The sequence below is a fragment of the Candidatus Binataceae bacterium genome (genome assembly GCA_035308025.1).
In the GTDB taxonomy this organism is placed as follows: Bacteria; Desulfobacterota; Binatia; order Binatales; family Binataceae; genus JAJPHI01.
Map to the genome: position 1 here is coordinate 114,381 of DATGHL010000008.1, position 43,707 is coordinate 158,087.

The following is a 43,707-nucleotide window of genomic DNA, read 5'->3' on the forward strand; positions in this document are numbered from 1 at the left end:
GGGCTGTTGAAAACCCCCTCGGGGTTTTCAACAGCCCGCCTTCCCCCCTCCCACCGCAACCGCGCCGCGCGACCAGCGCGCGGCGCACCACCCCACCGCCTCCAGTGTTGCGGGCCGTTCCGCCCCGCAACACTGGAGGCGATCGTGTCAATCGCGCACAATCTCCTGATGACGAAGGCTCCGCGCGAAGAATTCCCGGCGCTCGCGACGCTCGAGGACGGCCCCTTCTCGATCCTGCTCGGACTCAAGGTCGAGCAGGCCGCGGCGGGCCGCGTGACCGTGCGGATGCCGTTTAATCTCCAGCTGCTCAACTTCGGGCCGCCCGATGTCCCGATTCATGGCGGCGCAATCGCGACGCTGGCTGATTTCGCCGCCTGCGCCGCGGTCTGGACCTTGCCCCAGACCCGCAGCAGCGCGACCATTTCGATGACCGTGAACTACACCGCGCCGGGGGTCCGGAGCGATCTCCTCGCCTGCGCGACGGTGCGACGCGCGGGGCGTCGGGTCGCGAGCCTCAATGTCGAGATTCGCGACGACGCTCAAAGCCTCGTCGCCGACGCCCTCATCACCTACAAGATTGCCTGATCGCTAACTCCGCGTTTGGTTTTTCAAGGCAAAAGTTCGAGAATGTTTCTCACGACTGCCCATCCGGAGAGAGACCAATGAGCGGAGCGATGCTGATTCCAACGACTGTTGTCGGAAGCTATCCGCAACCCGATTGGCTGGTCGATCGCGAAAATCTGAAAAAGCGCGTGCCCGCACGAGTGCGCGCCACCGAGCTCTGGCGCGTGCCCGAGCCTTGGCTCGAGCAGGCGCAGGACGATGCGACTCTGCTCGCGATCCGCGAGATGGAGCGGGCAGGCGTCGACATTATTTCCGACGGCGAGATGCGCCGCGAAAGCTATTCCAACCGCTTCGCCAACGCGCTCGGCGGCATCGACCGCGAGCGCCTGGGTCAAGGCGTAAATCGCCGCGGTGGGCCCGACGTCGTGCCGCTGGTCTCCGGACCGATCCGCCGCGAAGCGCCGGTCGAAGTGCGCGACTTATCGTTCCTCCGCGCCAATACGGATCGCCAGGTCAAAATCACCCTGCCGGGTCCCTTCACGATGGCGCGCCAGGCCGAAAACGGCTTCTATCCTACTGAGGAAGCGCTTGCGATGGCCTATGCCGACGCCGTCAATCGCGAGGTCAAGGATCTCTTTGCCGCCGGCGCCGACGTCGTTCAGCTCGACGAACCCTATATGGATTCTTTTCCCGATCAGGCGCGCAGCTACGCCGTCAAGGCGATCAACCGTGCGCTCGAGGGCGTTGCGGGCGCGACCGTCGTGCATATCTGCTTCGGCTACGGCCACTATGTCAGAAAGAAGAATTCGCCTTATGCTTTTCTGCGCGAGCTCGACGGCTGCGTCGCCGATCAGATTTCGATCGAGGCGGCGCAACCCCAGCTTGACCTCGCGATCCTCAAGGAGCTGCCGTCGAAGGTGATTATCCTCGGCGTATTGGATCTCGCCGACCGTACCGTCGAATCCGCCGAGACCGTGGCGCAGCGGCTCCGCACGGCACTCGCGATTTTGCCGCCGGAACGGCTGATCGCGGCGCCGGACTGCGGCATGAAGTATCTGCCGCGCGAGGTCGCCTTCGGCAAGTTGCAGGCGATGGTCGCCGGCGCACGAATCGTTCGGGAGGAGCTGCAGGGGCGCCACTAACACTAGCGGAGCGCGGCTGCCGCGTGGTGCGAGCAGACGAGTCTCTACCTACGCCGCGCGAGCAGACTCCGCCACCCCTCGGAATTGCGTTAAAGTTCGTCGTCCGCGGAGCGCCGGCAATCAGATATATACTTCAGTGTCCGCGCCATCGTTCCACGACACTAAATGAATCTCATCGGTATCTCAGCCTATTACCATGACAGCGCCGCCGCCCTCATCCGCGACGGCGAAATCATCGCCGCCGCGCAGGAAGAACGCTTCTCGCGCAAAAAGCACGACCCCGGCTTTCCGGCCGGCGCTCTGGCCTATTGCCTGCGCGCGGGCGGAATTACTTTGCGCGAGGTTGACGAAGTCGTCTTTTACGACAAGCCGTTGCTCAAGTTCGGACGCCTGCTCGAGACTTACCTCGCCAGCGCACCGCGCGGGCGCGCCTCGTTCGTGGCTGCGATGCCAGTGTGGCTCAAGGAGAAGCTCTACTTAAAATCGCTGCTGCGCCGCCATCTTTCGGAGATCGCCGGCTTGACCGCCCGCGCGGTTCCGCCGCTGCGCTTCACCCAGCATCATCAGGCCCACGCCGCCTCGGCTTTTTTTCCGAGTCCGTTCGCGCGCGCAGGCGTGCTTTGCCTCGACGGCGTCGGCGAATGGGCCACCACCTCGATCTGGCTCGGCGAGGGCAACCGCCTCGAGCCCCAATGGGAAATCGAGTTTCCCCATTCGCTCGGCCTGCTCTACTCGGCCTTCACTTACTACACCGGCTTCAAAGTCAATTCGGGCGAGTACAAAGTGATGGGGTTGGCGCCGTATGGCGAGCCGAAATATGTGCAACTCATCCTCGACAATCTGATCGACCTCAAGCTCGACGGCAGCTTTCGCCTCAATCCTGATTACTTCAATTATGCGACCGGCCTCACGATGACCAACGATGCCTTCGCCCGCCTCTTCGGCGGACCGCCGCGCCAGCCCGAGGCCCGGCTCACCCAGCATGAGATGGATTTGGCGCGCTCAATCCAGGAGGTCACCGAGGAAGTCGTCCTGCGCCTCGCCCGCACCGTGCGCGATGAGCTCGCGGTTGACTATCTCTGTATGGCCGGCGGCGTCGCGCTCAACTGTGTGGCGAATGGGCGGGTGCTACGTGAGAGCGGGCTGCGCGATCTCTGGGTTCAGCCCGCGGCGGGCGATGCCGGCGGCGCGATCGGCGCAGCCCTCTCCGCCTGGCACGAATACCATGGCCGGCCGCGCCTCGCCGCGGGCGATTGCATGAGCGGCAGCTACCTCGGTCCGACCTTTAACTCTCACGAGATTCGCAGCCTCCTCGATTTCGTCGGCGCGCGCTACGAATGCACCACCGAAGACGACTTGCTCGCCCGCGTCGCGGCGCTTCTCGCAGACGAAAAGGTCATCGGCTGGTTTCAGGGCCGCATGGAATTCGGCCCGCGCGCGCTCGGCAATCGCTCGATTATCGGTGATGCCCGCAGTCCGCGGATGCAATCCGTCATGAATCTCAAAATCAAGTACCGTGAATCCTTTCGCCCCTTTGCCCCCGCGGTCCTCGCCGAGCGCGTCGGCGACTACTTCGAGCTCGATCGTCCCAGCCCCTATATGATGATTGTCGCGCCGCTACGCCGCGAGCTGCGGATTAAGGAAAGCCGCGGCGCCACCGAACTCTTCGGGATCAACAAGCTCAACCTGCCACGCTCAACGCTCCCTGCGATAACTCACGTAGATTATTCCGCGCGCGTCCAGACCGTTCATCGCGAGACCAATCCGCGCTTTCACCAACTGCTCGAAAAATTCGCCGCACTTACCGGCGCCGCGGTCCTCGTCAATACTTCCTTCAACGTCCGCGGCGAGCCGATAGTCTGCACCCCCGCCGACGCCTACCGCTGTTTTATGCGCACCGAAATGGACTACCTCGCGATCGGGAATTTCATTTTGGATAAAGCCGCGCAGCCCCGGTTATCCCCAAGCGCTGATCACGAAGCCTGGAAGAAGGAGTTCGCGCTCGATTGAAGCCGCAGCCGCGCGCCGCCGAATTGCGCAACTTCGGCCTTATCGTCGGCGCGATCTTCGCCGCGCTCTTCGGGCTTTTGCGCCCTTGGCTCCATCACACCCGAACGCCCCTCTGGCCGTGGCTTCTGGCCGCCCTCCTGATCGGCTGTGCTCTCATAGCGCCCCGGCTCCTCTATTACCCCCACCTGGTTTGGGATCGCCTGGGCAAGGCCTTGGGTTGGGTCAACTCGCGGATCGTGCTGAATCTGATCTTTTTCCTGGTCTTTGTGCCCGCCGGGCTGATCGCCCGCGCCCTGAAATGGGATCGCCTAAATAAAACCTTTGAACCCGCGCGGCAAAGCTATAGAATTCCCAGCAAACGCCGACCGGCAAGTTCGATGGAGAAGCCCTACTGATATGTTCGAGGCGCTAGGCGATCTGTGGGGCTTTATGCGCGAACACAAGAAGCTATGGCTGGCCCCATTCGTCGGCGTATTGCTTATTGTCGGTGTGCTGGTGATTCTGTCGGAATACTCGGCGGTGGCGCCATTCATCTATACGCTCTTTTAGGTTGCAGTAGCGCGACGGACCAGTCGCATTGGCTTAACGAAAAGGTCTCGCTATTCCTCGCGCGCTCATGCCAAATAGAAGGGAGGCTTAATTAACGACATGGCAGAAGTAGATTTCGATGTTGCGATCCTCGGCGGCGGACCCGGCGGCGGCGCTGCCGGATCATACCTCGCGCGGGCCGGTCTGAAGTGCGTCATCTTCGAACGCGAGCTCTTTCCGCGCCAGCATGTCGGCGAATCTCTGGTGCCGGCCTCGAATCGCGTGCTCGCCGACCTCGGCTTGATTGAGCAGATGGACGAGAACCGCTTCCCGCGCAAGTTCGGCGCGGTCTGGACCTCGGCGGCCTTTGCGCCGGTTTACAACGTCGATTGGGAAGGTCTCGGCGATTCTTCGCAGAGCGTCGGCACCGAAGAAGCGGCGGCCGATATTCGCTTTGAGGAGCGCGCGCAGCCCGGCGTCAATCTGAACTATACCTGGCACGTCGATCGCGGCAAGTTTGACAACATGATCCTCAACCGCGCCAGCCAGCTCGGCGCGACCGTTTATGAAGGGATGCGCGTGCAGGGGGTCGATTTCGCCGACCCCACGATGCCCAAAGTACGCGTCATGATGGGTCGTCAGGAGCTCAATCTGCGCACCCGCATGGTGATCGATGCCTCGGGCCGCCATACCCTGCTCGGCAATCAGCTCCGGCTCAAGGTCACCGACCCCATTTTCGATCAGTACGCGATCCACGCCTGGTTCGAGAATCTCGACCGGCTCGCGATGGCGAAAAAAGAGATGTTCGGGGATTACATCTTCGTGCACTTTCTGCCGGTGAATAACACCTGGATATGGCAGATTCCTATTACGGAGACGATCACCAGCGTCGGCGTCGTCACGCAGAAGCGCAATTTTCAGAAGACCCGGCAATCGCGCGAGCAGTTTTTCTGGGAATGCGTCGATTCGCGCAAGGAATTCGGGGAGGCGCTGCGCGCCGCCAAGCAGCTACGCCCGCTCAAGGACGAGGGCGACTACAGTTATAGCATGAAACAGATCTGTGGCGACGGCTTCGTCCTCGTCGGCGACGCCGCGCGCTTCGTCGATCCGATCTTTTCGAGCGGCGTCAGTATCGCGCTCAACAGCGCCAAACTCGCGAGCCAGGATATCGTCGCGGCCGCCAACAATGGTGGTTTCCACAAGATGGCCTTCAACAATTTCGAGGCCATGATGCGCCGCGGCACGCGCAACTGGCACGAGTTTATCGCGCTCTATTACCGGCTCAATGTGCTCTTTACCTTCTTCATTCAGGACCGCCGCTACCGGCTCGACGTCTTGAAGCTTCTGCAGGGCGACATGTACGACGAAGAGCGGCCGAAGGTGCTGCAGGAGATGGCGCGCGTGGTGGGCGACGTCGAGAAACGCCCCAACCATCCGTGGCACAAGCTCCTCAATGACCTCACTTGCGACGCCTTCCGCCCGGAACAGTAGGCGGAGCGCCAGGGGGCGGCGGAGTCTGCGAGCTGCGTTCAGAATTTAGAAGACGCCCAAGCCTGACGTAAAGAGGTAATTAAGCCATATGGCAGAAGTAGATTTTGATGTTGCGATACTCGGCGGCGGACCCGGTGGTTCAGCCGCAGGCGCCTACTTGGCCCGGGCCGGTCTGAAATGCGTCATCTTCGAGCGCGAGCTCTTTCCGCGCCAGCACGTCGGCGAATCGCTGGTGCCGGCGTCGAATCGCGTGCTCGCCGACCTCGGCCTGATCGACCAGATGGATGAGCAGGGCTTCCCGCGCAAGTTTGGCGCGGTTTGGACCTCCGCGACCTCAGTTTACAAGCACGACCTCGCGGGTCTTCAAGAGGCTGGCAAAGCCGCCGAAGAAGTCGACGCCGAGGCCGACATCCGCTTCGAAGAGCGCGCCATGTCGGGTGTGCCGCTGACCTACACGTGGCACGTCGATCGCGGCAAGTTCGACAATATGCTCCTGAATCACGCCAACAAGCTCGGCGCCACGGTTTATGAAGGGTTGCGCGTGCAGGGGGTCGATTTCGCCGATCCGGCGATGCCCAAAGTTCGCATCACGATGGGCCGCCAAGAGCTCAATCTGCGCACTCGGATGGTCGTCGACGCCTCGGGCCGCCACACCCTGCTCGGTAATCAGCTACGGCTCAAGGTCACCGATCCGGTCTTCGATCAGTTCGCGGTGCACGCCTGGTTCGAGAACCTCGATCGCCTGGCGTTGGCGAAAAAACCGATCCTCGGGGACTACATCTTCGTACACTTTCTGCCGGTCAATAACACCTGGATCTGGCAGATTCCAATCACCGAGACGATCACCAGCGTCGGCGTCGTCACGCAGAAGCGCAACTTCCAGAAAACCCGTCAATCGCGCGAGCAGTTCTTCTGGGATTGTGTCGATTCGCGCAAAGACTTCGGCGAGGCCTTGCGCGCCGCCAAGCAGCTCCGCCCGCTTAAGGATGAGGGCGACTACAGCTACAGCATGAAGCAGATCTGCGGCGACGGCTACGTCCTCGTCGGCGACGCCGCCCGCTTCGTCGACCCGATCTTCTCGAGCGGCGTCAGTATCGCGCTCAACAGCGCCAAGCTCGCCACCCAGGACATCGTCGCCGCCGCGAACAACGGCGGCTTCCACAAAGTCGCCTTTAACAACTTCGAGTCGCTGATGCGCCGCGGCACCCGCAACTGGCACGAGTTTATCGCGCTCTACTACCGTCTCAACGTGCTCTTCACTTTCTTCGTGCAGGACAAGCGCTATCGCCTCGACGTCTTGAAGCTCCTGCAGGGCGACATGTACGACGAGGAGCGGCCTAAGGTGTTGGCGGAGATGGCGCGCGTGGTGAACGACGTTGAGAAGCGCCCGAACCATCCGTGGCACAAGCTGCTCAATGATCTAACCTGCGACGCTTTCCGCCCAGCGGAACACTAGGCGGAGCACAGCGTAGCCGAGCAAGCGAGTTTTGATCTTCGCCGCGCGTCCGGTGGGTGGCCGAGTCCGCGAGGCTCAGCAACGGGCAGACTCCGCCGCCCCCTGCGCCCGGCATCCGCTCAGCGATACAAAAGTGGCTTGCTGTTCAGCGGGGGCCGTGATGCAGGGCGCCGTTGGCTTCGAGTTGCTGCACGCGCTCGGGCGAGTAGCCGAGAAAGTCACACAGAATCTCGGCGTTGTGCTCGCCCAAGGTCGGCGCAACCATCTCGCGCGGGACGGGAAATTCGGAAAAGCGCAGGGGAAAGCCCGGAACGTCGTAGTCGCCGATGAAGCGATCATTAATCCGGCGGACGGTGCCGCGCTCGCGCAGGTGCGGGTGGTTGATCGCCTCCTCAACCGTTAGGACGGGCGCGTAGGGGACGCGATGCTCGGTGAGGAGGCGGAACAGCTCCTCGTCGTTCGGCAAGGAATCGATCCAGTCCTGGACGAAGCGATTCAGTTCCGCGGAGTTGGCGCCGCGCGCGGGCAGGTCCTTGAAGCGCGGATCGGTGGCGAGCTCCGGGCGGCCCATCGCGCGACACAGGCAGGGCCACTGATGGTCGATGCCGGCGATAATCAGGACGGCGCGGCTTTTGCCATTGAAGACGCCGACCGGACTTACTAGGTAGTGATGAGCGCCGGAGCGCTGCGGCCGAAACGCGCCGTGGCTCGCGCTGAGCATCTCGACGTTAGCCTCGTGGTAGCTGAAATAACAATCGAGGAGGGAGGCCTCGACGTGCTGGCCGCGGCCAGTGCGCTCGCGATGGAGCAAAGCGGCGAGCACCGCGCCCATCGCGTGTACGCCGGTGCTGACGTCGCCGATGGCGGCTTGCGGAAAGACCGGCGGGCGGTCAGGGTAGCCGGTCATGTCGAGGATGCCGGAGTAAGCGGCGCCGATAAAATCGTAGCCCGGCTGCTGGGCGAGCGGTCCGCTCTGGCCGAGCGATGAAATCGAGCACATGACGATTTTCGGATTGAGCGCGCTGACGATCTGATAGTCGAGGCCGAGGCGGCCAATCACGCCCGGGGAGAAGTTCTCGACGAGCACGTCAACTTTCGCGACCAATTCCTTGAGCAGCGCGAGCGCGGCGGGCTTGCGCGGATCGAGGCACAGGCTTTTCTTGCCGCGATTCTGTTGCACAAAGTAGGCGCTGCGGCCATCGCGCAGGACCGGGATGCCGCGCGCAATATCGCCGGCGGGCGCGATCTCCACTTTGATCACCTCGGCGCCCATCTCAGCCAGATAACGCGTGGTGGTGGGTCCGGCGATGACCTGGGTGAAATCGAGCACCTTGTAACCGTCGAGCATGCGTGAAGTCTCAGCCATGACGATTAGCTCCTCGCGGGCCAGCGCCAGCAATCGCATCGTTCGCGGCAAAAGACAAGAAAGCCGGGGTTGCGCTATAATTGCGGACGCGGTGGAGGAGGCATGGGCAAGCCGGTCAAAGGGCGCGGCAAGGCGTCAGACGGAGGGCGCGCGAATCGCATAGGCGCGCTGATCCGGCGAATCGGCTGGCGGCGCGGCGTGCTCGGCCTCTTCCTGATCTGCGCGTTTGGCTTTGGTTTTTACCTCGCCAACGTCTACGCCGACATCTCAAATCTGATCGAGCAACGGCGCGCGGCGCTGACCTCGGCGATCTTCTCGGCCCCGCTGCGGGTGCATCGCGGCGACGCCATCGCGCAAATTCATCTGCTCGATCGGCTCAACACGCTGAGTTACTCGCCGACTACAAGCCCGGCGCATCCGGGGGAATACTCGATGACGCCCGGCGCGATGGCGATCGACTTGCGGGAATTTTCGATTGGCACGCGCGCCTATCCGGCCGGGCTCGTGCGGCTGACGTTCGATCACGATCGCGTCGCGGGTATCGCAGACGCCTTCGGGGTCGCGATGGCGGAGGCGGTAATCGAGCCGGAGGTGATCGGGCATCTGTTGCCCGATGCACCCGCCGAACGGGTCGAGGTCGCGCTGACGGAACTGCCGCCCTATTTGACGCAAGGACTGATCGCGACTGAAGATCGCTTTTTTTATTACCACTTCGGCTTTGATCCGATCCGCATAATCGAAGCGGCGGTGGTGGATTTGCGCTCGCATCGGATGCGGCAAGGCGCCAGCACGCTGACGCAGCAGCTCGCGCGAACTTTTCTGGACAGCCGGACACGGAGCTTGCACCGCAAGGTCCGCGAACTGGCCGTCGCGCTGGTGCTCGAGATGCGGCTGTCGAAGAACGAAATTCTCGAACGCTACATAAACGATGTCGCGATGGGCGAGTACGACGGCACGCCGGTATACGGGATGCCGCTGGCGGCGCGCTATTACTTCAACAAGGACCTCGCGCGGGTGAGCCCGGCCGAGGCCGCGACCTTGATCGGCATGATCCAGGCGCCGACGCTCGACGACCCGCGGCGTCATCCGGAGGCAAGCCGGGCGCGGCGCGATACGGTGCTGGCGCTGATGCATCGCGCCCACCTGATCGATGATGCGCAATATGCTGGGGCGCTGGCGGAAGCGGTCGTGACGACGAAGCCGGCGGGTTTGCGACGCGCGCCCTATTTTGCCGATTACGTGATCGAGCAGGTCACGAAACTCCCGGGCGTCAGCGGGCATCTGAGCGGGCTGCGGGTCTACACCACGCTCCAGCCCGAGTTACAGGCGTCGGCGCAGGAGGCGGTGACGAGCAATCTGGCGCGGCTCGAGCGCGCGCATCCGCGGCTGCGGCGGCGCGATCGCGCACAACGCCTCGAGAGTTCACTGGTCACACTCGATCCGCACAACGGCGCGATTGTCGCGATGGTCGGCGGCCGCGACTATGCGGCGAGCCAGTTCAATCGGGTGGTGAGCGCCGAGCGTCAGCCGGGCTCGGCGTTCAAGCCGATCGTCTATCTGGCGGCGCTGGATCCGGCTCTGTCGCCGCTAACCGAGCCGGTGACGCTCGCCTCGATTCTACCCGATCGCCCGATGTCGTTCGGCGGCTGGACCCCGGTGAATTATGAGCGCACCTACCAGGGTGAGGTGACGGTCACCTCCGCGCTGGCCGAGTCGCTGAACGTGCCGACCGCATACCTGGGGAGTTTGCTCGGACCGCCCGCCATCGTTCGCACGGCGCATCTGCTGGGGATTCGGAGCAAACTGCCCAACTATCTGCCGGTGGCGATCGGCGCCGGTGAAGTCACGCTGCTCGACCTGGCCGCGGTCTACCAGGTCTTTGCCAGCGGCGGGATCGCGCGGCCGCCGTATGCGGTCGAGGCGGTGACTGATGCGCAGGGCCATCTGATCTACCAGCATCAGGACGAGCAGACGCGGCTGATGAGCTCGGCGATTGCCTATCTGATGACGGGCGCGCTGCAGGCGGTCTTCCAATATGGCACCGCGGCGGGCGCGGCAAACCTGGGACTCGATTTCGCCGCCGCGGGCAAGACCGGCACGACCGACGATTATCGCGATGCCTACTTCATGGGCTACACGCGCCAGCTCGTCACCGGCGTCTGGGTGGGCTTCGATGAGCCGCAAACCATCGGATTGAGCGGGGCGCAGGCGGCCTTGCCGGCCTGGGTCACGTTTATGATCGATGCGGTTCGCCAACCCGAGCTGGGCTTCGGCGAGCCGCCGGCGGGAATCACGATGCTCACTGTCGACCCGTCGAGCGGCGGGATCGCGACGCCCGCCTGTCCGCGTCAGGTTAGCCTGCCGTTCCTGAGCGGAACCGAACCGACCCATATCTGCCCGTTGCACGGCGGCCTACTCGCGGCGGCCGGCGCTGCTCCCGCGACCGCGCCCGGCGACACCGAGAGCGCGACGACCACGCCGCCGAGTGGGGCGCCGGCGTCACCCGCCACTCCAGCGACCAACAGTGCTTTTGGCGCGATCGGAAATTTCTTCGGCTCGCTTTTCGGCAAACATTGAGGATCGCGCGGCGCTGCCCGCGCGAAAGGCTGCCACTTGCCCTCGCGACTGGCTTCGGCGAGATGCGACCAGCAGTTGCTCAAACCTCGCCAATGGTTAGTTTTGGTGCGAGGGCATAAGCATTAATTATGAACGCAAACCGTTTCACTGAAAAACTTCAGGAAGCGTTGGGACGAGCGCAAAGCCTCGCCGTCAGTGCGCATCATCAGGCGGTCGATGTGGAGCATCTGGCCTCCGCAATGCTAGAAGACGAGCAGGGGCTGGCGGCTTCGATTCTGAAGCTGGCGGGCGCGAACCTCGCAGCGGTGCGGCAGAAGCTCGGCGACGAGCTGCGCAAGATTCCGAGTGTCAGCGGCAGCGGCGCGGACAGCGGTCAGACCTACCTGACGCAGCGGCTCAACCGTGTGCTGACGCGTGCGGAGCAGGAAGCCGGCAAGCTCACGGACGAATACGTCTCGATCGAGCACGTACTGATCGCGATGCTCGACGAAGCAGGCTCGACCGCCAAAATTCTTCGCGAAGCCGGACTGACTCACGACAAGCTGATGGGTGTGCTGAAGAAGGTGCGCGGAAATCAGCGCGTGACCTCGTCGAACCCCGAGGCGACTTATCAGGCGCTCGAGCGCTACGGCCGCGACCTCACTCAGCTCGCGGCGGCCGGCAAGGTCGATCCGGTGATCGGGCGCGACGAGGAAATCCGGCGGGTCATGCAGGTACTGTCGCGGCGTACCAAGAATAATCCAGTGCTGATCGGCGAACCTGGCGTGGGCAAGACCGCGATCGCGGAAGGGCTGGCGCAGCGCATCGTCGCCGGTGACGTTCCCGACGGCTTGAAGAATCGCCGTCTGATCTCGCTCGATATGGGCGCACTGGTGGCGGGCGCCAAGTATCGCGGCGAGTTCGAGGAGCGGCTGAAGGCCGTGCTCAAGGAGGTGCAGGAGAGCGACGGCGAGATCATCCTGTTTATCGACGAGCTGCACACCGTTGTCGGCGCCGGCGCGGCGGAAGGCGCGATGGACGCCTCGAATCTGCTCAAGCCGATGCTCGCGCGGGGCGAGCTGCACTGTATCGGCGCGACCACGCTCGACGAATATCGCAAGCATATCGAGAAGGACGCGGCGCTCGAGCGGCGTTTTCAACCAGTGATGGTTGAAGAGCCGAGCGTCGAAGACACCATCTCGATTCTGCGCGGCCTCAAAGAGCGCTACGAGGTCCATCACGGCATCCGCATCAAGGACGCCGCGCTGGTCACGGCCGCGATGCTCGCGAAGCGCTATATCACCGACCGTTTCCTGCCCGACAAGGCGATCGATCTGGTAGATGAAGCGGCGGCCAAGCTGCGCACCGAAAAAGAATCAATGCCGGTAGAGCTCGACGAAGCCAACCGGCGCGTGATGCAACTCGAGATCGAACGCGAGGCGCTCAAGCGCGAAACCGACGCGGGCTCGCGTGATCGGCTGGGAAAGCTCGAGAAGGAGCTAGCCGAGGCGAGCGAGCGGAAGTCTGCGCTGCAGGCGCAGTGGCAGAGCGAAAAGGACGGCATCGAGGGGCTCGCGAAAATCAAGAGCGCGATCGAGCATACGCGCCGCGAGATCGAGAAGGCCACGCGCGAGTACGACCTCAACAAAGTCGCAGAGCTCCAGTACGGCAAGCTCGCGGGCCTCGAAAAGGATCTCGCCGCAGCCGAAAAAGCTATGGCCTCCGCCGCTGGCGCGCGCATGATCAAGGAGGAGGTGGACGAAGAGGATATCGCTGAAGTCGTGGCGCGCTGGACCGGCGTGCCGGTCTCGCGCCTGATGGAAGGCGAGGTCCAGAAGCTCGCTCACCTCGAAGAGCATCTGCACAAGCGCGTCATCGGGCAGGACGAGGCGGTGTCAGCAGTGGCCGACGCGGTGATTCGCGCGCGCGCCGGACTGAAGGATCCGAATCGGCCGATCGGTTCGTTCATTTTTCTGGGACCGACTGGCGTCGGCAAGACCGAACTCGCGCGCGCGCTCGCAGAATTTCTGTTCGACGACGAAGGCGCGATGATCCGCATCGACATGTCCGAGTATATGGAGAAGCATACCGTCTCGCGTCTGGTCGGCGCGCCGCCCGGCTACGTCGGCTACGACGAGGGCGGCCAGCTCACCGAAGCGGTGCGGCGGCGGCCCTACTCGGTGATTTTGTTCGATGAAATTGAAAAGGCGCACGCCGACGTTTTCAACGTTCTGCTGCAACTGCTCGATGACGGGCGACTTACGGACGGGCACGGCCGCACGGTGGATTTCAAGAACACCGTGGTGATCATGACCTCGAATATCGCGAGCCAGCAAATTCTGTCGTTCAAGGGCAAGGATTACGAGCGGATGAAGACGCAGGCGCTCGAGGTTTTGCGCAGTAGTTTCCGCCCCGAATTTCTCAACCGCGTCGACGACATCGTGGTGTTCCATCCGCTGACCAAAGAGCAGCTCCGCCCGATCGTCGAGATCCAGCTAACCCGTCTGCGGGCGCGGCTGGCGGAGCGCAAGATCGAGCTCGAACTCACCGACAAGGCGCGCGACCACCTGGCCGAGCAGGGCTACGATCCGGTCTACGGCGCGCGGCCGTTGCGGCGGATGATTCAGCGCGAGCTTGAAACCACGCTCGGACGCAAGCTGCTGCTCGGCGAGATTCGCGACGGCGCACACGTCGTCGTTGACGCCGGACCGCGCGGGCTCGAATTCACCAGCCGCGGCGCAGAGAACGCTGCGGCGTGACGCGCAACCTTCCGAAAAGAGCTCCCGATCTGAGCTGAACCGCCGTCGCCGTGCCTTGCGGAGCGGCGGCGGCTTGTGGTGCAATCGCGCTTCGCAATTGACCTTTTGCGGCGCATCCCATCCGCCGCACGGGAGATTACTAATGACCGAAAACTTGAGGAGCCGAGTCGTTACGCAAGGCGTGCAACGTTCGCCGAATCGCGCGATGTTGCGTGCGGTCGGCTTCGGCGACCGCGATTTCGACAAGCCGATCGTGGGGATCGCCAACGCTTACAGCACGATTACGCCGTGCAACCTGGGCCTCGATATTCTGGCCAGGCGCGCCGAAGCCGCGGTCAAGGCGGCCGGCGCGATGCCGCAGCTCTTCGGCACCATCACCGTGAGCGACGGCATCTCGATGGGCACCGAAGGCATGAAATACTCGCTGGTCTCGCGCGAGGTGATCGCGGACTCGATCGAGACCGCGTGCAACGCCGAGGCGATGGACGGCGCGATCGTGATCGGCGGCTGCGACAAGAACATGCCTGGCGCGATGATAGCGATCGCGCGCATGAATATTCCCGCCATGTTCGTGTACGGCGGCACGATCAAACCCGGTCATTACAATGGCCGCGACCTGACTATCGTCAGCGCGTTCGAGGCCGTCGGCCAGTTCAGCGCCAACAAGATCGATGAAAAGGAGTTGCTCGAGGTGGAGCGGCGCGCCTGCCCCGGCGCCGGTTCCTGCGGCGGCATGTACACCGCCAACACGATGTCCTCGGCGATCGAGGCGATGGGCATGAGCCTGTCTTACTCCTCGACCATGGCGGCCGAAGATGACGAGAAGAGCGACAGCGCGGCGCAAAGCGCCGAGGTCGTGGTCAATGCGATCCGCCGCCAGCTCCTGCCGCGCCAAATAATGACGCGCAAAGCGCTGGAAAACGCGATCGCGGTCGTGATGGCGGTTGGCGGCTCGACCAATGCGGTGCTGCACCTGCTGGCGATCGCGCATGCCGCCGAGGTGCCGCTCACGATCGACGACTTCGAGGTCATCCGCCAGCGCGTGCCGGTGCTGTGTGATCTGAAGCCGTCGGGACGCTTTGTCGCGACTGATCTGCATCGCGCCGGCGGCATCCCGCAAGTGATGAAGATGCTGCTGAAGCATGGCCTGTTGCATGGCGGCGAGTTGACGATCAACGGCAAGACTGTCGCCGAGAATCTCAGTGAGGTTCCCGAGGCGCCGCGCAAGGATCAGGAAGTCATCCGGCAATGGGATAATCCGATGTACCAGCAGGGGCATCTGGCGATTCTCAAGGGCAATCTTTCGCCCGAGGGGTGCGTCGCCAAAGTCACCGGCATCGCCCATCGCGAGATCACCGGACCGGCGCGAGTCTTCGAGCGTGAGGAGGATTCGCTCGACGCGATTCTCGCGGGCAGGATCAAAAAAGGCGATATTCTGGTGATCCGCTACGAGGGACCGCGCGGCGGACCGGGCATGCGCGAGATGCTCTCACCGACGTCGGCGATAATCGGCGCCGGGCTCGGCGACGCCGTCGCGCTGATCACCGACGGCCGCTTCTCCGGCGGCACCTACGGCCTCGTCGTCGGCCACGTCGCACCCGAGGCCCAGGTCGGCGGCCTAATCGCTCTGATCCATGAAGGGGATTCGATTACGATCGACGCCGATCGCCGCTTGCTGCAGCTTAATGTAGCGGACGCGGAGCTCAGCCGTCGGCGCGCCGCCTGGACGCCGCCGCCGCCGCGCTACACTCGCGGCGTGCTCGCAAAATATGCGGCGCAGGTCTCAACCAGCAGCTTGGGCGCCGTGACAGACTGATCGCGATACCGGCTCGATCACAAGCGCATCAAGCAGAGCGTCGCTTGCGCGCGACGCGGCCGCGAAGGTCAGTTGAGCTGTCGCACCATCCGGCTCTGCCGACGCGGGCGCTTGATCAACTCAAAGGCGACGCGCAGCAAAGTCTGCGACTCCTCAGGCAAGCCGAAATACTCACTGACCGTCGCTGCGCGTATCGCCAGACCGGTTGCGGACTCACTCAGGATGAGAACCTCGGCGCAGTCCCGGCAGATACTCACATTTTCGCGACCAAGTTCCTTTCTTCCCGCGACCACGCGGCCTTCAGCTAACTCCGCGCCGCATTTCGGACAACACGTCTCCCCCACCATGTTTTCCTCCCGTTTGCAGGCCTCCGAATGCCATGGTGCATCGGCATTCTCCCAGTTGCTCCCCCGAGCAGACCATGCAAAGCGGCAGCACCCGTTTCCAATTACAATCGCAAATTCGGTTTTCAGGCAAGGGCTAATCTCGCAATTCGTGGCGTGATCTCTCGTTGCGGGCGAGACGAATTCGGGCGAGCTATGCTGTGGCTCAACAAGGCTTGATATACAGTGGTAAATCATCCGATGGATGGACCGTTGAGATCGCAAAGAAATTATTGAGAACGGGGCGGAAGCGTGCGCCAAGGCGATAACTTTTTCAATCTTTACAATCACGATTTCGTGCGCGTGGCGGTTGCCATCCCGGCCGTGCGGGTGGCAGACGCGGCGTTCAACGCCGGTGCGACGATTGCCTTGATGCGTGATGCAGCGGCGCGCAAAGCGGTTGTCGCGCTCTTTCCCGAATTGGGCCTCTCCGCCTACAGTTGCGACGATTTGTTCCATCAGCGACCGCTGATCGACGGCTGCCGCGAGGCGTTGTCGCGGATCGTCGCAGCTTCGGCCGAAGCGCCGCTCGTCGCGGTCGTCGGCAGCCCCCTCGAGGTCGATAATCTGCTTTTCAATTGCGCGATCGTGATTGCGGGCGGCCGCATCCTCGGTGTCGTACCAAAGACCTACCTGCCCAATTATCGCGAGTTTTACGAAGCGCGGCAGTTCAACGAGGCGGATAGCGCCATCAGCGATACGATCGCGCTCTGCGGCCAAGACGATATTCCGTTCGGGCCGCGCCTGCTCTTTCAACACGATGAGCAGCCGTTGCTGACCCTGCACGTCGAAATCTGCGAGGACCTGTGGGTGCCGATCCCGCCGTCATCGTACGCAGCGCTGGCCGGCGCGACCGTGATGGTGAATCTTTCCGCCTCGAACGTCACGATCGGTAAGGCCGGTTATCGGCGGGAACTGGTCGCGAGCCAATCGGCGCGATGCCTCTCCGCCTACCTCTACTCGGCCGCTGGGCCCGGCGAATCGACCACCGATCTTGCCTGGGACGGTCATGCCTTGATCTGCGAGAACGGCAATTTGATCGCAGAGTCGATCCGCTTCAACGATGCGCCGCAGCTCATCTGCGCGGAGTTGGACCTTGAGAGGCTGGCGCAGGAGCGGATGCGTCAGACGACCTTTGGCCAGGCGCGGCGGCGCGAGCGTCGCACACTCGGCGAGTTTCGCAAAATCACCTTTTCGACGCCGCTCCCACGCCGCGAGCCGCTGCTCCTCGAGCGGCATTACGAGCGCTTCCCCTATGTTCCTGCGGACGCCGCCGGGCGCGACGAGCGCTGCGCAGAAGTCTACGAGATTCAGGTGCAGGGATTGGTCAGCCGGCTGCGCGCGAGCGGTTTCGCACGCGTCGTGATCGGCATCTCGGGCGGGATCGATTCGACCCAAGCCCTGTTGGTCTGCGCGCAGGCGCTCGATCGTCTAGGCGCGCCGCGCGAAAACCTGCTGGCCTACACGATGCCCGGTTTCGCCACCAGCGAACGGACGCTGGCCCAGGCACGCCGACTGATGGCCGCGATCGGCTGTGCGCCGCACGAAATCGACATCCGCCCGGCGGCGTCGCAAATTCTCAAGGATATCGGGCATCCTTACGCCGCGGGTCGCGAGCTCTACGACGTCACGTTTGAGAACGTGCAGGCGGGCGAGCGCACCAATCTGCTGTTCCGTCTGGCGAATCTCAACAATGCGATTGTGGTCGGGACCGGCGATCTGAGCGAGCTCGCGCTCGGCTGGTGCACTTACGGCGTCGGCGATCAGATGTCGCACTATGCGGTGAACGCGAGTGTGCCAAAGACTTTGATTCAGCACGTGATTCGCTGGGTGGCGGAAACCGAGCGCTTCGGCCGCGCGGCCGGCGGCGTCCTTCGCGACATCCTCGCGACGGAGATTAGTCCCGAGCTGGTACCCGCCAACGGCGGTGCGATTCAGGCCACCGAGACGCTGATAGGCCCTTATGAATTACAGGATTTTAATCTCTACTATACTCTGCGGTTTGGTTATCCACCGCCCAAGATCGCTTTTCTCGCTTACAATGCCTGGCGCGATCTGACGCTTGGCCGCTGGCCAGATATCCCCCCCGAACGCCGTCACGAATACCGTCTCGAACAGATCAAAGGTCACCTGCGCACCTTCGTCTGGCGCTTTTTCAAGCTGAGCCAGTTCAAGCGCAGTTGCATCCCGAATGCGCCGAAGGTCGGCTCGGGCGGCTCGCTCTCGCCGCGCGGCGACTATCGCGCGCCCAGCGACAGCGAGGCCACCGCCTGGATGGAGCAGCTCGAACTAATCCCCGATCGCGAGCCATAAGCTCGACGGCAGCACTGCGATCGAGAAATCGGACCTGTTTCAAGTTTCTAGCCGCCGATTACACTACTTTTGAGTTAGCCGACCGATACAGGCTGACCGCCCAACCGCGGGTCGTAGCCGAATTGTTCATCGTGATTGAACAATTCGTTCGCTCCACTTGAACGCCTTTATTAAGAGAAGCGACTTGGCGAACCCGTCATTCAGCTTAGGACGAATAATGGGTTTGAGCCGGTGAGGTAATTATGCGTCTTCTGAGATTATTTCTAGCGTCTTCAGTTTGCTTCGTGCTCGGCGCCTACGACTGTGCGTTCGCTCAGACGCCTTTGCCGTCATTCCCGCTTTACTGTCAAGGTCCGCTCCAAACGGGGCCTCCCGCGCAGCCTACGCTAACGCCCTACACATGGGCCAGCCAAGGCGCCGGCGCGGCAAATCCCGCACCTGGCCAGTGCGTGTGGGCCGATCGCGGTCCTCGGCCCGGGGAGATGGTAGGCGGCGACGGCAACAGCATCTGCGATTGGTCCGGCAGTTTCAGCAATCTGGGCGCCGGACAATTCCTGGAAGTTGGAGTCTACCGCGATCCGGCAGTAAACAACTGCATGCATCTCACGCATTATATTGGCATTGTGAGCCCGCCATTTTCTGCTGTGCCTGCCTTGCCGCCCTTCGTCAGGCAGAGCATTGCGACCCTCTCCGCGACTCAGATCGCCTCTTTGCGACATGGTATCCAGGTTATGATGAGCCGGCAGACTACCGATCCTACGAGCTATCGTTTTCAGGCAAATATTCACGGGACTTACGACACAACCACCACCTCGCAAGAGTCGCAGGCATGGGATCAATGCGAACATGGGAGTTTTTACTTCTTCTCGTGGCACCGTATGTACCTTTACTTTTTCGATCGTATCCTCAGGACGGCGTCCGGAGATCCAACTCTGGTTTTGCCGTACTGGAACTGGGGCGACCCGTCGCAACGCAGCCTTCCGAGCGCTTTCTGGCAGCCGAGCGACTCCACCAACTCATTGTACATTGCGCCGCCCGGTAGGCCGACGGCGCTTGACAACGGCACGGCTCAGCTTGACGCCGGGACCGTGGACTTCTCGAATGCCTTTGGCTACACGAACTTCGAATCTGCCAACGGCTCGGGGCTGAGCTTTGGGGGACAAGAAGCTTCAGCCATGCAATTCAATTTTCCTCACGGAGAACTGGAAAGTCAGCCACATGACGTCGTGCATGGGGCCTTGGGCGGACTAATGGACGACCCCGACACTGCGGCGCAGGACCCGATTTTCTGGCTTCACCACGCTAATATCGATCGGCTGTGGAATCGCTGGCTGCAACAGGGTGGTGGCCGCCAGGATCCTCTCAATGATTCAGCATGGATGAATACAACGTTCGAATTTTTCGATGAAGCGGGGCATGCCGTTGATCTAACTGGCAGCCAAATCATCGACACGGTTGGAGAGCTAAACTACCGCTACGACGACGATCCTACGACCATGGCGCAATTCCATCCAGTGCAATTCCATCCAACGCCGGTCAGTCCGCGGCTCATCCTCAAGACCTTGGCGACCAGCCAGGCCGGAGCCGCTCGAATACAACTCTCCGGCGAGCCCGTTAGCGTTTCCGTGCCCTTGCCCGAAAACGCGGTGTCGCAACTGCGCGCCTTCATCGAGCATAAGGTTGAGAACAAAATCATCCTGCAGTTGAACGACATCCAATATGAGAGAGCGCGGGGAATCTATTACGAGATATATATTGATCCGCCCAAGGGAGAGAAGGTTAATTTTCACAGTCCTTATTATGTCGGATCACTGAGTTTCTTTGCGCTAAAGCCGCATTCCATGGCAGGCCATCCAGTTGCTCCAAGGTCAAGCGTTTTCACTGAGTATGACATCTCAAAGCAGGTTCGTGACCTGAGCGCACGCGGCGCCTGGAACCCCAAGGAAATGTCGGTAATTCTCGTCCCGCGCGGCTTAGTGAGGCGTAATGGCGAGCCTTTGCCGCTGCCTGCAGGCATCGCGGGTACGCTAGGAAGAGTTACGATTGCAACTCAATGATTGGGCGCATGAGGACGTCGCTCGGCGGCAGACGAGCACCCGCCGAGTGCCCCCGGCCGGGACTCGAACCCGGACTCGCGGCAACCGCAAACGCTAGCCATCCAGAACAAAGAAACGCAAATCAAATAAGGCTTTTTCGCGATCAAGCTTTGTCGAGGCTAGTGCCGTTTTGCCCCGATTTGTGACAGCCGCTGCCAAACCCCAGCCAAACCGTTTTAGTAAGAATCGTCGCGGTAAAGAATTCGACGAAGCTGCGGCTGGCGCGCTCGCCACGACGCGACAATCGCCGGCAGCGCGTCAAGCCCGGCACGGACCAATGCCGGCGGCGGTTATCATTTCGTCGGCCAGCACGATCCTGTGATGGCCTCGACATGCATTAAGAGATTGCCCGCTGCGTAAGCGGTGATGTCGTTATATCCGGTCAATCGCTCCACTTGTCCCAGTGAATTACGCTGGCGATCGGCTTGCGTTTGACCTTGACGAAATCGTTCTGGGGCCAGCCAATGGGGATCATCACGCCGAATTTTATCTCTTTGGGGACTCCGAACAGATCGCGGAGCTCGCTTTCCATAAACATGTGGAAGGTCGTGAAGGTTGTACCCAAACCGAGCGAGCGAGCCGCCACTATCAGATTCTGCGCCGCCGGGTAGAGCGCCGACCACACAAACTGCTCAATCGGCGCGTTGGGCGGATAAGCTACCGGACCGCAGACGAAGATGATGGCCGGAACCTCATGCAACGTCTCCGCCAGATGCGTGGCGCCGGCGATCATTCGACTAGTGACCCGGCCGGTCGTTGACACTCCAACTCCCATCGCCTTAAATCGCGGCGCAAGTAGATCGCGGATTTTCCGCTTTGCTTCAGGATTGCGTACAACGATGAAGTCCCATTCTTGGCTGTTGCCGGGACTCGATGCGCGAGTGGCGGCGTAAATCACACGTTCGATCAAGTCCTGGGGCACCGGATCGGGCTTCAAGTAACGCGCCGCACTGCAGGTTTCCATCGCTTCGATTACATCCATGATCGTCTCCTATTGGATCGAGCAACTTGAATGGGTGGTGGCTCGCATAAGACATTAGTAATTGTTGGGTCGCGACGAAAAATCAACGACGCGGAGTCCAATCGAGCGCTCGTCCTTGAAACTCTCCAAGTAGAGCCTCCTGCGGAATTGGTCAAGTAGGCCTAACACGTCTCCCTGGTTTAGTTTTAGACTGGCCGCTTGGCGTTGATGTTGTTCCGTGGTCATCGTCGGCTCCCCGTATTCCGCGGAATCGTCGAAAGATCATAACTCGTGCTCCGCCCGCCGGCGGGATTGCGAACGAGAATGCCGCGATCGACGAGAGACAAAATGTCGCGCAGGGCGGTATCCTGGGAACACTTGGCAAGCTTGGCGTATTTCGATGTTGTGAGCTTACCCTCAAAGCCATCCAGCAAGCGGTTCAGTGCGAGGCGCTGGCGTACATTGATCGCGACGCCAGCGATAGCTTCCCAGAAGCGTGCCTTTGCGAGAACGGCGCTGAGAGTGGTTTGTGCACCGTTTATGGCCCGGCCCAGACAGCCGAGGAACCACTCCATCCAGGCCGTGATGTCCAAGGTTCCTTTCTGCGTTTCCTCAAGAATGTCGTAGTACGCTGCGCGCTCCTCCTGGATTTGCGCCGACATGCTGTAAAAGCGCTGGGGGCTTTTTTCAGACCGGGCGAGAGCCATATCCGCGACGGCGCGCGCAATGCGCCCATTACCATCATCGAAAGGATGGATAGTGACAAACCAAAGATGGGCCATCCCGGCTTTCAGGACCGGATCGGTGTCGGCACGGGCGTTGAACCAAGTCAGAAATGCCGCGATTTCGCTATCGAGTCGGACTGCCGCCGGCGCCTGGAAATGGACACGTTCGTTGCCGACTGGGCCAGAGACGACCTGTATCGGGCCGGTGCTGTCGTTACGCCAGGCCCCGATTCGGATTTTAGTCATGCCACTGCGCCCCGTCGGGAACAGGGAAGCATGCCAGGCAAACAGCCTTTCGACCGTCAGCGGTTGATCATACAGGCGCGTCGCATCGAGCATCATTTCAACGACGCCCTCAACATGACGGTCCGTTGGCTTGAGGGCGCCGATGTCTATGCCGAGGCGACGGGCGATCGACGACCGGACCTGCTGGGGGTCTAGCTTTTCACCCTCGATTTCGCTGCTTTTGAGGACATCGGCGGTGAGCGTTTGCAGCACCGCCTCTTGGCGTAGACTAAAGCCTAGCGCCTCCATGTGGCCGATCAGACGACCTTGGCGGTGCCTCACCTCAGCAAGAAGTTCGGCAAGACGCTGGCGGTTCCATTGGAACCGCGGCCAATCGTGAAGCTCGTGGATATACATTAACCGCAGACTCTGCGGATAATATAACCGATAATCACCGCATGGCGAAGTATTCGCCGCACGTTTTACGGCGAATACTTGGATCATCGACGCAGGTTTACGGCGTCCCCTTTCATTAAGCGCTTTGTCGTGCTGGGCCATTTCTCGTTCGCGCGTATGGTCATGTTTCACGATCTCGAAGATTCAAACTGGCCGGCTGAGATTGGGATAATAGGTAATCCAGTCATTTCGGAGCTGTTTGCAGGCGCCGGCGTTGGCACGGGAGCTTTCTTTGCCGACGAGTATCAGGTCGACGATCCGACGATTGCGGCAAAGGTCCCGCTCCTCATTACCGACGCGGATTCAATCGCAGTTCAGCGCGATAGCTGACGTAATGGACGGGAAAAATCTGGCCATCAAAGGCCCACCCGGCACAGGGAAATCCCAGACGATTACCAATATCGTCGCCGCTGCTTTGGCGCGCAGGAAGTCGGTTCTTTTCGTTGCTGAAAAAATGGCGGCCCTCAACGTCGTCAAGGATCGACTGGAGAAGGCTGAGCTCGGTCAGTTCTGTCTCGAACTTCACTCGACGAAAGCGCGCAAAAAGGAGCTTCTCGAATCTCTGGACCAACGGCTGAAGAAGCGAAGTCGGTTTGAGGGCGCCGAAGACCTCGCGCTAGCGATCATAGAATTGGAACGCAACCGCGACCAGCTTGGCGAATACGTCTCTACGATCAATCGCAAGTTTGGTGCGTCAGGCGAGACGATTCATCAGATACTGTGGTCGGAGCAGCGTACGCGAAATGATCGGGATGGCCTTCCGAAAGCGCTCGAAAAGGTCGAGTTAGCGGGTGCTCACAATCTAACGCGTCATGATCTGGCGAACCTGCGGACCAAGCTCGAGGTCTTGGCGAGCGCGTATGCCGACGTCGCGAGCTCGCGAAGGCTGGAAGAGCATCCGTGGTTTGCGATTGGCAACGCACGACTCGACTACTTCGGTCGCGAAAGCCTGATCTCCAGCTTGGGCGCGTGTCGGGAGGCGTTGAATCACCTCCAATGCCTGCTCGCCGAGCTTGGTGAAACAGTCGGGCATAAGTTTACTGCGACCGTAGAGAACGCCGAAAAGGTTAAAGAAACTCTCGCTCGGTTACCCGAACCCACAACTGATCTGAGTGCCGCGGAGCTGTATCCAAAGCTGGTTGATCCAAATATAGCCGCAGTGCTCACAGCATTTTTGGAGGATCAGGCTGACTGGCTAAACGCCGGTCGCAGGCTGGCAGAGTTGGGTCTTGAGCCAGTGGAAGCCGTTAAGGGCGAGGGCGAGTTGCGGAACCTCGCCGTCTTGGCTGCTGAAATTGCCGCAAACGGAGGAGCCGTCGGACTCAACGATGCGGTAAGCGGTCTTGAGGCACACACGATTCGTTTCGAAGAAGCTGTCACTTTGATCGACCGACTGGCAAAGGCTTTCGGTGTCTCAGAACCGATAACGCCTGTGATCGCGATCAAGCTGCTCGATGCCGCGGCGCACGCGGCAGCTCTCCCACCTGAACGCGCCGCTTTCCGTCATGCTCGGTTGGCAGAGGAGGCGGCGCCTGTGGTTCTTCGCCGTGCGCACGGACGCGCAGCCGAACTCCGTCAGAAAGTCAGCACACTCGAGGAACTCTTCGCAATTCCTCTGGACCGGCCAGCACCCGAATTACGCGGACACGCGACTTGTTTGCGGAAAGCGAAATTTCCTTCTTCCTTGTGGCGGAGCGACGTACGCACCGCGAAGCTGCGTTATCGCGAAATAAATCTTACGTCCAAGAGCCCGAAGCGCGGCGAGATGGCGGCGGATTTCGAAGCCGTTGCCGAATGCAATGAGATAGCGACGGGCTTGGCGACTGACGAGCAGCTTCGTGAGTTCTGCGGTCAGCACTTCCGCGGTCACGAAACACCCTTCGAGCATCTTGTCGAGGTAGCCGAGTTCGCGGTCACCATCCGACGTATGTTTGGCGCGGATCAGGGAATTGATCGCTCAGTCCGCGAGCTTCTTCTCGAAGGGGTAAACGAAGCGTTTTTGGAGTTGGGCGCCGCCGCTCGCGGCATGCCCCATGACAAGGTCCGGCTGCTTCTTGAGACGTTAGACCCTCAAGTCAGTCTTGATCTCCAACTGAACCGGCGCTGCGAGCTCTTACGTAAGGCGCTAGATCTCAAAGACCGCGCACTGACGCTGGGGCTCAACTCTGACACTACTCAACTCGCGATATTCCAGGAGTCGGTGGACGCCGTCGGATTGTATCGAGATGCCGAAGCGAGAATAGCTGCCAACGATCAGGCTCGAGAGCTTCTTGGAGCTTATTGGGGTGGACCGCATAGTGATCGTTCTTCGATTAATGGCGCCTTGCAAGCTTCGTCGGCGGTGGAGGTCGCAGCACTGCCAGATTTCTTGCGGCGGTACCTTTACCATGGTGATCGTGACGAACGAATCGTTGCACTGAGACAGTTACGAGAACGCCTAACTGGAGCGCTGAGCGCGGCATTGGAATCCTGGGACCAAGCCAAAGATGGCGGCCATATAGATGAAAAAAACCTTTTCGGCTCAGCGTGTCGGAGATGTGCGCTACGCGATGCCTTAGCGCGAATCGACTCCGCGCTCGCCCATACCGATCAGCTGATTGTTTGGATTACGTTCCTTGCTGCTCGTGCTCAATGTTTCGAGAGTGGGTTGGGCGACATAGTTAATGCCTTCGGCGGAAAGTCGCTAGACGCGGCTCAGCTTTCTCGCGCACTAGAGCGGGTGTATCGACGAAGCTTGGCCCGCGCAGCACTGGCCGAATATCCGGTGCTTAGTCGCATTCAAGGCTCTCAGCTCTCGAAATGCCGGAAACGCTTTCGTGAGCTGGACGAAGAGATAATCAAGCTTCAACGCAAGCAGCTCGCGACAGAGCTCAGTCGACGGCCTATAGATCCCGGTTTTAAAGGCGCAACAGCCAAGGAGCACCGCGGCCTAGCCCTTGTGTACCACGAACTCGGCAAGAAGAAGCGGCACATCCCGGTCCGCGAGTTACTTGGCCGTGCTGGCCGATCGATCCAGCAGTTGAAGCCTTGCTTTCTAATGTCTCCCCTTTCGGTGGCGCAGTTTCTGAAGCCTCATGGTCTTCGGTTCGATTTAGTCGTAATCGACGAGGCTTCCCAGATGCGTCCCGAGGAAGCTTTGGGTGCGATTGCTCGCGGCGGTCAACTGGTCGTCGTCGGCGATCCGATGCAGCTGCCGCCAACGTTTTTTTTTTGACCGTACCGACAGGATTTTGGACGACGAAATCGACGAGGAAGAGATCGTCGATAATGAGTCGATCCTGGACTTGGCGCTCGCCGAGTTTCGGTCCGCGCGTTCCCTTCGCTGGCACTACCGTTCCCGCCACGAAAGTCTTATCGCGTTCTCGAATCGCGAATTCTACGATGACCTAATCGTCTTTCCGTCGCCACTCGATCCTGATCGGCACCGGCGGGAACCAAAACTCGGCATGTATCACCACTTCGTCGGCGGCAAATACAAAGGCCGCGTGAATATCGACGAGGCGCAGAAGGTGGCGAAGGCCGCGCTCGAGTTCATGTCGAGCGAGCCAGATCGATCCCTGGGCATTGTCACGCTTAATCAGACCCAGCGCGAAATTTTGTTAGAAGAAATCGAGCGCTTGGTTGCTCGCGATCGTAATGCCGAGGAGTTCATGGAACGATGGGAAAACACCCTGGAACCCTTCTTCGTTAAAAACTTGGAAAATGTTCAGGGTGATGAGCGGGATGTCATATTCATCTCGACGGTGTATGGTCCTGATCCCGCGACGGGCATCGTCAGGAATCAGTTCGGGCCGATTAACGGGCGATTCGGGTTCCGACGCCTCAATGTTTTGTTCAGTCGCGCCAAACATCGCGTCGAAGTCTTCACGTCGATGCGACCGGATGACATCCGGCCCGATGAGAAATCCCAGCGCGGCGTTCACGTGCTGAAGTCGTATCTCGAGTATGCGGAGACCGGCAGACTCGACGTTGGCCAAGCCAGTGGGCGCGAGCCTGACTCGGAATTCGAGCAGCTCGTTCGGGATCGACTCAAGAGCCATGGTTACGAGGCAGTCTCGCAAGTCGGGGTGGCCGGTTATTTCATCGATCTAGCGGTCAAGCATCCACATCGGAGTGGCTATATTTTGGGCATCGAATGTGATGGTGCCGGTTATCATTCCAGCCGGTCGGCGCGTGACCGGGACCGTCTACGGCAACAGGTTTTCGAGCGGCTCCATTGGACAATATACAGAATTTGGTCGACCGATTGGTTTCAAAACTCCGAGGCCGAATTTCGTCGATTATCGAATCATCTCGATCAACTGGCGCGTGACGATCTCGCGTAGCGGGAAGCGAAGCGAGTCAGTGAGAGGCAAAGCTAGGTCGTTGAAGTGGCCCCATAAATCACCGCAGATTTTGCGGATAATATAGGTAATAATCGACGCTCCAGCGGGTATTCGTCGTCAATCATGCGGAGATTAAATCGTTTAATCGACGCGAGACATGAGCGTCCCTTCATTCGTCGCCGGATGCTCGCAAAGCCATAAATTCTGCACGATTGAATTGCTTCGATGGGTTAAAGACGGGGGAATTGAAAACCCGGACCCTGGAGAACCCGGTAAGAAAAGGTACATTTTCAAGGGTTTTCCGCTCCGACATATCCCGCAGAATACCGTGGTATACTGCTAGCTGTCCCCGGGGGACAGGACTGATATCGCTCGCCCGCAAGGAGCGAACCAGCTCGAACACAGGCCGATGTTTCACTGAGCGCGGCGACCACCTTCACGCCTATAACTTTCGTAGCGCACCACGAGGCTTTATTCGCACTGAACGGCGCGAGTTCGATCCCGTCGCCATTCCATATTTTTCCTCTTCTCATCAATCGCTTAATGCGATGCGAAGGACAGGGAATGATCGAGCCCGGTAGTGTCGTTACATGGACCAGCCACATCGAATAGAAATCGGTGGACCCAATTATTGCGATAACGCTTGGATGACCTTAAGGACAAAATCCCGCCCGGGGTTAGAGCCTTATTTGTGCCGCCGCTTGGCACTCAGCGCCAGCGATCTTTAATCGTGTGGCGAATTACCGGCGTCAATACCTGCTCTTCGGCGGATGAGCCGGATCATGGCGGCGGGGTGAGCCGTCCGAAACGAAACTTCATCATCTGTTCTCCTCGCTCACGCAAGCCCGCGTTGCGCATGGCAGGCGGCATGCGCAAGGCTTCCCCTGTAGCGATACTTTGCTGCTGAACCCAACCGACCCGCGATTTTCGCCGAAGAACGTAATTCTTCAGTGCGTCTTGCACCGTATCCGCCGAGCGCAGCTCTTCAGCAAGCACGTATGCGTCTTCCATAGCCATACAACCGCCCTGGCCCATCAGCGGCGAGCTGGCGTGAGCAGCGTCGCCGATCAACACCGTGCGACCGCTATACCACTCGCCAACGTCGATCCATTCCATGGCCGAGCAGATGATCTGATGGTCGTGTTCAAGAGACGCCAGATAGTCCTCCACAATTCTGCCAAATCCTGCGAAGCGGTCCCGGAGCCGTTCAAGCCGCCCCTCCACGGGATCGTGGAAACGAGGTTGCATAACGTATCCGAAGCCGTATGTGCGTCCCTCGCCTACGGGACACAGTCCGAAGAAGCATTCATCGCCGAGAACGAAGCGCAAAGCAGACAAACCTAGCGGCCGGATCGGCGCGATGCTGCGCCAATTCATTGCACCAAGATCGGCAGGCGAAGCGTTGCTTATCGCGAGTGTGCGCACAGTGGATGAGATTCCATCGGCCCCGACCACTAGATCATATTCACCGGTCGAGCCGTCGCTGAATCCTACAGATACGCAGTGACTGTCTTGGGACAAGGATGTCAGCGAGATTCCGAGCCGATGAGGCACGACGGCGGCGCGCGCCACCAGGGCTTGATGAAGTTTGCTCCGTTCGATCCCGATGAAGGGCGCCACATGGCCCCACAATACTTGCAGGTCGGTTTCGCAGAGCAGTTCTCCATGCTGGTCGCAAAAGCCCCAGCCGCGGATCACCGTACCCGCTTGCTCAACGGCCGCGCCCGTGCCGAGAACGTTGAGTATGCGCATCCCGTTCGGCTGCACTGCGATTCCTGCCCCAACGGCGGGCCAGGTCTTATCTCGCTCGACGACTTCCGTCGTAAAGCCTTTCCGATGGAAAGCGGTGGCCGCTGTGAGCCCAGCAATTCCGCCGCCGACGATCAGAATCCGTTCGATGCGAGCCATGTTCGCTTCCCCACCTAAGCGATGCCAAAGCCGGGATCTTTGCCCAAGAGAAATGCGCCGGCGCGGGTCAGCCATCCATCGGCCAAGCCGATATGCTGCGTCAGCGTATGGATATCGCGCAGATGGCGCTGGAGCGGCGATGAATCGTAGAGCGCGGTTCCGCCGCCGTGTTTGTAGCAAACATCAACGACCGTCGCCGCGCTCGCGGCTACCCACGCGCCGGTCGCCGAGCATCGAACCTGCTCCGCCAGAGTTGGCATGCGACCGGCGCTGGCCTCGGCCCAGAAAGCTTCGGCTTCGCTTCTTAACAGGGCGCGGGCCGCTCTCAGCGCAATCTCTGCGCGCGCCAGAGAGTGCTGAAATACCGGGGTGTCGGCCAATGCTGTGGCTGCGAAAAGACGACGCTTTTGACTGCCGGCAAGCGCGATGATGTCGTCGACCGCATGCTGCGCGATGCCCACACCGACCGACGCCATATGCAAGGAAAACTGGGAAGTCGCAGCGATATAGAGCGGGCCCGGCACCGACGAAACTCCAGAGAAGCGATCAAAAGTGTCATCGTGCGCGACCCGAATCCTCTCAACAGCTATGTCGTTGCTGCCCGTTCCGCGCAGACCGGAAGCAAACCAGGTATCGAGAATCTGCGCCTGCTCGGTGCGGAAGATCACAAACCGGGTTTCTGGCAGGTCAGGCGCGGGACCGGGACGCGGCCTACCGTTTTCTGTCACTACGCAGTTGGCGAGCAGCCACTTGCTGTGCAGGCAGCCGCTCGCGAACGGCCAGCGGCCAGTGACCTCGAAGCCGCCGTCAATAACCTGGGCCTCACCGCGTGGAGTGAATGAGCCTGCGCCCATCAGGTCGGGTCCGTTCGCATAAAGCGAGTCGAAACGGCGGCGCGGGAGCAACGCCAGCAGCATTACCGCCTCAGCCCCGATCATCGCGGTCCAACCGGCGGAGCCGTCGGCTCGGCCGAGCGCTTCGAGAATCTCCAGGCTTGAAGGCAGCTCAATCTCTAATCCGCCGTGGCTGCGCGGAACCAACATTCGGAAGCATCCGGCGGCGACTAGCTCGCGCAGCAGATCGTCAGGCAGTTCGCGGGCGCTTTCAATTTCAGCGGCGCGCGCTGTGATAGTTGGCGCCAGGTCGTGAATTGTGGCGAGCAACTTTTGTGCGTCCATATTAGCTATCGACATGTCCGGAGTCCTCCCCATACCGCGAAAGCGAGCATCCAGGTCGCGGTGAGTCCCGCGCCGAGCAGGAGATTCATCGCGCCACCCGGCTCAGTGAAGCCCGCGGTGCCAAAGATTGTGATCGTCTCGACCGCCTGTTCGGCAAAGGCGATCGCGCCCAGCACACCGAGCCATCGAGGTAGTTCTTGTCCGCGCAGGGCCAGTAACGTGACCGGCGCGATCATCGTAATTGTCGCACCAGTCAGAACCGGCCCCCAGAACAGCGCCACGTCCAGCACCGTGCTCGCCGTCGCCGCTTCGAGACGGTCGGCATGGAGCGCAAGACCGCCCCACGTCCACGCCTGCACCGCGTACGTAATCACGAAGGCAATCGCGCCAATCAAAAACACGTCGCGATGCGGCGAGGGAAGTAGACGCCGCAACAGCGCAAACATCACGGCAAACGGCGGGATGCTGACGGTGGCCGCCCAGACGGCCCAGCGAGCGTCCTCGCGATGCTGTCGGAACCACGTAACGACCTGCTCACCAGTGTCCGATGCGCTGGGCGGAGTTCCCAGCGCGATCACGCCGACTGCGTACAGGATCAACACTGCCAGCGCCGCGCCGAGCAGTGTTCGAGATTCGGCGCGCGTGAGGCCTTCGCGGGAAGGGAATGTCTCAGAGATTTGCGATTTTGCTTTCTGCATTTCGGATTCTCCGATCGCGCTCATCGACTCCATGATGCTGCACGTGACGATCTTGAGATTAGGAGTCTCATCGAAGGTCACTCCTTCGGATTCTCTGAGTTCGCACAGATGTAGTAGATGCGGTCCAAGAGCGCCATCCATTCAGTATCCGATAATGGGTCAGCGGGTATTTTGAAATCGATCTTTTGTCTTTTTAGATCGGAGATGAAAATAGTCATTACGCGATCCAGAATCGAGCAGTTCGGATTGCGGTTCGGAATCGCGAATCGCTTTCCACACCAGCGAGAGCCGAATAGCAGTAGGCGGGTAGGTTGCGCGGGTCTCGCCGTTCTCGACAATTTCCCAGGCCCCGCCGCTCCAGTGGATTTCCGCAGCAGATGTCATGCGCGGAGGGCGCGCATCGGGCGCGCCAACGTGACCGATGCGATGATAAATCTGGTCGTTGTCCGACATGAGCGCCACATTGCGAAAAGGCGGGCATTCGGTGCGCATCGGACGTTCGTGCCCATCGGGCCAGTATTCAAAGTTGCCGCCCGGCCCGTCATACAACCACGCGACGGCGCCGGCCTGTATAACTCTCCAATTCTCGAAGAGCGCGGACTGCCCCATGCACATGAGAAAGGCCAGCGGGTACTGATCACGCGTCGCGCCACTGAACGTGGGAACGTCCACATGAGTAAGACCCGCAGGCATTGGGGCATTCACATTGACGACAACAAATGTGGGACGCACGCTCGAGCCGCCGAAGAACGTGCGCGCCGCGTCGATGAATCGCGGGTTATGCAGAATGTTCTCAGCACCTGCCCACGAGCGGCTCACCATTCGTTGCCCAGTTGCCTCGGAACCACGGAAGAAAGGAATCCTGCGCCTTGATCGGAAGGTAGCCCGCCATTGTTCGATACGGCGCGTTGCGCTCGAACATTTCGCGCACGAATTCCGGATCGTCAAACGCTGGCTCGATGCGAATTATTTTTGAAATGGTCGGCATGGCTTGCTCTTCCTTCAGTCTTACAGTGATTAGAGAATCAACTGTTTGATTTTCCGCGGTGGGGCCTGGCGCAACTGCCTAACTCTGTACACCTCTTACTTCTCGGGTCGCCTACGCCCTTGCCGCGAGCGAGTCAAGCTCGCGGCAAGGCTGCTACCCGCCTGGCGTTACGGAGTGAAACCCGACAAGGGCCCGGCTGTATCAGGGAAGTTCGAGGTGTTTAGCACTTGGATGCCGGCGTTGTGGACGCCGTTGAAGGGCGTCACCGTGTTGGGGCAGCCGGCATTCTGTGCATCAGTGGCTGAGTTGAACCACATTCCCAAGTGATATGTCTGCACCGGTCCCGGCGTCACCCCATCAGGGCCGAGGGTTTCGGGATTTTGCAGGGCGTCAGGGAACGGCGGGTCAGGAAACGTCTGGGGAGCGTCGGCCACACCAAACCCAATTATGAAGGTCTCGATTTGGAAGCGCCCGATGAAGGTCTGCGAGCCTTTGCCTTTGCCATTAGTCTCAAGGTCCCCTTGATACCAAGCCAGACCGAAGGGTTTGTTCGGTACCTGAATCACGAAGAAATCGAAATCGGTCTTGGGCGGCAGCCCACTCGCTTTGACAACCATCTTCTCCACCGAGGCCTTGCGTAGAGAACTTAAGGTGACGGTCGCTGTCGCGTTCGGCAGGCAAGTTGCCGCACCGGACGAGACCACCATGTTAAAGGAGAGACTATCGGCGGCTACAGCGTGCGTTGCGCTGCCTGTCGTGAGAACCAGTCCGCAGATGAGTGCCATTGTTCCAAGAATGCGCTTTGCCATTTTGAGCAAATCCTCTTTCGGGTTAAGCGCCGCCCCCGAACTGGCGCATAGTTAAAACCGCAAACGATGAATAGGAAAGGCGCGAATACGCGGGCGGCGATCGCGCAAGCCGGTCGATCACAGATTCCTTCTCCGATGAATTCAAGGTATTGCGCACGCCAAATCGCCCAAGCTTCAGAGATGAAGCAGCCGGCTTGCGTTTTGCCACATGACCTTCGCCTCATCGTCAGCCGAAAAGCCGACGAGCGCCTTCTTCATCCCGGCGACGCTCTCAGGCCACGGCGTGTCCGGATGGGGATAGTCGGAGCTGAACAGGATGCGTTCGGCGCCCCAGCGCTTGATCACCTCGCCAATGAGCGAGTCTTCTGACTCGACCGCCCAATGAAAATGCTCTAGATAATCCAGCGGATGTTTCTTCGCTCCGCCCAGATGCACGCGCGAACCATAGAGCAGCTCGCCGAACTCGCGACCCTCCTCCAAGCGGTCGAAGAGATAAGGCGCGTAGCCGACGTTGCCCTCCTCCAAAATGAACTTGAGGTTGGGAAGGCGATCGAGCAGGCCGCTGTAAATGATCCGCGCGATCGCGATCATGTGCTCGAAGGGATGAGTCAACATCCACCAAACCGGGTAGTCCGCCGTAAACGGACCGCGCTCCGACCATCCGGTGCGATCACCCGCGGCCGGATAGCTTTGAAACGGACTGAGCCCGTCCGAATGGATAATGATCGGGACGTTCAACTCGTTGATGCGGGCGAAGAAGGGCAGGAACTCCGGCTTATCCAGGTTCCGGCCGCGCACATTGGCGCCGATTACGACCGTCGGCATATGCAGTTCCTTTACCATCAGGGGCGGCTACGCGATTCCGGTGGAGTCGGAGTTGGGGCAGTCGGCGTCTATTGAGCGAATGGGCGCATTTGGCGCTCCTGCTCGAGGGGGGCGCCTTGTCGTCCTAACGGCGGGCGGCTTTGCCCACCTGTGGTTCGTACCAACTTCCGCCAAAAGGCTTGCAGAGGAGCATGTTTAAAGTCAAGCGAAGCATGAGAGCGAGGGAGAGCTACGCAGAGTGGCGACTGCCCCGAAGGGTACCTGAGCGAAGCAGTGCCAGGGGATGAGGTTTTGTTGCCTGCACAGTTCTACGGCGCACGCCGGGGCAGTGCGGCGGTGGAACCGGTGAAGCGTCTGATGATGGCAGTACTCGTCGACGCAATACGCTGCTACCAAAGAAATTTCGCAACGGTGACGCTACGCAAACGGCGGGAGTTTATGGAAGTGCAGGATTGGCTGTTCAAAGACAGGAACGACGGCCTCTTTTCGTTTGATCCGCAATCACCGCGAAGCGCGGATGGTTCGTGAAGACGTTCAACTGCCATCCGATCCAGCCGAGCCGGGTCGCCGGTCTCGCCGTCGGGAATCCGCCGGAGGCAAGTTCCCAAAATCGATACTGCCGTGCGGAACACTTGCTCCGCGCTGTCAAGCGGGACGCTGCCGACGAGCAGCACTTGGCGCGCAGCCTCGCTCGTCGCTGCGCCCGCCATAGTAACTATCCTCTCTTTCGTCCCCAAGCCTGAAAATGCAGATACGACGTGACGAGAGTCGTTGAATTTTCAAGGTGGCGTTCAAGCCGGGCGGTCGAGTCGGCGAACTCAGTCTCGGAAAATGAAATCTTGGGCTATATACCGCTCACGGAGGTTGCGAGCGAATTGTAAAAAAGTGTTCGGTTCGGATGTCCGGGCGGAAAGTCGTGGATCAAAGACTTGACCTGAACATCCATAAGGCCAGCGGCGCGCAGGATGCGCGGCACCGGCCTGCCGATGTATAGATCGATCCCGTTCGCCGCTGCATAGGCCTCTAACACCTTCCGCAGCCGGTCGAAGGCGAGAAGGGGCGGATCCGTAATGTGGCCAGCCAAGTCGGCTTCGTGAAGCGCCACCGCACCCCCGGGCTTCACCAATGCCACCATCTCCGCGACACTTTTTCCGGCGCTGGTATGTTGACGAGGACGAGACGCGCCGTTGCTAGATCGAAGGACTCACGGGGCAAACCAGTATTTTTGGCGTTTCCTTGGCGCACCTCCACATTGGTTATCCCATGGTCCACAAGAAAGCGGCGCGCCGTAGCGACCGGCCTCCCTGTCCATCTCGACGCCGATGACTGAACCATTTGGTCCGACTCGGCGCGACAGCAAGTCGAGGCATCCCTGGGGACCGCAGCCAATGTCCACGACGCGAGCGCCAGCCGGGACGCCAATTTGATCGAACAACCAATTCGAGTCGTTGGCGAGTTCCTCAGCTTGCCTCCGGAGTCGCTCCTGTTCGGCCGCGCTCTAGCCTAGAAGGTATTGATCGACCTTCTCCATCTCAGGGGACCATGACACAGTCAGGCTGCGTCGAACAAATCACTTAAATTGATAGTTCGCAAGCGCGGCGCTTTCATGGCTGGCATTGTCGCGCCGCGACGTGAATGACCACCCAGCGGTTTCCTGTCCATTGCTTGCAAACCAAGCGCCGCTCGCCGGTTTGCACTCCATAGCCGCCCGCATCAGGCGCCACCGGTGCTCACGCGGCTCTTTGCGCTTTGGTTGGGCAAGTTGCTCGACGAGCGTGAAGCCGCCGACCTAACCGAAGCGCTGACGATCGCCAAGGGAGCCGGCGTGCGCACCATGACGGCGCTTCGCTATCTGCTCCACATCCCACGCCTGCGCGAGATCATGGGCAACTATGCGGACGGCGGCCAGTTGGCGCACATTTTCGATGGCGAGCCAGTCGCAGGACAGCGTCCCACGCTGACTACCTACGAAATGCGTCATCTCGACGCGCTCGGCGAGCACGCGACCGCCCGGCCACGGAGTTGATCGTGCATGACGCGGAAACGGGCCTTGGGGCTGATCCGACCTTCGCGCTGATTGACGAGGCCAAGTGGATATTGGCGTCGCCCATCTCCCTGCCATGGATCGACCGCGCACTCCGCACGTTCGGCCGTGCCAACGGCGCACTGATTCTGTGTACGCAGTCGCTCGCCGAGATTGACAACAACGAGGCGCAGACGATGTTGGAATCGACCGCGATCAAGACCTTCCTGCCGAACCACGCGGCTAAAGGCGAGCAAGTGCGCCAGCTCTACGGCGAACTTGGGCTCAATGAAAAGCAGATAGAGATTGTCGCGAATGGCGTTCCGCCCGCGATTATCTGTGCGTCAGCGAGTCGGGCTCGCGACTGTTTAGCCTCAATCTGGGCCCAATCGCGCGGGCGCTCTGCGCCGCCACCGGCAGCGACGACGTAACGCTCGCCCGCCGCGTCCTCGAAGAATCAGGGCAGGACGGCTTTCTCGACGCGTGGCTCGCAGCTAAGGGTCTCGGCCCGGCACCAGAGCCGCGTTCCGCGCGGGGCTCAATGCGTGCGGCGGAAATGATTCACAGCAACGGGAGGGTGGGATTATTAAGCATCGTGATTTGTTCGCCGCGACACTACTCGCCTTGGCGCTCGCGGCCAAGCCGGCGCGGGCGCAGCTCGTGGTGTCGGACGGTCCGGTCGAGGGGAACACCACCGCCATTGCCTGCACGCTGACGGGCATCTCAACCCAACAAATGCCTGCGATGATCGTGCAGGTCACCATCACCACGCAGTCACTTACGACGCCGGGCGGCGCTGGTCGCTTTCAGTCGCAACTCAGTTACCTCAACTCATTGATGCAGACGATGGGGAGCGGCGTGGACAGCGCACAAGCTTTCGCCGCTAGCTATCCCGGCTGGGTCAATTTCGGGGCGAACGCAGCGGCGATAGCGGCGCAGGTCACCAACTAGACTCTCACCACCTATGCCGACGCAATTTCAGTCGCGCAGGCGCAGGGCGCCAGCTTCAGCGCTGAAGACACACATTTTCAGGCGCTCGAAGCTTGTAACGCGGCGAGCGTGAGCGTCCTCCAGGCGATTCAGTGCGGCAATGAAATCAATCTCGCGGCGGCCCAGCAGACCCAGGTACTAGGGCAGCTTGAGATCACCCAAATCCATGATTGAGGCCGTGAATTATGGCGAAACTCTTAACGAAAATTCCCAGCTTGGAGCGAATGCGCAAGCCTACTTTATAGGTGACGTACAGCAATGAAGGAGGTTTTCAAATGACAACTCCGATCATAATTTTCCTGCGCTTCATGTGGCGCTTTCGGGGCCTATTAGCAATCGCATTTTTGATTATCCTAGGCCACATGGCTCAACGACGCGATTCGCGCTTGGGACAACTGGCGCCAGCCGCAAGTCTATTGCGATGACGACCACCTGATTCGATACATCCCGGCAGAGCAGTGTGGCGGTTTTTCTTCGTGTGACCGCCGCTTCGATCGAGGCGATACTTCCTGCCCAGGCGGCCCACCCTTTGTGTTGCGGACTCCGACAGAGAATGGGTGGTAAAAATGACGCTCCAATTTCAATTCCTAAACAACGCGCTCAGCGACTACGAAACCGCAATTCAAGGCGTCTGGGCGCCCGTGCTCCAGGCGCAAGGCATTCAAATCCTGCTCGCAGTCGGGGCTATAGCGTTCGCCGTGTATACCATCCAGCTGCTCGCCACCCACGATCTGCCGACCTTCATCCTCGGCTTCGGCTACACGATCGTCTCGCTCTCCGTACTCCATGCGGTCTTTCTCTACGGACAGGACTTAGCCATCGATCTGCTGAACGGATTTCTTGGCTGGGGGCAACAGGTCAGCGGCCAATCCCCTGAGACGCTCACGCCCTCGGGTGTGATGGAGCAGGGGCTACAACTCATGCGGATTTTCTGGAGCGCCGCTGGGAAGGCTTCGTCGTGGGTCGCACCTATGTCAGCGATTGAAGACTTGCTTTGCAGCATTGTAATCGTCGCAACCTTTGCCGTTGCGTCCATCATTTATCTGCTTGCCCTGATGGAAGTCTGGGCGTTGATCATCGGTGCCTCGGTACTGCTCGCTTTCGCGCCGCTGCCTTGGACTTGGAGCATTTTTCCGGGCTGGGGGCTTAGAGTCCTGGCCTCCTGCGTGAAGACGTTCTTTTTGCTTGCGGTTATTGCGCTGGGAATGACCGAAGCAAGTGGTTGAACTGTTTCTATGGCGGCTACGTCGGGAAGCATCCCAGAGAATGTCAGCCTAATGATGCAAGCCGTTGTGGAATCTCTATTGTTCGTCGGCCTCGTCTATTACATCCCACGCCTCATGGCGAGTTTGATCACCGGCGGCGCCGGTGCCGCAATGACCGCCGGCGAGACCATTCTGGCCGGAATGGTCGCGGAGGCTGCCAGCCAGACGGCGAGCGGCAGCAAAGCAATCGGCGGCGCTGCTGCCAACGCCGCCGCTGATGGCGCCGCCAACGCGCTCAAGAAAGTTCACGCGATGTTGATGAGGTGACGACGATGACTACCATGCGGTTTGAAGATCGCCTGCTGCGCACTATCAACCGGCGGCTTTTCTACCTCGGTGTCACCGCTTCCGCCGTCATTATTGGCCTGACCATCGCCGTGACAATCCTTGCGCTCAAGCGCGTGCCGCCCTATGTGGTCGCACTCGATCAGGGTCGTATCGTCGGTTACGCGCACCTCTTCACTGCCAACGACGAACTGGCTCCGATGGTGATCGAGAACCAGCTGCGCCAGTTCATCTACGACGCGCGCGTGGTGAGCGGCAACGACGCCATGCAGGACCATAACATCCACGCGGTCTACGCGATCGCGCGGCCAGGCCTACAAATTCCTCGATGCGTATTACCACGCCGCGCCCGACAACGATCCGGTCAAGCTCGGCCAGCGCGGTGCCGTGTGGCTCAAAGGACCGGCGATGTACCGTGACAGTTTTTACATTTCGTACTGGCACATCGCGACCGGCCTGGGCGGCTACTACGGGTTCGGCACTGACCTCTTTCCACTCAGCATCGCGGTCGCTGTTATCGCCTGGCGCATCAAACGCGAGCCCGACAGCAAGGCGCATCTGCGTGGACTGCGGCTGCTCGCTCCGAGGCAGCACAACCGGGCGCTGCGACCCTACCTCAGTCGAGTGATCGCTTTCGTCAGGAACCCGTCCGGCCGATCGGGATCAAGCTTGGGGCGAGCGTCATCCGGGCGAGCAAGGAATGCGAGCACATCCTCATTACGGGTTCGCCCGGCTCGGGCAAGACCACCGCCATGCGCCACCTTCTCCGGCAAGTCGAGTAGCGCAAGAGCAGGCGATCGTGATCGATCTGGAAGCCGAGTTCGTGCAGGAGTTTTACAGCGAAGAACGCGGCGACGTGATCCTGAATCCACTGGACGAGCGCTGTACCTTCTGGTCTCCATGGCTCGAAATTCGTGACGACAGCTACGTGATGGACGCCGAGGCGCTGACCGCGTCGCTAGTGCGCGTCTCCGCCCGGACGGCCAACGAAATCTTTTTTCGCGACTCGGGGCGCACTCTCGCCACGAGCATCTTTGAAGTCCTCGCCGACGATCCGGACATTCGGCTGTTATCTGACTTCCTCGCGCTACCACGTGAGGAATTGCACGCGCGGCTCGCCGGCACCCGCGCCTACGCGATCGTCGATCCGCAGGCCCACGACCAGGGTGCCGGGATCGTGGCGACGGTCGCGAACGCGCTCAAGGCGTGTTACCACTTGCCACCGCTGGAGCAAACGACGCGAAGCTGGAGCGCGCGCGAATGGGCCCAGAGGCGAGAGGGCTGGGTCTTCCTCCCATGTAAAGAAGACATCCGCGAAGCAATCGAACCGCTGCAGGACCTTTGGCTGGACTGCCTCGTGCGCTGGCTGATGAGCGCGCAGATTGGCAGCGAGCAAGTCTGGATTGTCGCCGACGAATTGCCGGCCTTCGGGTATCAGCCCCAGATCGAAAAGCTCGTCACGCGCGGACGCAAGCGCGGCCTCGCGGTGGTGATCGGCTTTCAGAATGTGGCGCAGACTCGGGCCATTTATGGCCGCGATGGCGCGATCACCCTGACGAGCTCGCCAACCACCAAGCTGATCATGCGCTCGGACGAACCCGAGATGGCGCGGTGGGGTTCCGATCTGATCGGTTCGCACGAAACCGAGCGGCTCCAGATGACGCAGCTTGCCGGGCTTTCGACCTATCGCGAGGGCGTCAACCTGAGCCCGCACCGCAGCGTCGAGCACCTGGTCCTGCCGGCCGAGATTCAGCAGTTGCGGCCCTTCCATGGCTATCTCTGCATTGCCGGCGAGCACCGCACCACAGTCCGCATTCCCGAACTGCACCTGACGAGACGGCAGCCGGACTTCATCCCACGGGGGCGATCGCCGGCGCGCCCAGTCAAGCCACTCAGAGTCGACCCGGATGATCAGAGTGACGCGACCCTGACGGCGCGCTTGCTCGGGCGCTCGGCACGACCGGAGCTAAGGCCTAATCATGGTCAGCTTTTCGGACGGCGCGATGACGATCGAACAGGCGGGCTCCTATTACCGCGTCCATTACAGCGCGGCGGGTTATTACGCCGGGACCGAGCAGCGCATCATCGGCCACGCGGTCGGCCGCGGGGTGCAATTTCTCGCACTCTCCGACCTTACCGCCGAGCAATTCGAGGCCCTCCGGCGCGGCCACGACCCAACTACCCAAGCTGAACTGCGGATCAAGGCGACGCACGGCGATACCGAGCGGGCGAACTGGGATTGCACCCTCTCGCCGCCGAAGTCGATCAGCATCCAGGCTCTCGTTTGCGGCGACGAACGGCTTCTGCAGGTCGACCGTGAAGCGGCATTATACGCGATCCGCGAAGTCGAGACATGCGCATTGGCGCGCCACCACGGCGGAAAAGAGTGGGCCGAGACGGGCAATGTCGTCGCGATCATGTTCGAGCATTACGACTCACGCGAGTCGATCCACGGCGAGCACGGGCCGATGCCTCAGCTGCATCACCACATCTTCATCGCGAACATGACGCGGCTCGCCAGTTACGAGTGGCGCAGCCTGGACCCGCAGCAGATCTATAAGGCGCGCCGCTTCATCGACGCGATCTACATGGCCGAACTTGCCAAACGGGTCCAGCAACTCGGCTACGACATCGTTCGAAAAGTTGATGGCTCGTTCGAACTGGCGGGCTTTAACCGTCGGCAAATCGAAGCCTTCTCGGAACGCGCCATGGATATCGAACGGACCAAGCAGGCGCGCGGCATCAGCAACCCGAGTATCGCGCGCGATATCGTACTGGAAACGCGCAAGCCCAAGCGTGACTGCGATCCGGGTGGCGCTGAAGGCTGAACGCGAAGCGCTCGCGCGACAACAGGGAATTGACCTTAACTACCGCCCGTCGTCTCTCCAGCTCAAGCCAGCCCAGGCCCTTACGAGCCCAACGACCGATGCACACACGCGCGAGTCATTGGACTACGCCGATCGTCACCTCAGCTCACGCTACGCCGTCATCGATCATCGCGAGCTGGTTACTGCCGCCCTGCGGCACGGCGTCGGCGCGATCGATCTGAACCATGTTCGCGCCGAAATTGACGCGCGGCAGAAGGCCGGTCAGCTGATCGCCGCCGGTCACTCCTACCTTCACCCGCTCGATACCTACACCAGCCCGCGGATGGTGAGCCTCGCACGGGAAAATCTCCGGCTGGTCCATAAGCATATACACCAGGGTCATCCGATCGCCGGTATCAAAGTCCGTTTCAACCAGCCGCGAGCGCAATCGCTGGGTCGGCACTGAGTATTACGGTGGCCGAGGCGCTCCACTGCAAACGCGCCATCGCGAAGCGAACGCGCGAGAGCGCTTGGCACGCCCGCAGCGTTACGCGCGTCGGCATCTCAGAAATTAGGTGCGGGCCCCTCATGGTGGGGTAAAGGAGCCGCCCACGAAAATGGCTCGCAAGGGGACCCCAGCGAAATCGCAGATGCCCTGCCGCAAGGGCGGAGGCGAGCAGGAGGGAGTAGCAGCAATGCACAACAACAACTGTCTGCGTTGTGGGCGCAAAGTTCGGCCTGAGGAGAACTGGGTGAAAGTCCATTTGTGGGCGAGCAACGCGGTGTTCGACTGGGGCTGCTTCATCGCGCTGTTGAAGTCGCACGGTCCGGAAGCCGCGGAACAGGTGGCTTGGCAGGGTGACGGCCACGCGCCGCCGATGTCAGCGGCGGTCAGTAATGGTGTTCGAAGTTCAACTAAGTAGCTAGTACGGCACAGTGTGTCAGAAGTGAGCAATAGGAGGAATTACCATGTCTTTGAATCGCGCAACGCTTATTGGGTATGTCGGCCATAATCTCGAAGAACTGCGATATTACCGAGTGGGCAGCCGCTCGCGGCTTCTCGGTCGCGACCAACGACAGCTTCACCGACAAGAACGGGCAGAAACAGGAGCGCGTGGACTGCCACCAGGTAGTCGTCTACGGGAGGCTGGCCTTGATTTGCAAGGAGTATTTGGCCAAAGGGCGCCACGTCTACGTCGAAGGACGTTTGTGCACCAGGGAATACGAAGCCAGAGACAACAACGGGAAACGTTATCGCACCGAGATTATCGCGCAGGGGATGCAGTTCCTTGGGGCGCGACCCGAAGTGACAGCTGGTGGTGATGCTACCATCGCCGGAGAAGACGAGGCTACCTTTTGAATGAAGGTGATCGGCATAGGGGGTAGAGGCACACCGCTGCTTCCCTCCACACCATGGGACATGCGGGCCTGCTCCGTCGGTTCTGAAGGTTGAGGCTAATTGGTGAGGCGCGCCCTGGCGATCCGGTCGTAGTAGTTGGTAGTGAGCCCAAACTGCACGAATTTCCCGGCGGAGTTGTCAAGAATTTCGTGTGTGAGCAGTTAGTAGTGAACGATTACTGCTTAACACAGCAGTCGCGCAACGCGACTGCCTAACCACCTCGGAGACACAGCAGCCGTCCTATCTTCGCGGGGCAGGTTATTTTGTGACGAATTCTACGGCGATTTTGCGGCTTTCGGGGGCAGGCCATATGCCACATACGTGCCGGCGCCAAGAGGCGCCCGCTAGGAAATTGTACATGAGGCCCTTTCATCGTTGCGTAAAATTTCTCACTCAGATCGCACAATTTATTCTATCTTTTGAACACATCTCTCTTGATCGCGCCGGTTCCAGTTTCGGGTTAAGGACAAGGACAAGGCTTTGACTGCCACGAAGCAAATCAGGCTAAAGATGCGCTTAGGAGCATATTGTGGGAGCCTCGCATCCGTGCAAGGAAGGAGCTGAAAACTCATGGCCGACAAAGCGGTCGACGGAGAACTCACCGCTTTCGCTTGATGAATTTCTCAAAACACAGAAATTGCCAACGTTCATCGCGACGATTGAAGAGGTTGCCAATCGTCCAGACCCGACCTTGTGAAGATCACCCCTTGGGCTCCCAATTCCGGCTGCCTATGCCATGCTTCAATCGAAATTCCCAAAGAGGTGGTTGCGACCGTGAAGCCCACTGAAGACACGCACAATTGCTGTGGCCACTTCTTGAGGGTTTGTGAGATTCAATTCAAGGCTGGCGCGAGGATCGCCCTTGAAAACGTGTTCGCCCAAATTATGCAATCGATCGGCCGGGTAGGTGCCGCCCTGCCATTCCCTTTTCCGGTTCCAACCGTGACAACTCGCTAAACATTCCTTTTAGCGACCGAGACACCGGTTGCACAACCAGTGTGCACTCAGACGGCGTGATGAGTATCGTGAAGAGCAGATGTTGCGGGTACGATCCCTTTATCGGTCGTGGCTGTCAATTGCTCTATACCGTGATCTACCGCGTGCCAGGAGAATAAGCGCCGGAGCAGTTCTTAGCGGACAGAAACAGTGCTTGAAAAATAGGCGCGAGAATTGCCTTTTGGCCACGTATCTGACTACATCGAAAGTGGCCGGGGCGTCCCGGGTAGTGTCGGTCAAGTGGTGGAAAAGCAGTAAGCATCGGCCAGGCGACGAGTTGAGCGGTTGAAGTATCAACTTGCTATTACGCTGCCTCCGGTTGTTCGCTGATTGTGGTCAGGTCGTGCCAGCCGACGAGGCGGCG

Annotated in this window: 37 protein-coding genes and 1 pseudogene; 25 read left to right on the top strand and 13 right to left on the bottom strand. The window is 60.4% G+C overall.

Translation table 11 applies throughout. The annotated features are described in order from the left end of the window. Window positions 1–144: 144 nt before the first annotated feature. From VKS22_02160 to VKS22_02190, 7 genes are all read left to right on the top strand, one after another. The gene (locus VKS22_02160) at window positions 145–585 is read left to right on the top strand and encodes a PaaI family thioesterase (protein ID HLW69404.1); all 441 of its coding nucleotides are present in this window, start codon (window positions 145–147) and stop codon (window positions 583–585) included. A 77-nt stretch (window positions 586–662) separates the two neighbouring features. Then, window positions 663–1,706 carry a cobalamin-independent methionine synthase II family protein gene (locus VKS22_02165; protein HLW69405.1) on the top strand — a complete coding sequence of 348 codons (1,044 nt, stop codon included), beginning with the start codon at window positions 663–665 and terminating at the stop codon, window positions 1,704–1,706. A gap of 165 nt (window positions 1,707–1,871) precedes the next feature. Then, the gene (locus VKS22_02170; GenBank protein ID HLW69406.1) at window positions 1,872–3,716 is read left to right on the top strand and encodes a carbamoyltransferase; all 1,845 of its coding nucleotides are present in this window, start codon (window positions 1,872–1,874) and stop codon (window positions 3,714–3,716) included. Next, on the top strand, window positions 3,713–4,111 hold the full coding sequence (locus VKS22_02175) for an SxtJ family membrane protein (GenBank protein ID HLW69407.1): 399 nt from the start codon (window positions 3,713–3,715) through the stop codon (window positions 4,109–4,111). The genes VKS22_02170 and VKS22_02175 overlap by 4 nt, the downstream gene beginning before the upstream one ends. Before the next feature lies 1 nt (window position 4,112). After that, a complete protein-coding gene (locus VKS22_02180; GenBank protein HLW69408.1) occupies window positions 4,113–4,265 on the top strand; it encodes a DUF5989 family protein in 153 nt (50 codons plus the stop codon). 99 nt (window positions 4,266–4,364) lie between these two features. Further along, entirely contained in the window at window positions 4,365–5,735 is a 1,371-nt protein-coding gene (locus VKS22_02185) for an NAD(P)/FAD-dependent oxidoreductase (protein ID HLW69409.1), read from the top strand. Window positions 5,736–5,823: 88 nt separating this feature from the next. Continuing rightward, window positions 5,824–7,191, top strand: coding sequence for an NAD(P)/FAD-dependent oxidoreductase (locus tag VKS22_02190; GenBank protein ID HLW69410.1), 1,368 nt, complete (start codon window positions 5,824–5,826; stop codon window positions 7,189–7,191). A gap of 145 nt (window positions 7,192–7,336) precedes the next feature. Here VKS22_02190 and VKS22_02195 read toward each other — a convergent pair whose 3' ends face one another. After that, window positions 7,337–8,557: a CaiB/BaiF CoA-transferase family protein gene (locus VKS22_02195; protein HLW69411.1), complete on the bottom strand. Its 1,221-nt coding sequence runs from the start codon at window positions 8,555–8,557 to the stop codon at window positions 7,337–7,339. 102 nt (window positions 8,558–8,659) lie between these two features. On the opposite strand from VKS22_02195, the gene VKS22_02200 reads away from it, so the two are divergent. The 3 genes from VKS22_02200 to ilvD all read left to right on the top strand — a co-directional run bounded on the left by VKS22_02200 (window position 8,660) and on the right by ilvD (window position 15,688). Next, window positions 8,660–11,134 (top strand): transglycosylase domain-containing protein, encoded by a 2,475-nt coding sequence (locus tag VKS22_02200; protein ID HLW69412.1) that lies wholly within the window; start codon window positions 8,660–8,662, stop codon window positions 11,132–11,134. A 128-nt stretch (window positions 11,135–11,262) separates the two neighbouring features. After that, complete coding sequence (clpB, locus tag VKS22_02205) at window positions 11,263–13,872, top strand: ATP-dependent chaperone ClpB (GenBank protein ID HLW69413.1); 2,610 nt, start codon at window positions 11,263–11,265, stop codon at window positions 13,870–13,872. A 142-nt stretch (window positions 13,873–14,014) separates the two neighbouring features. Beyond that, a complete protein-coding gene (gene ilvD, locus VKS22_02210) occupies window positions 14,015–15,688 on the top strand; it encodes a dihydroxy-acid dehydratase (protein HLW69414.1) in 1,674 nt (557 codons plus the stop codon). A 68-nt stretch (window positions 15,689–15,756) separates the two neighbouring features. Here the strand turns inward: ilvD and VKS22_02215 are convergent, their stop codons facing one another. Then, a complete protein-coding gene (locus VKS22_02215) occupies window positions 15,757–16,032 on the bottom strand; it encodes a hypothetical protein (GenBank protein HLW69415.1) in 276 nt (91 codons plus the stop codon). 291 nt (window positions 16,033–16,323) lie between these two features. Here VKS22_02215 and VKS22_02220 point away from each other — a divergent pair, with 291 nt between their 5' ends. Both VKS22_02220 and VKS22_02225 read left to right on the top strand, forming a co-directional pair. Beyond that, complete coding sequence (locus tag VKS22_02220) at window positions 16,324–18,384, top strand: NAD(+) synthase (protein HLW69416.1); 2,061 nt, start codon at window positions 16,324–16,326, stop codon at window positions 18,382–18,384. 482 nt (window positions 18,385–18,866) lie between these two features. Beyond that, on the top strand, window positions 18,867–20,441 hold the full coding sequence (locus VKS22_02225) for a tyrosinase family protein (protein HLW69417.1): 1,575 nt from the start codon (window positions 18,867–18,869) through the stop codon (window positions 20,439–20,441). A 421-nt stretch (window positions 20,442–20,862) separates the two neighbouring features. Here the strand turns inward: VKS22_02225 and VKS22_02230 are convergent, their stop codons facing one another. After that, window positions 20,863–21,462: a nitroreductase family protein gene (locus VKS22_02230; protein HLW69418.1), complete on the bottom strand. Its 600-nt coding sequence runs from the start codon at window positions 21,460–21,462 to the stop codon at window positions 20,863–20,865. Between the two features lie 221 nt (window positions 21,463–21,683). Next, the gene (locus VKS22_02235) at window positions 21,684–22,979 is read right to left on the bottom strand and encodes a Fic family protein (GenBank protein HLW69419.1); all 1,296 of its coding nucleotides are present in this window, start codon (window positions 22,977–22,979) and stop codon (window positions 21,684–21,686) included. Between the two features lie 202 nt (window positions 22,980–23,181). Between VKS22_02235 and VKS22_02240 the strand changes: the two genes are divergently transcribed. Together VKS22_02240 and VKS22_02245 are read left to right on the top strand one after the other, a co-directional pair. Continuing rightward, the gene (locus tag VKS22_02240; protein HLW69420.1) at window positions 23,182–26,061 is read left to right on the top strand and encodes an AAA domain-containing protein; all 2,880 of its coding nucleotides are present in this window, start codon (window positions 23,182–23,184) and stop codon (window positions 26,059–26,061) included. Next, a complete protein-coding gene (locus VKS22_02245; GenBank protein ID HLW69421.1) occupies window positions 25,988–27,172 on the top strand; it encodes an AAA domain-containing protein in 1,185 nt (394 codons plus the stop codon). Before VKS22_02240 ends, VKS22_02245 begins: the two co-directional genes overlap by 74 nt. 780 nt (window positions 27,173–27,952) lie before the next feature. On the opposite strand, the gene VKS22_02250 is transcribed toward VKS22_02245, so the two are convergent. From VKS22_02250 to VKS22_02280, 7 genes are all read right to left on the bottom strand, one after another. Further along, complete coding sequence (locus tag VKS22_02250) at window positions 27,953–29,080, bottom strand: FAD-dependent monooxygenase (GenBank protein ID HLW69422.1); 1,128 nt, start codon at window positions 29,078–29,080, stop codon at window positions 27,953–27,955. A gap of 14 nt (window positions 29,081–29,094) precedes the next feature. Then, window positions 29,095–30,273: an acyl-CoA dehydrogenase family protein gene (locus VKS22_02255; GenBank protein HLW69423.1), complete on the bottom strand. Its 1,179-nt coding sequence runs from the start codon at window positions 30,271–30,273 to the stop codon at window positions 29,095–29,097. Further along, window positions 30,264–30,956, bottom strand: a complete 693-nt coding sequence (locus VKS22_02260; protein HLW69424.1) for a hypothetical protein — start codon at window positions 30,954–30,956, stop codon at window positions 30,264–30,266. The genes VKS22_02255 and VKS22_02260 overlap by 10 nt, the downstream gene beginning before the upstream one ends. A gap of 159 nt (window positions 30,957–31,115) precedes the next feature. After that, a complete protein-coding gene (locus VKS22_02265) occupies window positions 31,116–31,778 on the bottom strand; it encodes a hypothetical protein (GenBank protein HLW69425.1) in 663 nt (220 codons plus the stop codon). Then, window positions 31,750–31,944: a hypothetical protein gene (locus tag VKS22_02270; protein HLW69426.1), complete on the bottom strand. Its 195-nt coding sequence runs from the start codon at window positions 31,942–31,944 to the stop codon at window positions 31,750–31,752. Before VKS22_02270 ends, VKS22_02265 begins: the two co-directional genes overlap by 29 nt. Window positions 31,945–32,111: 167 nt before the next feature. After that, window positions 32,112–32,753, bottom strand: coding sequence for a hypothetical protein (locus VKS22_02275; GenBank protein ID HLW69427.1), 642 nt, complete (start codon window positions 32,751–32,753; stop codon window positions 32,112–32,114). A 174-nt stretch (window positions 32,754–32,927) separates the two neighbouring features. After that, entirely contained in the window at window positions 32,928–33,596 is a 669-nt protein-coding gene (locus VKS22_02280; GenBank protein HLW69428.1) for an amidohydrolase family protein, read from the bottom strand. A 276-nt stretch (window positions 33,597–33,872) separates the two neighbouring features. Between VKS22_02280 and VKS22_02285 the strand changes: the two genes are divergently transcribed. Continuing rightward, window positions 33,873–34,106: a hypothetical protein gene (locus VKS22_02285; GenBank protein ID HLW69429.1), complete on the top strand. Its 234-nt coding sequence runs from the start codon at window positions 33,873–33,875 to the stop codon at window positions 34,104–34,106. 316 nt (window positions 34,107–34,422) lie between these two features. On the opposite strand, the gene VKS22_02290 is transcribed toward VKS22_02285, so the two are convergent. Beyond that, a complete protein-coding gene (locus VKS22_02290; GenBank protein ID HLW69430.1) occupies window positions 34,423–34,713 on the bottom strand; it encodes a hypothetical protein in 291 nt (96 codons plus the stop codon). Between the two features lie 591 nt (window positions 34,714–35,304). Between VKS22_02290 and VKS22_02295 the strand changes: the two genes are divergently transcribed. The 8 genes and pseudogenes from VKS22_02295 to mobF all read left to right on the top strand — a co-directional run bounded on the left by VKS22_02295 (window position 35,305) and on the right by mobF (window position 40,969). Continuing rightward, on the top strand, window positions 35,305–35,604 hold the full coding sequence (locus VKS22_02295; GenBank protein ID HLW69431.1) for a hypothetical protein: 300 nt from the start codon (window positions 35,305–35,307) through the stop codon (window positions 35,602–35,604). Between the two features lie 2 nt (window positions 35,605–35,606). Continuing rightward, complete coding sequence (locus tag VKS22_02300) at window positions 35,607–36,032, top strand: hypothetical protein (protein HLW69432.1); 426 nt, start codon at window positions 35,607–35,609, stop codon at window positions 36,030–36,032. 169 nt (window positions 36,033–36,201) lie between these two features. Further along, the gene (locus tag VKS22_02305) at window positions 36,202–36,552 is read left to right on the top strand and encodes a hypothetical protein (GenBank protein ID HLW69433.1); all 351 of its coding nucleotides are present in this window, start codon (window positions 36,202–36,204) and stop codon (window positions 36,550–36,552) included. A gap of 605 nt (window positions 36,553–37,157) precedes the next feature. Then, complete coding sequence (locus VKS22_02310) at window positions 37,158–37,817, top strand: type IV secretion system protein (GenBank protein HLW69434.1); 660 nt, start codon at window positions 37,158–37,160, stop codon at window positions 37,815–37,817. A 9-nt stretch (window positions 37,818–37,826) separates the two neighbouring features. Continuing rightward, window positions 37,827–38,123, top strand: coding sequence for a hypothetical protein (locus VKS22_02315; protein HLW69435.1), 297 nt, complete (start codon window positions 37,827–37,829; stop codon window positions 38,121–38,123). Window positions 38,124–38,137: 14 nt separating this feature from the next. After that, complete coding sequence (locus VKS22_02320) at window positions 38,138–38,560, top strand: hypothetical protein (protein HLW69436.1); 423 nt, start codon at window positions 38,138–38,140, stop codon at window positions 38,558–38,560. 297 nt (window positions 38,561–38,857) lie between these two features. Then, window positions 38,858–39,894, top strand: a pseudogene (locus VKS22_02325) (type IV secretion system DNA-binding domain-containing protein). A 250-nt stretch (window positions 39,895–40,144) separates the two neighbouring features. After that, window positions 40,145–40,969 (top strand): MobF family relaxase, encoded by an 825-nt coding sequence (gene mobF / locus VKS22_02330; GenBank protein HLW69437.1) that lies wholly within the window; start codon window positions 40,145–40,147, stop codon window positions 40,967–40,969. A 145-nt stretch (window positions 40,970–41,114) separates the two neighbouring features. Here mobF and VKS22_02335 read toward each other — a convergent pair whose 3' ends face one another. After that, window positions 41,115–41,396 (bottom strand): hypothetical protein, encoded by a 282-nt coding sequence (locus tag VKS22_02335; protein ID HLW69438.1) that lies wholly within the window; start codon window positions 41,394–41,396, stop codon window positions 41,115–41,117. A 247-nt stretch (window positions 41,397–41,643) separates the two neighbouring features. On the opposite strand from VKS22_02335, the gene VKS22_02340 reads away from it, so the two are divergent. Both VKS22_02340 and ssb read left to right on the top strand, forming a co-directional pair. Beyond that, window positions 41,644–41,871, top strand: coding sequence for a hypothetical protein (locus VKS22_02340; GenBank protein HLW69439.1), 228 nt, complete (start codon window positions 41,644–41,646; stop codon window positions 41,869–41,871). Between the two features lie 77 nt (window positions 41,872–41,948). Continuing rightward, entirely contained in the window at window positions 41,949–42,308 is a 360-nt protein-coding gene (ssb, locus tag VKS22_02345; GenBank protein HLW69440.1) for a single-stranded DNA-binding protein, read from the top strand. Window positions 42,309–43,707 lie beyond the last annotated feature (1,399 nt).

Coding starts and splice junctions, on each gene's coding strand:
- VKS22_02185 (HLW69409.1), top strand. CDS start 4,365: ATGGCAGAAGTAGATTTCGATGTTGCGATCCTCGGCGGCGGACCCGGC.
- VKS22_02225 (HLW69417.1), top strand. CDS start 18,867: ATGGTAGGCGGCGACGGCAACAGCATCTGCGATTGGTCCGGCAGTTTC.
- VKS22_02310 (HLW69434.1), top strand. CDS start 37,158: ATGACGCTCCAATTTCAATTCCTAAACAACGCGCTCAGCGACTACGAA.
- VKS22_02290 (HLW69430.1), bottom strand. CDS start 34,713: ATGGTGGCATTGGTGAAGCCCGGGGGTGCGGTGGCGCTTCACGAAGCC.
- VKS22_02320 (HLW69436.1), top strand. CDS start 38,138: ATGCGGTTTGAAGATCGCCTGCTGCGCACTATCAACCGGCGGCTTTTC.
- VKS22_02240 (HLW69420.1), top strand. CDS start 23,182: ATGGACGGGAAAAATCTGGCCATCAAAGGCCCACCCGGCACAGGGAAA.
- VKS22_02165 (HLW69405.1), top strand. CDS start 663: ATGAGCGGAGCGATGCTGATTCCAACGACTGTTGTCGGAAGCTATCCG.
- VKS22_02230 (HLW69418.1), bottom strand. CDS start 21,462: ATGGATGTAATCGAAGCGATGGAAACCTGCAGTGCGGCGCGTTACTTG.
- VKS22_02195 (HLW69411.1), bottom strand. CDS start 8,557: ATGGCTGAGACTTCACGCATGCTCGACGGTTACAAGGTGCTCGATTTC.
- VKS22_02250 (HLW69422.1), bottom strand. CDS start 29,080: ATGGCTCGCATCGAACGGATTCTGATCGTCGGCGGCGGAATTGCTGGG.
- ilvD (HLW69414.1), top strand. CDS start 14,015: ATGACCGAAAACTTGAGGAGCCGAGTCGTTACGCAAGGCGTGCAACGT.
- VKS22_02270 (HLW69426.1), bottom strand. CDS start 31,944: ATGCCGACCATTTCAAAAATAATTCGCATCGAGCCAGCGTTTGACGAT.
- ssb (HLW69440.1), top strand. CDS start 41,949: ATGTCGGCCATAATCTCGAAGAACTGCGATATTACCGAGTGGGCAGCC.
- VKS22_02275 (HLW69427.1), bottom strand. CDS start 32,753: ATGGCAAAGCGCATTCTTGGAACAATGGCACTCATCTGCGGACTGGTT.
- mobF (HLW69437.1), top strand. CDS start 40,145: ATGACGATCGAACAGGCGGGCTCCTATTACCGCGTCCATTACAGCGCG.
- VKS22_02265 (HLW69425.1), bottom strand. CDS start 31,778: ATGGTGAGCCGCTCGTGGGCAGGTGCTGAGAACATTCTGCATAACCCG.
- VKS22_02180 (HLW69408.1), top strand. CDS start 4,113: ATGTTCGAGGCGCTAGGCGATCTGTGGGGCTTTATGCGCGAACACAAG.
- VKS22_02255 (HLW69423.1), bottom strand. CDS start 30,273: ATGTCGATAGCTAATATGGACGCACAAAAGTTGCTCGCCACAATTCAC.
- VKS22_02315 (HLW69435.1), top strand. CDS start 37,827: ATGGCGGCTACGTCGGGAAGCATCCCAGAGAATGTCAGCCTAATGATG.
- VKS22_02190 (HLW69410.1), top strand. CDS start 5,824: ATGGCAGAAGTAGATTTTGATGTTGCGATACTCGGCGGCGGACCCGGT.
- VKS22_02260 (HLW69424.1), bottom strand. CDS start 30,956: ATGCAGAAAGCAAAATCGCAAATCTCTGAGACATTCCCTTCCCGCGAA.
- VKS22_02280 (HLW69428.1), bottom strand. CDS start 33,596: ATGGTAAAGGAACTGCATATGCCGACGGTCGTAATCGGCGCCAATGTG.
- VKS22_02200 (HLW69412.1), top strand. CDS start 8,660: ATGGGCAAGCCGGTCAAAGGGCGCGGCAAGGCGTCAGACGGAGGGCGC.
- VKS22_02170 (HLW69406.1), top strand. CDS start 1,872: ATGAATCTCATCGGTATCTCAGCCTATTACCATGACAGCGCCGCCGCC.
- clpB (HLW69413.1), top strand. CDS start 11,263: ATGAACGCAAACCGTTTCACTGAAAAACTTCAGGAAGCGTTGGGACGA.
- VKS22_02340 (HLW69439.1), top strand. CDS start 41,644: ATGCACAACAACAACTGTCTGCGTTGTGGGCGCAAAGTTCGGCCTGAG.